This is a genomic window from Salicola sp. Rm-C-2C1-2 (genome assembly GCF_040196175.1).
Lineage (GTDB): Bacteria > Pseudomonadota > Gammaproteobacteria > Pseudomonadales > Oleiphilaceae > Halospina.
The window spans coordinates 227,241-283,729 of sequence record NZ_JBEFNF010000001.1; the positions used below are offsets into that span (position 1 = coordinate 227,241).

Sequence of the window (56,489 nt, forward strand, 5' to 3'; positions counted from 1 at the left end):
GGTGCACGGGAAGTGTTCCTGATTGAGGAGCCCATGGCGGCGGCGATTGGTGCCGGGCTGCCGGTAGAAGAAGCCAGTGGTTCCATGATCGTGGATATCGGCGGCGGTACCACCGAGATTGCCATCATCTCGCTGAATGGCATTGTTTACGCGGAGTCGGTGCGAGTTGGTGGCGACAGATTCGATGAAGCCATTGTGACCTATGTCCGTCGTAACTATGGGAGTTTGATCGGGGATTCCACAGCCGAGCGCATCAAGCATGAGGTCGGCTGCGCCTATGAAGGGCTTGAGGTGCGCGAGATCGATGTGCGTGGACGCAATCTCGCCGAAGGGGTTCCGCGCCAGTTCACCCTTAACAGCAATGAGATTCTGGAAGCACTTCAGGAGTCGCTTGCGCAGATCGTGCAGACCGTTAAGAGCGCGCTCGAGCAGTCACCCCCCGAACTTGCCTCCGACATTGCCGAGCGCGGGATTGTTCTGACCGGCGGCGGAGCACTGCTACGCGGGCTTGAGACCCTGATCAGTGAGGAAACCGGGCTGCCTGTAGTGGTGGCGGAAGACCCGTTGACCTGTGTGGCTCGAGGCGGCGGCAAAGCGCTGGAGCGCATCGACCGGAGCGGCGCAACCATGTTCTCCGAGGACGACTGACGCGCCGTTATCGGTTCCGGTTGAACTGCAGGTACTGCCGCTGTCGTTCCGGTGCCAGCGGCGGCTGTCGTTGTGAACAGGGGGCGCTTCATCAACACGCTTTTCACCCAAGGCCCACTCATTGGTTCCAGGCTGGTGCTGGTGGTGCTTCTTTCCGGAGCGCTCATCGGCATGGATCTGTATCTCCCCTATGGTGACCGTGTGCGCAGCTGGCTTATGACCGGGCTTACGCCGGTGTACTGGTTGGGGAATGCGCCGGACCGTGTCATCGAATGGGGAAGCGATCTCACCACCAGTCGCTCTGACCTGCTGCAGAAGAATAAGGCGCTGGAATCCCGGCTTCTGGTGCTGGAGCGCCGGGCCCAGCGCTATACCGCACTTGCTGCCGAGAATGCCCGTTTGCGGGAACTGCTTAACGCCTCCGAGAAGCTCGATGATCGGGTTCTGGTTGCGGATGTGATTGGCGTGACACCGGATCCTCTGACCCATGAGATCATTCTGAACAGGGGCGAAACCGACGGTTTGACCGAGGGGCAGGCGGTCCTCGATGCTCATGGGCTGATGGGGCAGATCGTTCATACCAGTGCCTATTCCTCCCGGGCTATCCTGATCTCGGATGACAGCCACGCGGTTCCCGTCGAGGTCAACCGCAATGGGCTGCGCGCGATCATGCTCGGAACCGGTGAGCGTGGTCGTATGGAACTGGCGCATGTGCCGGATACCGCCGACATCGAGGTGGGCGACTTGCTGGTCAGCTCCGGTCTTGGCGGGCGCTTCCCGCAGGGATATCCAGTAGCACGGATCAGCAGTCTTGAGCATGATCCAGGCGAGCCATTTGCCCGGGTGGAGGCGCGGCCCCTGGCCAAGCTCGATAGCAGCAGCCTTGTTCTGGTGGTCTTCAGTGGCGGCGCAGCGACAGGATCCGCCATGGAACCGGAGTCGGCCAGGGAGGAGGACTGAGATGGTGCTGCGCTCAATCAGCCATCCGGTTGCGATTGTGAGCGTCGTTGTGGCGCTGGTCGCAACGATTGCTCTGTTTCCGCAGCAGCTCGCGCATTGGCGGCCGGAATGGGTGGGACTGGTTGTGATCTACTGGGTGCTGCGCGCCCCGAAGACCTTTGGCATTGTCATGGCATGGGTGGTCGGATTGCTGGTGGACGTGCTCCGAGCGGACATTCTTGGCATGAATGCTCTGGCAATGGCGTTGATCGCCTTCATGGTTCTTGCTTCACACCAGCGACTTCAGCTGTTTCCAGTGGCCCAGCAGGCGTTGGTGGTGTTCCTGATGATCGGCCTTGCGCACATGGTGGTGCACTTCCTGCATCAGGTGCTGGGAGAGACCGGAGGTGGATTTGATTACCTGCTGCCCGCGGTTACCAGTGGCCTGATCTGGCCCGTGTTCCGCGTTTTCTGGGATTTTGTGAATCGTAAGCTGGAGTAACCCCCAATGAACAACCCCGCCTTCCAGCCCCTGGTCCTGGCATCCGCATCACCACGCAGGCGTGAACTTCTGGACCAGATTGGCGTCTGGCACGAGGTTGCCCCTGTTGCTATCGATGAAACCCCAGTGGAGGGTGAGGCACCGGATCTCTATGTACTGCGTATGGCCAGAGAAAAGGCATTAATGTGCCAGCAGCATTGGCATGATACCGATAGGCTCTTTCTGGGTGCGGATACCACGTTGGTGGTGGATGGTCGGATCATGGGCAAACCCGACAGTGGTGCGGAGGCCCGTGCAATGCTGGCACGCCTTTCCGGCCGTGAGCACCAGGTCATGAGTGGTGTGGCTCTCGCCGGGCCCCGGGCCGTTCGGGAGCGGGTGGTTTCGTCGCGGGTACGGCTTCGTCCTCTGGCTACTTCTGAAATTGATAACTATGTGGCGACTGGCGAGCCTCTGGACAAGGCGGGCGCTTTTGGCGTCCAGGGGCGCGGCGCGGCGCTGGTGGCGGAACTGACCGGGAGCTACACAGCTGTGGTGGGGCTGCCGCTTGAGGCAGTCACCGACCTTCTCTATCAAGTGGATCAACCCGTGCATCACTGGTGGGTGGCGGCTGATGAGTGAAGAGATCCTGATCAACGTCACTCCTGTGGAAACCCGGGTTGCCCTGGTGGAAAATGGGATGCTCCAGGAGGCGTATGTGGAGCGTTCCCGCAACAAAGGTATCGTGGGCAACATCTACAAGGGGCGCGTGGTGCGGGTTTTGCCCGGTATGGAGGCGGCCTTTGTGGATATTGGTCTGGAACGGGCTGCTTTCATCCATGCCTCCGATGTGGCTGAGCTTGGCGGTGAAAGCGACAGCAACACGCCACGAACTGTGCCCGACATCCGGTCGCTTCTGCGTGAGGGGCAGTCGATCATCGTTCAGGTGACCAAGGATCCGATCGGTACCAAGGGCGCACGCCTGACCACCCATCTTTCCATCCCCTCCCGTTATCTCGTCTATATGCCGGCTATGTCCCATATAGGCGTGTCCCAGCGTATTGAGGACGAAGGCGAGCGCAAGCGCCTGCGTGAGCTGATCCAGTCTGTAGCCCGTGAGTATGACCTGGATGCCGGGGGTTACATCGTCCGTACCGCCGCTGAAAGTGTGGCAGAAGACGATATCCGGCGTGATATGGATTACCTCAACCGTCTTTCTGCTTCCATCATGGAAGGCGCCCGCGATGTTCAGGCTCCGGGAGCGATCTACCTGGATCTGCCGCTGTTCATCCGGACGGTGCGGGATCTGGTTCGGGGGCAGACGGAAAAGATCCGCATCGACTCCCGCGAAAGCTGCGAGAAACTGCTGGCTTTTGCGGACCGCTTCGTGGAACAGCTGCGCGAGATGATCGAGTTCTACCCGGGAGAGCGTCCGCTGTTTGATCTCTACGGCGTTGAAGATGAAATCCAGAAAGCGCTGAGTCGTCATGTACAGCTTAAATCAGGCGGTCATGCATTGATCGACCAGACAGAGGCCATGACCACCATTGATGTCAATACTGGTGCGTTCGTCGGGCACCGCAATCTTGAGGAGACCATCTTCAAGACCAATCTGGAGGCAGCGCGCGCCATCAGTCGCCAGCTGCGGCTGCGCAATCTCGGTGGCATCATCATCATCGATTTCATCGACATGGCAGACCTCGAGCATCAGCGCCAAGTGCTGCGTATGCTTGAGAAGATGCTGGAACGGGATCATGCCCGCACCAAAATCACCGGCGTTTCCGAGCTGGGTCTGGTGGAAATGACCCGTAAGCGCACTACCGAAAGTCTGGGGCAACTGCTTTGTGAACCCTGCCCGGTGTGCGATGGCCGTGGTTTCCTCAAAACGCCGGAGACGGTCTGCTACGAGATCTTTCGCGAGATCATGCGGGTCAATCGCGCCTATGACGTTGAGGGGTTGCTGGTCATGGGGTCGCAAAGTGTGATTGATCGGCTTCTGGATGAAGATTCGGATAACGTGGCTGATCTCGAGACCTTTATTGGTAAGACCATCAAGTTCCAGGTTGAGCTGGTCTACAGCCAGGAGCAGTACGATGTGGTTCTGCTCTAGTACAGCCCGCTGCCTGCCCCGGGATTCCGGCTTATGAATACAGCCACATCGGGGGGTGTCCGCCCGATGCTGTGGGCACTGCTCAATCGTCTGGTGGCCGTGGTCTGGATCAGCACCCTCAGTGTGCTGATTGTCGCCGCCCTCTACGTAGGGTTGGGTCGTCAGGTGATGGCCAATCTTCACCACTTCGAATCCAACATTGAAACGGCGTTGACGCAGGCGCTGGGTAAGCCTGTTCATCTCAGTGGCCTGAATGGTGCGTGGCAGGGGCTGGATCCTGTGCTCCAGGTAGGGGATCTGAGAGTCGGCGCTCAGGAGCAGGCGGATGCCTCCCTGGGGCATCTGAGAGTACGGCTCGACAGCTGGGCCTCGCTGGTGCGCCTGCGGCTGGTATTCCGCGAGTTCCGGGCAAGTGGTGGCGAGGCGACACTGAACCAGCAGCCGGATGGCCGCTTTGCCGTTGCCGGCATTTGGGAAGCAAGTGAGCCCGCAGCGAAGTCCCACCAGCGAGTCGACGCCGCCTCAAATGCGCTGGGAACGCTGGATCTGCGTCTGGGTGAGTGGGTTGACTGGCTGGGGCGGCTCCTTTCCGATCCCGTGGTGAGCCTTAAGGATGTGCGGCTCCGGGTTGAACCGGCTTCCGGCGAAGCGTTGCAGCTCACAGTGCCCGCCATGGATGTACGCTTTGAGGATGGTCTGTTCCTGGCCAGCGGGCGGTTGCTGAACGGCGCCAACGCTCACGCCAACGCCAGCGACCGCATTGGCGCTTTCGCGCTTGAAGGCAGACACCTGCTGAGCAGTGGCTTCAGCGGCGATCTTTTTCTGGATCTGGATGCTGCTGGCGTTTTCAGCGATCTGGTCACGCCCTATGAGTGGCGTGGCCTGGGCATTGATTCGCTGAATGCCCGGGGCGAGGCCTGGGTGGCCTTCAGGCGCGCCCAGCCTCAGCGGGCACGAATGACACTCCGTGTACCGGAAATTGGCCTGAGCTCTCCGGTGGAATCGTTGAACACGCTAAGTGACCTGAGTGCGGATCTTCTCTGGCAGCGCACAGCGGCGGGCTGGCGCCTCCAGACCCGGGGCTCGGCCTTCCGTTGGGGCAAGCAGGAAAACGGCGCTTTCACCAGCAGGGTGGCGCGTGACAGTGATGGGATGAGCGTGGCGGCTCAAGGGTTGGACCTGGAGGTGGTCAGCGCTATGGCCCGTAGCAGTGGGTTGCTGCCCGATGAAGAACAGGCACGCCTGGCTGCGCATGATCCGTCGGGTCATCTGGATCGGGTGACCGTGTCACTGCCTGACGATGGCGAATGGCGATTGCGCAGCAGTTTCAGCAATGTGGCCGTGGCCGCTGTTGGTGGCTCCCCATCGGCCGGTGAACTGCAGGGCTACCTCGAAACCGGTCCAGGAAAAGGCCGGATGACGCTTGAGCCAAGCCCTGCGCGCCTCGGGTTTCCGGAACTCTTCCACACGGACTGGGGGTTCGAGCGCCTTGCCGGGCGTGTCCACTGGAGGCGTCGCGGTGATGGCTGGGAAGTAGCGGTCCGGCGTTTTTCCGGGCGCCATCAAGGGATGGAGGCCGTTGGTGGGTTCCGGGTGCGTCTGCATGAAAAGGGCGCGGATACCCTCTCAGTGCGTGTTGGAGTCGTGGATGGCAAAGCCAGGATGCTTGAGCGCTTTGTGCCGAAACAGCGGGTGCCGCCCAAGCTGTATTCTTTCCTGACTAACAGCATCAGCAGCGGTACTTTTACCAGCGGATGGTACTATGGTCACGGCGACATTGGTCATGGCGAGGCCGCCGGAGACCCTGTCTTTACCTCCAGCATGGCGTACCGTTTCCGGGATACCAGTCTGACCTTCGACCCGGAATGGCCCCCCCTCACTGGTACTTCTGGCGAGCTTCATGTTCAGGGGAACGAGGGTCGCATTCAGCTTGAACAGGGCACGGTGGCAGGCGTGGGTCTGGAGCCCAGCAGTATCCGTGTCGCAGGTGGCGACCAGGGGCTGCGGGTGGACGTGGACACCGGTGCCCGCCTTGATGGTGAATTGATCACGGACGAATGGCGCCGCAACAGTCCTCTCGATAAGCTCCTTGGAAGCTGGGTGCGGGAGCTGGATGTGACCGGCGCCAACAATATTGCGCTGTCTCTCAGCCTTTGGCCCGGCCAGGGGCGGGATCCCGAGTTTGATGTCAACCTGTCGCTGGTGGATAGCCGTGTGCGTTTCGCGCCGGCTGGCGTTGAGTGGCGTGATGTGACCGGACCTCTGCGCTTTTCCAGTGACAATGGGTTCGAAGGCACGGAGCTGGAAGCCCGTTTCATGGACGAGCCGGTAGTGTTGCAGGTTCGGGATGGGCCAGAGCAGGTACCGGTATTTCGACAGAAGGGAACAGTGGCGGTAACCCGGATTGAGAAGTGGCTTGAACAGTCATTGCCCCGGATCAGTGGCAGGCTGGCTTATAAGGCATCCTTCCGGCCCACGGAGGGGCCAACGCTGCGTCTGGATGCGGATCTGGCGGATCTGGTGCTGGACTGGCCGGCGCCGTTCAATAAGCCGGCCGGCAATGAGCACAGCCTGACGACTCGAATGGATTTTGGCGGAGTCAAGGAGGATGCCGTCCGTATCCAGGGTAACTGGCAGCCGCTGGGGGCGTTCCGATTCGTTGTGCGTGAAGGGGCTGTGGAGCGTGGCCGCATCGGACTTGGGGTCAGGCATACGGAATTGCCGGATGACGCGGTACTCAGCATCACAGGCAATCTTCCTGGTGCCTCGCTGGAGCAGTGGTGGCAGGCCGCGGCCGACATACCCGTGCACAGTGACAGTATAGCGGCGGAGCACGACGCCAACACGGGCGGCTCCGCGTTACCGCCACTCAGCGCTGAGCTGGCTATTGGTGAACCACGCTTCAATGACTGGGTGCTGTCGCCACTGCGCATCCACGCCAGGGCGGAGCCTCTGGGCAGTTGGCAGGTGGATCTGGATTCTGATTGGATCAGCGGGACACTGGGCAATGGGCATGAGCGAGCGCTGACGGTCGATCTTGAGCATCTGGTGTTGCCTGCTCTGGAGGCGGAGACCGGTGGCGGGGGAGCGGCGCCGCCATTGGATAGCGCTGAATTGGCGAGTGGGGCGCGTGACTGGCCCGAGATCGGTGTTCGTGTCGGTCGCCTGGTATTCGGCGAGCGTCAGGTTTCTGACCTGTCGCTGGTGCTGGTTCCGGAGGGCGGTGATATCCGCATTGACCCGCTGGCTCTTACCATTGGGGATCTGACTCTGGATGGCAGCCTCACCTGGCAGCCGACGGCGGCAAACGGTGTTACCGAGTTCTCCGGGACTTTGGATGGTACTGATCTCAAGGGGCTGGAAAAGCTGCTTGGCCGGACCACGGTGCCGATCAGCAGCGAGCGCACCGAGGCCTCGCTCAATGTGGCCTGGCCGGGCGGGCCCACGGATTTCAGCCTTGCGGGTCTGCGTGCGGCCATGGATTTCCGGCTGGAAGATGGCATCATTGACCAGGATATTGAAGGAGCGCGGGTGTTCCGGGTCTTCAGCCTTTTGAACACTGATACGCTGTGGCGCCGTCTGCAGCTGGATTTTTCGGATGTGTATGAATCCGGAATCGCGTTTGACCACATCGAAGGTGAGGTGCTCATTCACAAGGGCCGGTTGATCTTCGATCCGGCCATATCGATCCAGGCTGCTTCTGGTGGCTTCCGGATGAGCGGTGAGGCGGATCTGATCAGCGAGGGGCTTGATATGCGTCTCGTCGTGGTACTGCCGGTCACCCAGAACCTGCCACTGGCGGCGGTGCTTTTCGGGTATGCGCCCCCCATCGGCGGTGCCCTTTTCGTGATCGACAAGGTTTTTGGCGGTATCCTGAGCCGGGTGACCAGTGCCACCTACACGCTGGAGGGCACCTGGAGCGACCCGGAGATCGAACTTCGCAATCTGTTTGACACGGAGTCGGACCTGGAAAGCTATGAACGGCCTGAGGTGGGCGTGGAAGCCCCCGCAAGGCCCGCAGAGGAGATCAGGCGATGACGGCATCCGTTTCGGTAGCAGCCATTCAGATGGTCAGTGGCTTTGAGGTGGAGCAGAACCTTGTTCGTGCTCGCGAGCTGTTGGAAGCGGCCGCCTCGGATGGGGCGCGCGTGGCGGTTCTTCCGGAAAATTTTGCTGCCTTCCAGAACCGTCGACTTGCTGAACTTGGACAGGCTGAGGCACATGGTGAGGAAGGCTCCATCCAGTCTTTTGTCGGCCGCGAGGCTGCGCGCCTCGGGCTCTGGGTCGTGGCTGGCTCGCTGCCCATGGGAACCCGTCCGGATGGCAGCACGGTGCCTGATGGCCGCGTACGGGCGGCCTGCATGGTCTGGAACGATCAGGGCGAACGGGTGGCCCGCTATGACAAGATCCATCTGTTTGATGCCCTGGTGGGGGATTCACAGGGGCGTTATCAGGAATCGGACCTGTTCGAGCCCGGTAACGAAGTGGTGACCGTGGATACCCCGGCGGGTCGGCTTGGTCTCAGCATCTGCTACGATCTGCGCTTCCCGGAGCTTTATCGCCAGCTGCGCGAAGCGGGTGCGGAATGGGTCGTGGTACCCTCAGCCTTTACTCACCGGACCGGGGAGGCCCACTGGGAGCCCCTTCTGCGGGCACGTGCGATTGAGGATCAGGTATGGGTCTGTGCGCCCAACCAAGGCGGCCAGCATGACGAGCGCCGACAGACCTGGGGCCATTCCATGATCGTTGATCCTTGGGGCCGTGTGGTCGCCGAGCGCTCGCAGGATGGGCCCGGTGTGGTCAGTGCGGTTCTGGACCGCGATCAGCTGGCCGGCACCCGTAGCGCCATCCCGGTGTGGGAGCATCGCCGCCTTTAGTTGAGGCTGATTTTTTCCCGGTTGTCACGAATGGTGGCTGGCCCGATGCCGTCCACTTCCTCAAGGTGCTCCGGGGTAGTGAATTCTCCCTGTTTCTTGCGCCAGGTAATAATAGCCTTCGCTTTGGCAGGCCCCACGCCGTGGAGAGCCTCCGCAAGAGTGTCCGCGTTGGCGGTGTTGATGTTGACGGTCTCTGCCTCTTTCGTGGCGTCCTGGGCCATGGCCGGCATGGCTGCCAGTACCAGCGCGAACGTCAGTAAGCGGCAAGCGTCTGAAATGGTTCCTTTCATGGTGACGAGTTCCTGTCTGTTAGTGATTGGCTAATGCAGGGAACAGTCCGGAGGAGGAAGATAGCGAGGGTAAGAGGTGGTCCAGACGGACGACCTCCCTGTCGCCCGATCTGTCCCGGCCTTGCCCAACTCCCTGGGCACTGTCCATCCCTGTGGCTTAGTGCTTCCTGCACCGCGGTGCGTCCCTGCAGATCATCATTCTAATCAGTCGGGTTCTGTAGGAAATAGGAAATCGCTGATCCTCGATGTAGGCGATTTCCTACACTTGTTCCCCTTCATCAATACGCTCGCGCAGGTAGCGGAAGAGGCGCCGCCGTGGGCTGTTGCGGTCGCCATTACCTGATTGGTTCGCGGCATTGCGGATGAGCTGACGCAGATGCTGGCCATCGCTCTGCGGGTAACGGCCCATGAATTCGGTCAGTGCTGGTTTGCCTTCGTGGATCAGGCGCTCGCGCCAGCGTTCGGCCATATGCAGACGCCGGGTGTGTTCCGTTGTGCCTGCGGTCTGCCCGGCAACGGCTCGGCGCAGCGCCTGTTCGTCCTCTTCAAGGATCTGGCGCCCCAGGTAATGGATCTGACGCCGCTGCGGTTCGCCATCCGCAAGAGTCCGTATGACCAGCAGTTGCTCAATGAAAGCGGGGGAGGCAGGAAGCTGGTGGATGCGTTCTTCCGGCAGGCCGGACAGCGCCGAGGCGAGGTCCCGCAACTCCTGCATTTCCCGTTTCGCCTGGCTTTTGGTGGGGAGCTCATCCTGTGGCTCTCCCGGGGTGTCAGCGTCGCTCATTCTTCCTCATCAAACCGGTTGTTGATCAGTTCCACCAGGGCATCCCGGGCACTTGCTTCATCCTGGCCGTCAATGATCAGCTCAACATCAGTGCCACAGCTGGCTGCCAGCATCATCACGGACATGATGCTCTTGCCGTTGACTTGCTGACCATCGCGCCCGAGCTGAATGCTGCTATCGAACTGTTCGGCACACCCCACAAGTTTGGCGGCGGCACGGGCATGCAGGCCAAGTTTGTTGATAATGGTGATCGACTCTCGGATCATGGGCGCTCAGGTCTCTGTTTGCACGTAGGGGAGCTCGGTGTGGCGGACCTGAATCGTGCTGAAAGCGGCTCCCAGGTGACAGGCCAGTTCCTCGGCCACATAGACCGAGCGGTGCTGGCCACCGGTGCAGCCCAGCGAGACGGTCATGTAGGAACGATTGACTGTGTGGAACTCCGGCAGCCAGCGGTCCAGGAAACCCTTGATATCATCGAGCAGGGCGGTGGTGCCGGGCTGGCCTGTCAGGTAGTCGCGGATAGGCGCGTCCAGTCCCGTGTAGCCGCGCAGGGACTCGTCCCAGAAGGGGTTGGGCAGGCAGCGCACATCGAAGACAAAGTCCGAGTCGATGGGAACTCCGTGCTTGTACCCGAAGGATTGAATGAGCAGCGCCATCTGCTGTTCATCACGGCCAACGACGCGCTCACGAACCATGTCGCGCAGCTCGTACATGGAGCGCTCAGTGGTGTCGATATGCAGGTCGGCCAGCCGAGCAATTGGCTCCAGCAGGGCTTTTTCATCCTGTATGGCCTCGGAAAGGGAGCGGGCTGAGGTGCTCAGGGGATGTTTACGCCGCGTTTGATGGAAGCGCTTCAGCAGGATGCTGTCCGCCGCATCCAGGTAGATGATCTCAACCCTCAGTTCCGGGTGCTGGAGCTGACAGTAGAGATTTTCGAAATCAGCAATATCTGCGGAGAGGTTACGCGCGTCAATGCTGACCGCGATGTCGCGCTGCTGCTCGCCGGATTCAAGCGCCTTGCGCGTTAGCGGCTGAAGCAGCCCGATGGGCAGGTTGTCGATGCAGTAATAGCCAAGATCCTCCAGAACATGCAGGGCGGTGCTTTTGCCGGAGCCTGAGCGCCCGCTCACGATGGTTACTTTCACAGGCCGATCTCCCGGTGACTGGATGGGTCGCCGTTACTGGGATGCCTTTTCGCTGGCGACAATCAGGTCGTACAGCTCGCCCGAGTCCTGACACTGGCGCAAGCGCCGGCACAAGCTACGGTCATTGAACTTCTCCGCCAGCTGGCTGAGCAGCTCCAGGTGCTCGCTGGTGGCGTTCTGCGGCACCAGCAGCACAAAAAGGATGTCCACCGGCTCACTGTCGATAGCATCGAAGTTGATGGGGGCATCCAGCGTCACTAGGGCGCCCACCACGCGCTTGCAGTCTTCCAGCCGGCAATGCGGAATGGCAATGCCCTGTCCGATACCGGTGCTGCCGAGACGCTCCCGTGCTACCAGGTTATTGAAAATCTGGTTCTCTTCAAGCTCCGGATAGTGCTGGGCCACTCTTTCGGCAATGGTCTCGAGGATGCGTTTCTTGCTCGTCCCCGGAACGCCGCAGAGGGCCAGTTCCGGGGCGAGGATGGACTCAATGGACAGTGATGAATGGACCATGGACACCGCTTGGGATCAGCGGGTGGCGGCACCGTGCTGGCGTTCCACCTGCTTTTCCTTGTGTTTGAGAATTTGCCGGTCGAGCTTGTCCACAAGCTGATCGATCGCCGCGTACATATCGTCGTGCTGGGCCTTGGCGTTGATGTCACCACCGGTTACGTGGAGCGTGGCCTCGGCGGTCTGTCGTTGTTTGACCACCGACAGCGTCACCTGTGTGTTGCTGATCTGGTCTGTATGCCGTTCAAGTTTTTCCATCTTGCTGTGGACATAGTCCTTGAGGGCTTCTGTCAGCTCGATGTGGTGACCTGAGATGTTGAGTTGCATAATCCGCTCCTGTTTCCGGTTCGGCCCTGGCCACCGGAAGGTGGCCATCATACAGGCGTAATGCCCTCTAGACGAGACGTTTGCGCTCGTTCGAAGGCGGTATGTGCATCGCCTCGCGGTATTTGGCTACCGTCCGGCGTGCCACATTAATGCCCTGGTCACTGAGTATAGTCGCTATGCGGTTATCGCTCAGTGGTTTGCGGCTTTCCTCTTCGTTAATGAGCTTGCGGATCATGGCGCGGATGGCGGTGGACGAGCATTCGCCGCCTTCGTCCGTGCTCACATGGCTGGAAAAGAAATACTTCAGTTCGTAAATGCCCCTGGGGGTATGCATGTATTTCTGGGTCGTCACGCGGGAGATGGTGGACTCATGCATGTCCACAGCCTGGGCGATTTCGGAGAGGATCAGCGGTTGCATCGCTTCCTCGCCTTCTTCAAAGAACCTTTGCTGATGATCGACGATCTGGGAGGCTACTTTCAACAGGGTTTCATTACGGCTCTGAAGACTCTTGATGAACCACTTGGCCTCCTGAAGCTGATCACGCAGGTAGGTGTTGTCCTTGCTGCTATCGGACTGGCGGATGAGCGAGGCATAGAGGCTGTTCACCTGTAGACGCGGGGCAATCTCCGGGTTAAGTTCGATTTTCCAACGCCCCTGTTGGCGGGAAACGATGACATCCGGCACCACGTATTCCGTCTCGTCCTCGCCAATGGCATCGCCCGGGCGGGGGGTCAGGCTCTGGATCAGGCCCAGGACTTCCTTGAGCTGGGCCTCGCTGAGCCGGCTGCGGCGCATGAGCTGGCGGTAATCGCGGCTGCCGAGCAGCTGGATGTAGTGGCTGATCACCAGGCGCGCCTGCTTGAGCCAGGGGGTGTCCGCTGGCAGTTGATTGAGCTGGATCAGCAGACAGTCGCGCAGATCCTTTGCTGCCACTCCGGGCGGGTCGAAATGCTGTAGCCGGTGCAGGACCGCTTCGACCTCATCCATCTCCAGCGGGTCGTCGTCATCAGAAGCACTGAGCCCCTGGTGGATCTCCTCCAGGCTCTGGGTCAGATAACCTGCGTCGTCAATGGCGTCCACAAGCGCATGGGCGATGACCCGGTCGCGCTCGGACATGGGCGTCAGGTTGAGTTGCCAGAGCAGGTGATCCTGCAGGGTTTCGCCGCGGCTGTTGCGGCTTTCGAAGTCGGTTTCGCCGCCTTCATCCTCGGGGCGCGAGGCGGCTGGCGTGGCGGGTGCGGTCTGATAGACATCGTCCCAGGCCGTGTCGACGGGCAGGCTATCCGGGATTTCGCTGTTGTCCTGCCAGTTTTCGTTATCCCAGCTTTCGGCTTCGCCGCTGCTGGCATCGCCGGCCTCATCCGAGTTGCGCGACTCCGAGCCCTCTTCATTGTCGCCGTTACTGCTGTCGGTGTTGTCGGTGGCTTCAGCGCTGCCATCGGCCTCCGTCTCGGCTTCCTCGGCAGTTTCGAGCATGGGGTTGGATTCCAGCTGCTGCTGGATTTCCTGCTGCAGATCGAGTGTGGAGAGCTGGAGTAACCGTATTGCCTGCTGCAGCTGGGGCGTCATGGTGAGCTGTTGGCCCATCTTCAGCTGCAGGGACGCTTTCATGACCATCGACTGCTTTCCCGTTCCCGATTGTCCAGCATTAACAAAGCCTCATCGGTCCCCGGGAGGACCGGCAGGGATTTTGCTTACGTCTTTTCAATCGAGTGTACAGGCGAATCGGGCAGGGCGACAACGGTTGCAGAGCGAACGCATTACAGGCGGAATTCGTTGCCCAGATAGACTTCCTTGACCTGTTGGTTGGCGAGGATGTCCTCGGCGGTGCCCGAGGCGATAATGTGACCCTCGCTTACGATATAGGCGGTTTCGCAAATGTCGAGCGTCTCGCGCACGTTATGGTCGGTAATCAGTACGCCGATGCCGCGGTCGCGCACCTGGCGTACAATCTGTTTGATCTCGCTGACGGAGATCGGGTCCACACCGGCGAAGGGTTCATCGAGCAGGATGAAAGCCGGCTCCACGGCCAGCGCCCGGGCAATCTCGGCGCGTCGGCGCTCGCCACCGGACAGACTCATGCCCAGGCTGTTGCGGATGTGGCTGATGTGGAAATCCCGCAGCAGCGATTCCATGCGCTCCACGCGTTGCGCTTTCGTAAGCTCCTTGCGGGTCTGCAGGATCGCCATCAGGTTTTCCGCCACGGTCAGCCGACGGAACACCGAGGCTTCCTGCGGAAGATAGCCGACGCCGGCGCGTGCGCGCCCATGCATGGGCAGATGGGTGATGTCGCGCTCGTGGATGCGGATACGGCCCCGGTCATGGGGGACCAGGCCCACGATCATGTAGAAACAGGTGGTCTTGCCGGCGCCATTGGGTCCAAGCAGTCCTGCGATCTGACCGCTCTGGATGCTGAGGGAGACGTCCATCACCACCGGGTGGCGGCGATAGCTCTTGGCCAGATTCAGGGCTTCCAATGTCGCCATGGTGTCTTCAGTCGCTGCTGCTGTTGTTGTTGCCGCTGTTGCGGCCGGGCTGGATGGTCATTTCAACGCGGTCGCTGTCATCATCCGACGCGCTGGAGGCGGTGACCACGCGCTCGGCTACATCGTATACGATCCGGTTACCCTGGAAGGTATCCCCCCTTTGTCGGATCAGGGCTTTGTGCTCGAAAGTGATGCGTTCTGCAGCGGCCCGGTAGATAATGGTCTCGCCTTCGGCGTAGATGGCCGGGCCCTGCGGGCTTTCCGGCTGCTCATAGGTGGCGGGCTCGCCAGTCGCCTTCATGCGGTTGAGGCTCTGGCCGTCACCCCGGTGAAGCACAACCCTTTCTGCTGTAAGAACGGCTTTCCCCTGGGTTACCCGGACACTGCCAGTGTAGGTGGCAGTCCCCTTCTGGTCGTCCAGTCGGGCATTGTCGGATTCCACTTTGATGGGATTGTTGGAATCCAGATTGAAAGCGTACACAGGCAGGGCCGTGGCTACCATGAGAAAGCCTGCGATTAATGGCCAGTATTGCCGGGCGCGTACCGTTCTGCTCATGAGCAGGCTGCCTCCCCTGTGGATCAGCGGTTGAAGTACCGGCTGCGGACGTCATTCTCTAGGCTGACCGCACGGTCGTCGATCCAGCCTGTCATGCCCACTGCATGAGTCAGGCTGTTGCGGTCGATCAGCGTCACTGGTGCGTCAGTCTGCACAATCCGCTGGTTGTTATCCAGCGTCATACGTTCACTGAGGATGAGAACATCGCCGCTTTTGGTGCGGCTGTGGCGGGCCCGGACGTCTCTCTTAAGCGTCAGCTTGGCGGCATCGCGCTGATACAGACCGGCCCGGGCGCGTACGTACCAGGGGGCACCACCATTGCGGGCCATCAACATGGCGCGGGGATGTTCCATGGTTACCCGGTTTTCTGCCTGGAACTGCTCGGCGCGGCGCGTCTGGATGCGGGATTTGAGCTTTCCTCTGGTATCGAAAGAACGGAACGTCGCGTTGATCACGAAACCATCCGGTTTTTCGGGTCCTCGCAGATCCGTGGCAGTCGTATCGCGGATCGGGTCATCCTCCTGAAAGATCAGCAGAGCAAAACCCAGCAGAACAGCGCCGACAATGCCCCATAAGGCAATGGAACGGTCGCGGATCCAGGATGGCACCAGGTGGATCAGGTTTGTCATGGTGAACGATACCCATCGATCAGCTGCGCCAGAGCACCACGGCACTCGAGCAGCCATTCAGAGACCTCCCGTATGGCTCCCAGGCCCCCCGGTGTGGTGGTGCACCAATCCGCTGACGCACGTACCGCCGTGCAGCCATTGGGGACGCTGATCCCAACGCCCGCTGTTTCGATGGCAGCCAGATCCGGCAGGTCATCGCCCACATAGGCCATTGCCTCAACCGGGACCGATGTGCGCTCGGCGAGCTCTCGCAGGGCGGTCAGTTTGTCCGTTCGCCCCTGAATCAGGTAGTCAATATCAAGATTGCGGGCGCGGTTTTCCGTCAGTGGTGAGCTGCGCCCCGTAATGAAGGCGGTAATGATGCCCTGCTTCTGGAGAAGGCGCAGGCCCTGGCCGTCGAGGATGCTGAACGCCTTGAGTTCATCGCCGCTGGCGGCGAAGTAGAGGCTGCCGTCGGTGAGAACCCCATCCACATCCATCGCCAGAAGCCGGACCGCCGCACCGCGCTCACTCAGGGGTGTCGCCATAACCGGATCTCCTAGACCACACCCGCGCGAAGCAGGTCGTGCATATTCAGGGCGCCCACCAATTGCTGGCTGTCACCGGTCACGAGCAGGCCGTTGATCTTGCTGTCCTCCATAACCTTGAGGGCTTCGGCTGCCAGGATGTTGTCGCCTACAGTCCGGCAGTGGCTGGTCATGACATCGCCGATGGGTGTGGCATGGATGTCCACGCCCTGGTCCAGGGTCCGGCGCAGGTCACCGTCGGTAAAGATACCGATAACCCGCTCACTGTCATCCACCACCGCAGTCATGCCCAGTCCCTTGCGGGAAACCTCCAGCAGTGCTTCGCCGAGGGGGGTTTGCCGCGTTACGCGGGGCAGGGCATCGCCGGTATGCATCAGATCCGAAACCTTCAGCAACAGGCGCCGTCCAAGTGTGCCGCCCGGATGGTAGAAGGCGAAATCCTCGGCCCCGAAACCGCGCGCCTCGAGCAGAGCTACTGCCAGCGCATCACCCATCACAAGTGTGACCGTGGTGGATGAGGTGGGGGCCAGGTTCATCGGGCACGCTTCCTGTGTTATCGCAATATTCAGGTTGGCGTGGGCCTGGCGGGCGAGCTGGGAGTCGGTCTTGCCGGTCATGCTGATCAGTGAGGCGCCCTTACGTTTGATCAGTGGCAGTATAGTTACCAACTCGCCAGTACTGCCGGAATTGGAGATGGCGATTACGACGTCTTCACCGGTGATCATGCCCAGATCGCCGTGGCTGGCTTCCCCCGGGTGTACGAAGAATGCAGGGGTGCCGGTGCTGGCCAGGGTAGCGGCGATCTTGGTACCGATGTGGCCGGACTTACCCATGCCGGTAACCACCACCCGGCCAGTGCACTGAAGGATCAGTTCGCAGGCCCGGCTGAACTGGTCATCAATGCGGGGCAGGAGTGCATCGATGGCGTCACGCTCGAGAGTGATGGTGCGTCGTGCCGATTCCGTAAGTGCGTCCGAAGGCGCCATGGTTCTCCTCAGAGTGCTGACAGTGTTGCTGCTGGTACCGGTGCGTCACCCATGACGAGCAGCGCCACATAGCCAATATAGAATGCCAGAAGTATACCACCTCCGACCCGCTTCAGCCGCCCCTGGCGATGATAGACGATGGCGAGGCCGGCGAGCAGCAGCGTGACTGCTACCATGGCACCGTAGTCGCGGGTGATGGCGTCGCCGTTGAGCGGTATGCCAGCCACCAGCGCGGGAACCGCAAGTACCAGCAGAAGATTGAACAGATTGGAGCCAATGAGATTGCCCATAACCATGTCGTGGCGCCCTTTGCGCGCACTGGCAATGCTGGCGGCAAGTTCCGGCAGGCTGGTCCCGAGGGCGACCACTGTTAGCCCTACTACAAGCTCGCTTACTCCCAGTGCCAGAGCGAGCTCCACTGCGCCCCAGACCAGCAGCCGCGAGCTTCCGAGCAGCAGGATAAGCCCTCCCATGATCTGTAATACCAGTACGCCGGTGGCGCGATTCCCGTGGGGCTCCGGTATTTCCTCGGTCAGCATGTTAGCTGCCTGGCCGTAACGCACCAGTACCGTGAATGCTACGGCCAGGATTGCCAGCATGAACAGACCGTCCAGGGCGCTCAGGTGGTCATCCTGGAACAGCAACCAGGTACCAACGGTCACAGTAGCAAGCAGGGGGAGTTCGATGCGCCGGGTAGGGCGTGCCAGAGTGATCGGTGTCAGCAGTGCTGTAACGCCCAGGACCAGGCCGAGATTGGCAATGTTAGAGCCGATGGCGTTACCCACGGCAATGTCGCCAGCACCTGTTACGGCAGCGACCACTGAAACCAGTACTTCCGGGGCTGACGTGCCAAAAGCCACCAGTGTCAGTCCGATCAGCATCGGGGTCATGCCCAGGCGCCGGGCACTGTCGATGGCACCAGTGATGAACTGGTCGGCGCTCCAGATCAGCAGGGTCAGGCCTAGCAGTACCGCAAGCAGGGCGGTGACCATGATGTAAGGCTCCGTGGGTTGTAGGCGGAAAACTCGCGTCGTACTGTATCGGCTGGCCGTTACTTCGTACAGTCGGGTATGGCCGAATCGGGACGACGAGGAGAGGCGACCCAATTGCAATTACAGCGCCTGGTGTTTTTCGCTCTGGGCAGTGTGGCCACGCTGGCGCTGCTACTGCTTACCGGAGGGCTGACACCGCCCGGCAACGTTGAAAAAGCGGACGCCGGCGATCACTACACCCTTTATGCCGAGTTTGCGGATGCCGGTACACTGGTACCGGGCGCGCGGGTAGCGGTCGCCGGGGTGACCGTGGGCGAGGTGGTGGACGTGGAACTGAATGCCCGTAGCTACCGCGCGAAGGTACAGATGCGCATTCAGGAGAGTCTCGATAACCTGGCAATGGACAGCGTCGCCATTATTATGACCGCGGGGCTGTTGGGTGAGCAGTACATTGAGATTTCGCCCGGTGGCCATCCGGAAACGCTCTCGGATAATGACTATATCGAGGATACGCAGTCGGCGATGAGTATTGAGACACTGATCCGCCGACGGATTGCCCGACCACGTTGATACCAGCGTGGCCGCACCACTGCAGCATACAGGAGGAAGCAGTGAACAGAATCCGATCTCTTACCCCCTTCAACCTGCTATTGGGGTTCATTATGACGCTGCTGGCAGTGCCCGCAGCCGCCGCTCAGTCCGAGGAGGACAAACTCCGCGAGTACGTACGCGAAAACAGCCTCCGCCTCGTCGATCAGCTGGCTGAAATCCGGACACTCTATAGTGAAGACCGCGAGGCCTTCTATCAGGCCATGGACGATGCCCTGGGGGAGTTTGTGGCCTTCCGACGTGTTGCGGCCCGGATCATGGGAAAGTACGCGCGCCAGGCCAGTCCCGAGGAGCGCGATGAGTTTGTGCGGGCCTTTCGGCACAGCCTCTATGACGCTTATGGCGGCGCTGCTGTCAATATCGACAGCAGTGACTTCGACATGGAGGTCGACAGTGTCGATATCAATCCGCGGCACGAGGATCGGGCTACGGTTAATCTGTCCATAATCACCGATTCCGGTGAGCGTTACGGTGTCGCTTATTCCATGTACAACCCTGATGGCGGTAACTGGCAGGTCGAGAACGTCATTGTGGAGGGGATCAACATGGGGCTTGCATTCCGTGATCGCTTTGAGCAGCAGATGCAGGCCAAAGAAGGGAATGTGAGCAAGGTGATTGATGAATGGTCCGCGGATGTAGGGAATATAGAAGGTCTGGAGGACGCCGTCGAGCAGGAGGAAAGCAGCGGGTAAAACGCGGCTTGTGCGGACTCGATGTGTCAAGGCCCCCTCACATCGGCTATAATCCAGAGCCCGGCGCAGAGCTCGCGCCGGTGACAGCCACCGTGGCAAATAATGGGAGATTGGATGCAGGCTGAAGATGTTCAGAAGCGGCTCGCGGAAGCGCTGCCGGACTGTGAGATAGACGTTCAGAACGACGGTAACCGCTTCCTGGTCGTCGCTGTTGGCGACCGATTCGCGGAGCTCAGCCGGGTCAAGCGCCAGCAGCTGATCTACGGGGAACTGGATGATCTGCTGGCTGAAGGCACCATTCATGCCCTGACCATTCGCGCCATGACGCCGCAGGAATGGCAGGCACGCCAAGATCAGTGAAGGTGGCCCAGCGCCCCGGGAGCACAACGTGGACAAGCTGCTGATTCAGGGCGGCCAGCCTCTGCAGGGTGAGATCCGGATCTCCGGTGCCAAGAATTCGGCATTGCCGATCCTGGCTGCGACTCTGCTGGCTGATGGAAAAGTGAGCGTGGGTAATCTGCCTCACCTGCATGACGTCACCACCATGATCGAGCTGCTCGGTCATATGGGCATTGAGCTCATGATTGACGAGCGCATGAGCGTCGAGGTGGATTCAAAAACCATCAAAGATCTGACCGCTCCTTATGAGCTGGTCAAGACCATGCGCGCTTCCATTCTGGTGCTGGGCCCGATGGTCGCCCATTTTGGTGAAGCGCATGTGTCGTTGCCCGGCGGTTGCGCCATTGGCACCCGGCCCGTCAATCTGCACCTGCAGGGCCTGGAGCAGATGGGGGCCCGGATTGAGGTCGATAGCGGCTATATCCATGCCTATGCCCCGCAGCGACTCAAGGGAGCGCACATCTTCCTGGATACCGTGACGGTAACCGGCACGGAGAATCTCATGATGGCGGCCGCACTGGCTGATGGCGTAACCATACTGGAAAATGCGGCACGTGAGCCTGAAGTAGTGGATCTGGGGGACTGCCTCAATGCCATGGGGGCGGACGTGCGCGGGCATGGCACGGCGACCATCGAGATCCATGGCGTGGAGCGGCTGAGCCCCTGCCACTACGACGTGCTTCCGGACCGGGTCGAGACCGGGACCTACCTGACAGCCGCCGCCGCGACCCGCGGGCATGTGCTGCTCAAGGATACCCGCGAGGACATTCTTGAGGCAGTGCTTATCAAGCTCAGGGAAGCTGGTGCCGAAGTCAACACTGGCGACAACTGGATCGAGCTCAACATGCACGGCCGCCGCCCGAAGGCAGTGAATCTCAGAACGGCGCCCTATCCTGCCTTTCCGACGGACATGCAGGCTCAGTTCGTAGCCATGAATACCGTCTCTGACGGTATTGGTTCCGTGACGGAGACGGTTTTCGAGAACCGCTTCATGCACGTCCAGGAACTGATCCGGATGGGCGCGGACATCGGCCTTGAGGGTAATACCGCTATTGTGCGCGGTGTTGACCGGCTCACCGCAGCGCCCGTTATGGCCACAGACTTGCGTGCCTCGGCCAGTCTCGTCATAGCCGGGCTGGTGGCTGAGGGTGAGACCATGGTTGATCGCATCTACCACATTGACCGGGGTTACGAGTGCATCGAAGAAAAGCTCCAGTTGCTTGGTGCCACCATCCGCAGGATGCCTTCGTGACCTCTGCAGATACTGACGGGACTATGCCGGAACAGCTGACCATCGCCCTTTCCAAGGGCCGTATTCTGGAAGAGACATTGCCGCTGCTCGCCGGAGCGGGCATCGAGCCTGAGGAGGATCCCGAGAAAAGCCGCAAGCTGGTGTTCGCCACCACTGTGCCCGGGGTGCGCCTGCTGATCATCCGCGCGACCGACGTTCCCACCTATGTTCAGTACGGTGGCGCAGACATGGGGGTGGCGGGCAAAGATGTGCTCATGGAACATGGCGGTGACGGGCTCTACGAGCCACTGGATCTTGAAATTGCCCGGTGTCGGCTGATGACCGCGGGTGTTGCCGTGCAGGCCGTGCCGGAAGGGCGCGTACGCGTGGCGACCAAGTTTACCCGGCTGGCGCGCGAATATTACGCGGCCCAGGGCAAACAGGCGGACATCATCAAGCTCTACGGTGCTATGGAACTGGCGCCCTTGCTGGGGCTGGCTGATGAGATCGTGGACATTGTCGACACCGGCAATACGCTGAAAGCCAATGGCCTGGAGCCGCGCGAGACCATCGCCAACATAAGCTCTCGGGTGGTGGTTAGCCGTTCCTCTATGAAGATGAAGCACGCACGCATCCAGCCAATCCTGGATCGCATGGGCGAAGCCGTCGCCCGCAAGCACACGCAGTGAGAGAACAGCCATGAGTGAACTGTCCATTACCCGGCTCAATACCGCTGATTCAGACTTTGAGGCGGCGCTGCGCCGCCATACAGAGTGGGAAGAAGGCGTGGATACCAGCGTGCGCCAGACCGTGGCTGACATCCTGCAAAGGGTCCGTAAGGAAGGCGATGCTGCGGTTCTGGAATACACCGCGAAGCTGGATAATCTCAGTGTCGCTTGCGTGAGTGAACTGGAAGTGGCGCGCGAGCGCATCGACGCGGCCATGCATGCTATTACAGACGAACAGTTCCAGGCGCTGGAAACCGCCGCCGACCGGATCCGGCGTTACCACCGTGAGCAGCTGCCGGAGGACTGGTCCTACGAAGAGGCTGACGGCACCCAGCTGGGACAACGGGTGCTGCCAGTGGATCGTGCGGGGCTTTATGTGCCGGGTGGTAAGGCAGCCTATCCGTCCTCTGTGCTGATGAATGCCATTCCAGCGAAGGTTGCTGGCGTGGCGGAAATTGTAATGGTAGTACCGGCTCCGGGCGGTGAGCTGAATGACCTCGTGCTGGCTGCCGCGCGCGTCGCCGGCATTGATCGCATCTACACCTTGGGTGGTGCTCAGGCGGTTGCCGCGCTGGCCTACGGAACAGAAACGGTTGCGGCAGTGGACAAGATCGTGGGGCCGGGCAACATCTATGTGGCCGAGGCCAAGCGTGAAGTCTTTGGGCGCGTGGGGATCGATATGGTCGCCGGCCCTTCCGAAATTCTGGTGATTGGCGATGGCCACACGGATCCCGATTGGGTTGCCATGGATCTGTTCTCCCAGGCCGAGCACGATGAGCAGGCCCAGGCGATTCTGGTATCACCGGATCCCGATTATATCGCGAAGGTTGAAGCCAGTATGGCTCGGCTGCTGCCGGAGATGGAGCGAGCCGGGATCATCCGCCAGTCCCTGGCCGATCGCGGCATTCTGGTCCAGTGTGCCTCACTCGAGGAAGCGGCCCAGGTGAGCAACCGCGTGGCGCCCGAGCACCTGGAGCTTTCCCTTGCGGATCCGGATGCGTTGTTGCCACAGATTCGCCATGCGGGCGCCATCTTTATGGGGTCCTGGGCGGCTGAGGTGATGGGCGATTACTGTGCTGGCCCCAATCACGTGTTGCCGACCAGTGGCACGGCCCGTTTTTCGTCGCCGCTGGGGGTCTATGACTTCCAGAAACGGTCTTCCGTTGTGCATTTCTCCGCCGCAGGGGCAGATCGCGCCGCCCGCTGCGCGTCTGTTCTGGCGCGAGGCGAGGGGCTGACGGCACATGCACGATCGGCCGAATACCGGATCCGCGACTGAGGAGCACAAATGAGCCGGTTCTGGAACGAACGGCTGCAGCAGCTCACGCCGTATATACCGGGTGAGCAGCCGCAGATCAGCAATCTTGTGAAGCTCAACACGAACGAACATCCCTTCGGGCCTAGTGAGGCGGTTACAGCAGCCATCCGTGACGCAGCGGATGAGCGCCTGCGGCTTTATCCCGATCCGGACGCGGCGGATCTGCGCGAGGCCATTGCGGACTGGTTCGGTCTTGAGGCTTCACAGGTGTTTCCCGCTAATGGCTCCGACGAGGTGTTGGCGTTCATCTTTCAGGGGCTTTTCCAGCCCGGCGAGCCGGTGCTGTTTCCTGACATCAGTTACAGTTTCTATCCGGTTTATTGTGGTCTTTATGGGCTGGAAAGCCGCGCGGTGGCTCTTGATGACGATCTGTGCATTCCGGCTGAAGCATTTCAGCCGCCCAACGGCGGCGTTATTTTCCCGAATCCCAATGCACCAACAGGGCGCTTCCTGGATCTAAGCTCTGTTGAACAGATCCTGGCCGCCAATCCGGATCGGGTGGTGGTGATTGACGAAGCCTATGTGGACTTCGGCGGTGAGAGCGCCGCCTGCCTGATTCCGGATTATCCCAATCTGCTGGTCACTCAGAGCCTGTCCAAGTCGCGCTCGCTCGCGGGCCTTAGGGTGGGCTTTGCGTTGGGTCAGAAACACCTGATCAAGGGGCTTGAACGGATCAAGAACAGTTTTAATTCCTATACTCTGGATCGGCCGGCACAGGCGGGAGCCACGGCGGCCTTCCGTGATGTGGCTGGCTTTCGCGAAGGGCAACAGGCTGTTATTGAGCAGCGCGAGCGGCTCAGCCAAGGGCTGGAGGCGCTGGGCTTCGAGGTGGTGCCTTCCAGAGCGAACTTCGTATTCTGCCGCCACCCTGCGGTCAGCGGCAGCGAACTGGCGGCGTTGCTGCGTGAGCGCCACATCATCGTGCGCCATTTTGATAAGCCCCGGATCGAACAGTATCTGCGCGTCACTATTGGCACTGGCGAGGAGATGGGTGCGTTGCTGGCGGCTCTTGATGCCATTCTCAATAATGGAGAAACGCGGATATGAGCACACCGCAAAGGGATGACCTCGTTGCAACCATGGATCAATGGCTGTGTCCGGAACTTTTCCGGGATTACTGCCCCAATGGTCTGCAGGTAGAGGGGCGTGACCAAGTGCGCACTGTGGTTACCGGGGTCACGGCGAGTCAGCGCTTCCTGGAACAGGCCATCGAGACTGGCGCGGATATGGTGCTAGTGCATCACGGCTATTTCTGGAAAGGCGAGGATCCCTGCATCCGGGGTATGAAACAGCGCCGCATTGAGCTTCTTCTCAACAATAATGTGTCGCTCGTGGCCTATCATCTGCCATTGGACGCCCACCGCAGCATGGGCAATAATGCCTGCCTGGCGCGAACAATCGGGGCATCTGAAGCGGCGCCGGTCTCGGGAGAACCCTGCGAGCTGATGTGGGCTGGAACACTGGATGAACCCCTGAAGCCGGAGGAGCTGGCGTCGCGTCTGCAGTCACGTCTCAATAGAGCGCCTCTTCCCATTGAGGGCGGGCCCGAGCTTATCCGGCGGATTGGCTGGTGCAGTGGTGGAGCACAGGGGATGATTGACCGGGCAGCCGCTTTGGGCTTGGATGCGTATCTGTCGGGCGAGATTTCGGAACCCACAGTGCATAGTGCACGGGAGCAGGGGATCCATTATTTCGCAGCCGGCCATCACGCAACGGAGCGTGACGGCGTTCAGGCTCTGGGAACAGCGCTCGCCGAAGCATTCGATATTGAGCACTGCTTCATCGAGGATCCAAGCCCCGCGTGAGCGAGGGCGCTGGTTTCCGGCTGACAACGGTATCAGGAGGTAGCGTTGCGGCTCGTATTCTCTGACTCTTCTTTCCTGAGACCGTAATCCTCGGCCAGCATGCCGTTGTCATCCCGCGTGTTGCGCGGCGCGTAGTCGCGCGGCGGCTCGACGCTTTCGTTTTGGTCGGTTGATCCCTTATAGCTCAGTTGATGATCACGCTGGGCCTGTTCCAGCTCTTCACGGGCTTCAGTTTCCGTGCAAAGGCGTGAAGCACCCTTGGCCAGGTGCTCATGCACCTCCCGATAGGAATCGTTGAGCCGCCGGAACAGTTCCGCCGTCTCCATGAAGTGCTCGTTCACTTGCGCCTGATAGCGGGTGTGTTCGTTCTGAAGGGCGTCGAGCTGCTGAGCGAGTCGGCGCTGGCGCACGTTGCGCCCGCCCATTGTCCGGGCGATTCCCCACCCCAGAGCAAGACCGATTACCAGTGCCGCAATACCAACGGCGAGCATGGACTGCATAGTGCTATCCTTCTGTTGCCGGGAAGGCGCTGGTACACGACCAGCCATGATGAAATCATGGTATGACAAAGCGAGCCCCGGCAACAGTCCCGACTTCAATGGGATTTGGAGGGTAGCGCGAAAATCCGTATATTGCCCGTCTCAAAATGGCAGTTGTGAGGCAGGCATGAGCGCCAGTGACGCAGCACCATCGTCGGGACCGATGGCCCGGTATCGTCAGGATCAGAAACATGGGGGCTTCCAGCAGGATTCTGCCCAGGAGACGGCTATTCAGCACCTGCAGGATCTGTATGAGGCGTTGGTGGCCGCCGAAAAGGCGCGCGACAACGTTGGCAGGCGACTGAAGCGCTGGCTCCGCCGCGGGCGCGAAGACCCCGTCATGGGCCTCTATTTCTGGGGTGGTGTTGGCCGCGGCAAGACCTACATGATGGATCTGTTCTATGACGCTCTGCCGTTCGAGCGCAAGCTCCGGGTGCACTTCCATCGCTTCATGCAGCGGGTGCACCGGGAACTGGCGGAGCTGGAGGGCTACAGCAACCCTCTGGATACCATTGCCGCCCGCTTCGCCGAGGAATGCAGGGTTATCTGCTTCGATGAGTTTTTCGTTTCTGAGATCGGCGATGCCATGATCCTGGCGACTCTGCTGGATGGGCTCTTCTATCGGGGTGTAACACTGGTCTGCACATCCAACATTGAACCGGATGGTCTTTATTGGAACGGCCTCCAGCGCGCCCGCTTCCTTCCCGCCATTGATCTGCTTAACCGCTACACCAGGGTTTTGAACATCGACGGCGGTGTCGACTACCGGCTGCGAACATTGGAGCAGGCCCAATTGTTCCATTCACCGCTGGGCCCGGAGGCAGAGCAAAGCCTGCACAAGAGCTATGAAGAACTCGCGCTGACCGGGGGCGACCAGGGCAAGGACCTGGAGGTCAATGGTCGACTCATCCATGCCCGGCGTCATGCGGATGACGTGGTCTGGTTCGACTTCCCTGAACTCTGTGACGGTCCACGCAGCCAGAACGACTACATCGAGCTCGCGCGCGAGTTCCACGCCGTTCTCCTTTCCAACGTACCGGTTATGGGTGCCGACTCCGATGACCGGGCCCGGCGTTTCATCAACCTGGTGGATGAGTTCTACGACCGCTGCGTCAAGCTGATCATTTCCGCCGAGGCACCAATCCCTGATCTATACACGGGAACCAACCTCGCGTTTGAGTTCGAGCGCACGGAATCCCGGCTTCTGGAGATGCAGTCCCACGAGTATCTGGAACTGCCTCACAAGGCCTGAAACACGTCAGTCACACAACTCAATAGCCATGGCGGTGGCTTCACCGCCGCCGATGCACAGCGAGGCGATACCGCGCCGGCCGCCAGTGCGCCTCAAGGCGTGGATTAGTGACACAATCAGGCGCGAGCCGGTTGAGCCGATGGGGTGACCCTGTGCGCAGGCGCCGCCATGGATATTCACTTTTTCCGGGGCCAGCGCCAGTTCGTCCATGGCAATCATGGCGACCACCGCGAACGCTTCATTGATCTCGTAGAGATCCACATCCTCCGTTGACCACCCGGTGTACTCCAGAAGCCGCTGAATGGCGCCCACCGGAGCCAGGGTGAACTCGGATGGATGCCGGGAGAAGGTGGCATGCCCGAGGATCCGCGCCAGCGGCTTGGAGCCGTGGCGATCCACAGCCGCGCCACTCATCAGCATGAGTGCCGAGGCGCCGTCCGAGATGGAGGAGGCATTGGCCGCCGTAATAGTGCCATCCTTGGCAAAGGCTGGGCGCATGGAAGGGATACGGTCGATGTTGGCCTGGCCGGGCTGTTCGTCATCACGGACATTTGTTTCATTCCCCTTGCGGTCGATTTGGGAAACGGCAACCGTTTCTGCATTCAGCCAGCTGTTGTTGATGGCCGTGTTGGCCCGTTCCAGGGAGCGGATGGCGAAGGCGTCCATGGCTTTCCGGGAGTAGCCCAGCCGGTCCGCGGTTTCCTGAGCGAATTCACCCATAAGACGGGTGGTTTCCGCATCCTGCAGACCGTCGATGAACATGTGGTCCTGAGGCGCACGGCCGGGGCCCATGCGGTAACCCCGGCGTGCATCCGTCAGCAGATAGGGGGCGTTGGACATGCTTTCCATGCCGCCGCTCAGCACAACGTCGCCACTTCCGGCACGGATCAGGTCATGGCCGAACATGGTGGCCTTCATGCCAGAGCCGCAGAGTTTGTTGACGGTGGTTGCGCCTGTGCCATCCTGTAGGCCGCCGTGGCGCGCCGCTTGGCGCGCCGGCCCCTGCCCGGTGCCGGCAGGCAGCACATTGCCCATCACAACCTCCTCAACAGCCGCTGGCTCAAGCCCGGAGTCTGTCAGCACTGCGTCTACAGCTTCAGCGCCCAGGGCAGGGGCGCTCAGGGTGGCCAGGCTGCCAAGAAAACCACCCATCGGAGTGCGGCGGGCTGCGGTGATGTAAATGAAGGGGTAGGCCATGGTCTTCTCCTGGACATTTATAGGGGGACTGATACGAATGCTGCCACGATCACAAAAAATTTGGCAGATGAAATTGGTGGAGTCGCGGTTTTGTGTCTATATTGGGTATTAACCTGCGGAAACTAATACTCGAGCAGCGATCCAGATAAACGGAGTAGCGTTCAATGACAAAAACAACACGACAGTGGCAACAATGGGCGCAGATGCCTCTGGCAGCGGCTGTAGCAGCCGGTTTTGCCGGGCCAGCGAGTGCGTTCACCTTCAACGTGGGTGACGTGGATGGCGCCTTTGACACCAACCTGACGGCAGCGGTGGGATGGCGCACAGAGAGCCCTGATAAAGAACTGATCGGTCAGGGGAACCTGCCAGGTTCCAACCAGGGTGCGTCCACCATCAACTACGATGATGGCAACCAGAATTTCGACGCCGGTGATACCTATTCAGAGATTGTGCGCGGCACCAGCGAGCTCTATCTGAACCGGGATTTCCGCGGCGACTATCTCAGCCGCGTGGGCGGTTTTGTCCGCGGTCGGTATTGGTATGATTTCAGGGTTAAAGATGACGATTTCACTCGAGACGGCCTTGCAACCATCAGTGAGGATGGCAAAGACAATGCTTCGGGGGCTGAGCTCCTGGATGCGTACGTGTGGACGGACTGGTATCTGGGAGACATGCCTGTCAGCGTGCGTTACGGCAATCAGGTCTTCAACTGGGGTGAGAGTACCTTCATTCAGGGCGGGATCAACGCGACCAACCCGGTCGACGTTGGCGCCATTCGCTCGCCGGGGTCAGAACTCAAAGAAGCACTCCTGCCCGTGGAGGCGTTGTTTACCTCAATAGGGTTGACTCGATCGCTTACGCTGAAAGCTTATGTCCAGTTTGACTGGGAACCCACCCAGATTGACGACTGTGGCACCTTCTTCAGTTCCAACGATTTTACGGCTGATGGTTGTGGTCCTGTTTATGCCTTCGGCACTGAGAGTGAGGCCGGCAATCAGGGGTTGCCGACGATCGATCGGGAGAGTGATAAGCGCCCTGACGGTGAAGACCAGTTTGGGGTGGCACTGCAATGGTATTCGCCTGAACTGGGCAATACCGAATTCGGGCTCTATCACGTGAGATACCATAGCCGGCTGCCCTATATAAGTGGCCGAGTGGCGGAAAGTCGCGGTGGGCTGCCGAACTACTTCGTTGAGTACCCTGACGACATTAAGTTGTACGGCTTGAGCATGAATACCAATATCCCTGGCGGATGGTCTGTTGGGGCTGAATACAGTTTCCGGGAAAATATGCCGCTTCAATGGAACGCGTTTGAGCTGATCAACGGCGGGCGAGGGCAACCCTTTTCCGAGCTGTTTCAGGAACGGATTCAAAGCCCAGGGGTTGGTTTCAGTGATCTCGCCGGTGAAGAAGTTAAAGGGTTTGATCGGTTTAAAGTGTCGCAGGCACAGACAACGTTCATTAAGTTCTTTGACCGGGTTCTGGGGGCCAGTCGCCTGAGCTTTGTAGGTGAGGTTGGTATGACCTATGTGCATGATTTGCCCTCACTCTCCCGGTTTGGTCGTTCCGGCATCTGGGGCGTTGGCGATTTCACAGACAAGGAGAATGCCAGCGGAAACTTAACGAGCTGCGAGGCCGAGAATATCAACCCCAGCAACTGCACGAATGACGGGTTTGTAAGTGATTTTGCCTGGGGCTATCAGTTATCGGCCACGTTGGAGTATAACAACGCGATTGCTGGCGCAACGCTTAAGCCTTCGCTCTCATGGTCGCATGATGTGAATGGTTATTCGCCTGAGCCTGGCGGTGCCTTTAATGAGGGGAGCAAGGCTGTCGGCCTGGGTCTAACCGCCGAGTATCGGAATAATTACGAAGCAGGCATTGAATATACCAACTATTTTGGTGGTGATTACAATGCAATCTCAGATCGAGACAACCTAACGGCTAGCGTTTCGTACTCGTTCTGATGGGTGATGTTTTAAACTGACTGCTGTACCACCTTAGCCCTGTGAGGTAACTGAATAATGACATTTCGAATGAACGCGCTGGCCAGTGGCATTCTGTCGCTGGCGGTAGTCGGCTCTCCTGCACTTGCTGCAGTCTCTGAAGAGGAGGCCGCGAAGCTCGGCAACGAACTGACCCCCATCGGAGCCAAAAAAGCGGGTAATGGTGACGAGATCCCTGCATGGGATGGCGGATTGACGACGCCTCCGGACAACTATGACGGCAAACACTACGTGGATCCGTTCCCGGAGGACGAACCACTGTTCACCATTGATCAGAGCAATGTTGATGAGTACAAGGATCGTCTGTCACCTGGTCAGGTGAAAATGATCAAGGAGTACGACGACTATAAGATGCCGGTTTACCAAACCCGTCGTACCGCCGCACTGCCGGAAAAGATTTATAACAAAGCAAAAGAGAACGCGACCAATACCACCCTTGTCTCTGGCGGTAATGGCCTGGAAAATTTCGACACTGCGGTGCCTTTCCCGATTCCAGAGAATGGCATCCAGGTCATCTGGAACCACATCACCCGTTATCGCGGTGGTGCGGTTAACCGGAACGTTCACCAGGCTGTTCCTCAGGAAAACGGGGACTACACGCCAATCCATTTTGACGAGGAGTTGACCTGGCGGACGGCTTTGCAAGACTACGAGCCGAGCAAGGACTCGAACGTACTGTTCTATTTCCAACAGCAGATCAAGTCGCCGTCACGGCTGGCAGGTAACGTGCTGTTGGTTCATGAAACCATCAACCAGGTGAAAGAACCAAGACGGGCCTGGGTCTACAATGCGGGCCAGCGCCGTGTACGCCGGGCCCCCCAGGTTGCCTACGACGGGCCGGGTACAGCCTCTGATGGTCAGCGCACCTCAGATAACCTGGATATGTTCAATGGCGCGCCTAATCGTTACAACTGGGAGCTGAAAGGGAAGAAAGAGATGTACATTCCCTATAATGGCTACCGGCTGGACGATCCATCCCTAACCTATGATGAGTTGCTTGAATCCGGCCATATCAACCAGGATCACGCCCGCTATGAGCTGCACAGGGTCTGGCATGTGACGGCCACGCTTAAAGATGACGAGCGCCATATCTACGCCAAGCGTGACTTCTATTTTGACGAAGACACCTGGGGCGCAGCCGTGGTGGATCATTACGACGGTCGAGGGGAGCTATGGCGGGTTGCCGAAGGACACGCCATGCAGTTCTATGATCAGGAAGTGCCTTGGTATGCGTTTGAGACCCTCTACGATACGCTCAATGGTCGTTATCTGGTGCTGGGTTTGACCAACGAGATGGACGATCCTTACAACTTCGGAATCGAGCGTCAGCTTCGGGACTACACGCCGAGTGCTCTGCGTCGATCAGGTCGTCGTTGATCATTCATGAAAAACTGATCTGAAAAAAGCCCCGCCCTTCACGGCGGGGCTTTTTTACGTCTCCGGGGTGGACTCTGAGGGAGAAGCCGTGCCTTCTGCCTTCATCCGGTCAATCAAATCATCTTTGTTCTGCCACAGCCCGCTGATCCACTTCTGGAACTCGATCCGGAATGCCCGGTCATTCTGGTAATCCCGCCCCAGAAACTGTTCCGGAATCCGCTTCTCGTCGATTCGGATGAGCACGCGCCGTGTGCGCCCACTCAGGTAATCCCAGATGCCGCCGGGGCCGTCCGGATAGACAATGGTAATATCCAGCATGATGCTCATCAGGTTACCCATAGCACCCAAGACAAACCCAGTGCCGCCCGAGCGGGGCTTGAGCAGATTGCGATAGGGAGAGTTCTGCTGTTGATGTTTGGCCGGCGTGAAGCGGGTGCCTTCCATGAAATTGAATACGGCAACGGGTGTGTGCTCGAACTTCTCACAGGCCCTGCGTGTGGTTTCAAGGTCCTTGCCCCGCAGGTGTGGCTTTTTCATGAGCTGCTGCTGGGTGTAACGCTTCATGAAGGGGAAGTCCAGGGCCCACCAAGCGATGCCGAGCAGCGGCACCCAGATGAGCTCTTTTTTGAGGAAGAACTTCATTAGTGGAATACGGGGGTTAAGCACCCTCTGGGTCACCAGGATATCCGCCCAGGACTGGTGGTTGCAGGTAACGAAATACCATTGGTTCCGGCTGAGGTTGGCATTGAGCTCCACGTCCCACTCAATGCGATTAAGCAGGCGCATGAAAAGCCCGTTATTCTCAATCCAGACAAAAGCAATGGCATTGAGCCCGCGAGTGCACAGCTTGCGGAATGAAGTGATTGGAATGATCAGCTTGAGGATGGCAAGCAGCAACAGAAGGGGATAAAGAATCAGGGTGCTGAGAAGGATCAGCAGTAAGCAGAGCGTGCCCTTGAGCGGCGCAGGGAGAAAATCCAGCATGTTGGCGACCGTCTGTCCAGTGAATGGATTAGGTGTTGGATACGGTCGCCATTATACATGGGCTTAAAGCCGTGCCAATTTTTCAGTGAACAGGCGTTACCTCAGTTTCTGAAGCGTTCCCGGTAGTCGATGATTAGGGCGTTGAGTTTTTCGATCGGGGCCTCCGAGGTCAGCAGTTGTTTGAGGCGCTGATCATAATCAGAGAGGTCGTTAACGCGAATCATGGAGCGGATTTCCTCCACGTACGCCTGCCCACGCTCTGAGTAAGCCTGCAACCCGCCGGCCAGGGTGATGCCATCCGGAAACTGATTCTTTGCGCGCAGTGACCGGCGCCGCTGTCTGAGATCGCGATAGGCGTTGTGACGGTTCAGGTTCGTCAGGTAGGCCCGGATTGATGCAAAAGGCGACTTGAACACTTCCACCTCATGGGTCATACCTGAGGTACGGCTTTTGGGAACGAGGCCACACCCTTTCGTAAAGCACCATTGCCCGAAAAGGTTGTTGCCCCGGGTTGCAAAACGGCTGGTTCCCCAGGCCGACTCGTTGGCAGCCTGAGCCAGAACCAGGGAAGGAGGCACGATGTCCATCCGCTGTTCAAGACCGTTGATGAGCGCTTTTGGGGTCTCAGCATCAACACGCAGGCGACTGGCATGCTTCGCGAGCCACTGCTTATCCCTCTCGCTGAGTTCTGTCTTCTGGCGGAGCTGTCGGAGATGATGCCGGGCCGCTTCAATCCGAAGGTTCGCCAGGGCCAGCCGTGGGTAAAGATAGCCAAAGAAGGCTGCTTTTTTCTCGGCCACGACACTGTATTGTTTAAAGTCCGGCAAAGGGGCGCCCGCCCAACTGGGGAGGGAACTGCTTTCCAGCAGTGCCGGCTCGAATACCTGGGTGACGGGGCGTTCATAGGTAACCTGGCTGGCAATGAAACCGGCGGCGAGGCCACCAATCACCAGGGCAGACACCAGGAGCAGTGTCGGTAAGGGTCGCAGTTCCATTCATACCTCCGGATTTTTGTAGCGTACGCGGCCGCATTGATGGGGGTTCAGTTGGCGCAACCCGCCGCGCTGTCATCCCTGAATCCTAACAGGAATCCTACTTTTTCGTTAGATTGCGTGATCATGACCAGGGTATCGCCATCATTCGCTGCAAAGCCTTTGAACGCTCTTTTTGAGGAGCCGCAGGAATTGATTGTGAAGGTGGCTCGATCTGAGCCGGGTGACAGGGTGCACCCCTCACCCGATTCTGAAGTGGCATCAGCAATACCTAAAGTATCGCTGTCCGTGCTGTAATCCGTTTTATGCCCCGAAAGCTCGAACGCTGCGCTTTCCTGGTTCGTTTCAATGCAGGCATTCTGATGCTGTATCAGTGAGTCAGACCCAGTGATGGTAACCCCCTGGAGACGGTAGGCGGTGTTGGAAGCCGGGAGTGTGTCCTGAGCATCCTGTCTGTAGGCAACCCGTAGAAGCGAGCCAGCCTCGGCGCCTTCTGAGGTGGGGCGGGAAGAGGTGGCAATCCAGCGTTCATCGGCTGACACGGCACCGTTGGGAATGCCTTCGTCGGCATTGCCCCGTTGGTTCTGACTTCCATAGTTGATGAACAGGTTACCCAGAAATTCGCGATTGCCGTCATCCGGCGTTTCAAGCTGGGGCACGGGAAGCAGCTCAAAGCCGGAATAGGGATAGGTGGTTGAGCCATTCAGGGCCCAGGCAGAGGTCTTTTTCTCGGTACCTTGCTCATTACCCGTGAATTCCCAGGTGCCCAGGCTTGCGCGGGCGATATCAACCCCGCCGTTGGAAGCAGGCTTCACCTCAAATCCTGCAAATTGATAATCAGCGTTGAAATCAGCCGGTGTGAAATCGTCTTCTCCCTCCCACTCGGACAGGTTGAGCTCTATGGAACTGATTGCCTGCTCCTCCAGGATCTGGTCCCGGTCATAACCGGTTTCTTCCGTTCCGGAAAGTGCCCATCCGCGGGCCGCGAAAAAGTGGCTGCTGAGCATGGCTTCAGGGGGTTGGTTGGGGGCTCGCTGAGCCCCGGCTCTATAGACCTGAGGGTTGGGTGCCCACCCAATAGTCCGGCTGCCCTGATCGCTGACGGTCTGGAGGACGGGGCGGAGGCTGGAAAGCGTGCGGGGGTCGCCATTGCCGTCATCCTCGGGCGCGAATAACTGATTCGCCTGGGTGCTGTAACTTCTGAAGGCGTCGTCCAGCGGTGAATCAAAGGAGCGTCGCTGGAATGGCATGTCGGCGGTGCCCAGCGCAAGATCAAAGCCGAGTTCTGATAGCGACAGGTTTCCGATTGAGTAGCTGGGGTAGGTGTACGCGGTGCCGTTGGTCTGGCTCACGCCCCGGTCCAGAGTATGAGTGGCCCAGAACCCGCCATTGTCGCCGGTGTTCAGGCTGACGCTGTACTGAACGGCGTTATAGCCTGGCGCGATATTATCGCCATCGTTGTTGCCGTCAGTTTTGTCGAGGGTCGCTGCCTCTTGGGTAAGCAGTGCTTCAGCTTTTTCCAGGAACGTCATGAAGTCCGCCCGCTCTCTGAGTGCGGATTCGCCCTCTGTTACATCGATCTCGAATGAGTGCACCTGATCGGCTACTGGTTGCCAGACAAGATCGTAGGTGCAGTCAACGTCATTGCAGCGGTTAATCTCGCTGACAACGTTGGTGTTTTTGACCAGATCCGAGGCGACCTCATCAATCAGAACCTCTGAGAACGGGTTCACGAACACATGCCCGCACTCGGAAGCGACGGGCGCCCTGAAAGTGCTGCCGGCAACAGACGCTTCAATGGCTATGTCGATGCGTCGGGGAATGGCGTTGTCAAAAGTGACCACGAAACCATCGTCGACTGTTTCAGTGCTGAGGCTTTGCGACCATTGACTTGCGATTTCAACCAGGCGGAGTTCCGCACGGGTGGTGCTGCTCAGTCCGCTGGCCTTTCCAGCATCCGGGCCGTTGCTCGGCGTCTGCACGCTTACCAGCAGCTGATTGTCATCGAGATTGCGCGTGCTCTGGCAGCGGTCCCCGGAGCCTTCATCACGGAAGTCGGGGGTGTCACCAATACCAAACGAGTTCTTATCACTGACGGATGGCCCCCCGCTGTCGCAGGCGGCCAGAGCGAGTGATAGTGAGGCGGCGATAAGGGTAAAGAGGCGGGCTTGCATGGTGAGGCTCCGGAGCTGCTGACCCGTTGAATGGTTGGCCTACGAGTCTAGTTGAGCTCCGGAAGTTCTGCCGTGAACCAGTCCGGGTTCTGTCAGAAGAGGATGCGCATGCCGCCAATCAAGCCCTCTTCGAACCGGTAGTCGTCGTCACCGCGGGTGTCGAGGTCCGCGCCTACATAGCGGTAGCCGGCGAAGACCTCGGAGTTGCGGATCAGGCGGTAGCTTACCGTGGCATCGGTGTGCCGCATGCGGTCGGCGTCGCCGTAGGACAGTATGGAGGGCGACATGTAGAGGCTGCCGCCAACAGAAAGGCCAGGCACTTCCGGAATGTTCATGCGGACGAAGGCACCGGGTGCGATGGCGCCACCGTCGATGTCACGGTCGCCGTCATCAAAATACATGTTGCGAACCCCCAGACCCACTGTCATGGGAATGTTCTGAATAGCCGTTCGGCCCCGGGCGTGCAGATCAACGGTTGCCAGGTGGCGGCTGCCATCATGGTAGGTGTAGCCTACGCCGCCGCCGAGTTCTTCCCGGGCGTCGGTGAAGCTGTATTCGCCGCGCACTGAGTCATCGGTCAGACTCAGGTTCAGGCTGTCCGCGTGCACCGTTGCGGCCGGTGCGGTGAGCAGGGCCGCGGCGACACAGGTGCGGATCGCTCGGTTACGTTGCATAGGGGGTGTGCTCCTGTTGATGACCATGAGGATTCGCCAGTGCATGATAGAGGGACGGGCACCGTTCTACAATTACGCGTTATCAAGCCTCTTAACCACGCAACTGCCATCCGCCACAAACCAGTGGATATCCAACTGGTGTAGGCGCAGCGCGTAGTGGTGTTGCGGGTCATCCTGGTGGTAAGCCGGGCGGGGGTCCTGGCTGAGTACCTCGCGGATCAGTTCCCGCAATTCGGGGTGCTCTCCCTGAAACTGCTGCAGTTGTTGTTCCGCTTCGCAACTGAACCGGACGCCGAGGGCAGGGCGCGGAGGCTCGCTGGCCCAAGCGGCGGTTGCCGACTGGGGTGCGTCACACCATGGCAGGAAGGGCTTGATGTCCAGCACCGGCGTGTCATTCACCAGGTCGATTTCGCTGATGGCCAGGCGCAGATCCTCGTTATGCTGGATCAGGCCCTGATTGCGCACCAGGGAAAGGCCGAGTCGATTGGGCCGGAACGGAGAGCGGCTGGCGAAGACACCGACACGCGTGTTGCCGCCCAGTCTGGGAGGCCTGACCAGGGTGGACGGGCGGTGCGCCGCCGGGATCTGGTGAAACAGGAAGGTGATCCAGATATGGGAAAAATTCTCCAGTCCCCGGAAGGCCTCTTCGTTGTTCCAGGGGGGATGCAGCACCACGTCGCCACGGGCATGCGGGCACAGTGACGGCTGGCGGGGTACGCCGAACTTGTCTGGAAAACAGGAGTGGACTGTGCCGATGGGAGTGATCGTGGGGGGCTGGCTCACTGAAGATCTCCGTTGCTTGAAAAGAACATCTCGATACGGAAGGTCAGGGTACCTTCAGGCTGGAAGTCGTTCTGTCGGCGATAGCGCAATGAGGGAATGATCTCACCATAGAGCCAGTCGTCGTGCAGCCGCTTGCGGTAGAGAACATCCGTGAAGTATTCAGAGCTTGCCCAATTGTCAAAGGTGTTTCCAAGCATCCCAAGACGCAGGCGTACAAAATGGCGGTTACGGTAGCGGCGCTGCAGGCGGAAAATCTGCGCCAATTCGAACCCGCGCTTGCGGTGGATCCAGCGTGCCTCAGAAGATGCCCGGAATTCCCAGTCCGGGCCCAGGGACCGGTGGAAGCCCAGCCACGAGCGTGCAATCCAGCCTTCATGAAGATACCAGAATAGCCGCTGATCCACGCGCAGTCGCCATTCACGGCTCAGCTGCCAGTCGGACCAGGTGCGGGCGCGCGCGAATACCTGAATGGGCAGGCGAAGACGTGCCCCAACATCGGTGCTGGCATTCCAGCGGTCGGTCAGTGGTGAGAGAAAGCGCAGGGCGCCCGCCGTGAAACTGTTTTCGTCTTCTTGTTCCGGTGCCAGTGTGCCCCGCTGTTGCCGGTCCGGCAGAGGTGCCAGGTCATCGGCGTCGCTTTCCACAATAACCCGGAATTTCTCCTCCGACGTAGGTACATCGAGCTTGAAGCGAGCGTCCGGCTCAAACCCCATGCGGCCATCTTCGGTATAGCGGTTGAAAGCGCCGAGTCGAAGATAGCTGTCATTGTCCTGATTTACCCAGGTCTGGCCGGAAAGAGCCTGGTCGATGCCCTGGCCCAGCGCCTGAACGTGGCGTGAATGGATCCGCCGGCGGCGTACCACCCAGTGGCCTATAGGGTCGAGCCAGTTGTCTTGGGGCTTAAGGTACCTGGGACCATCCCAGTCGAAAAAGTCGGGAGGAAGCTCATCGATAGCCACCCTGGGAGGCGGTTCCGGTTCAGGCGCCAGTGTGGTTACGGCCGGGGCGGATTCGACACCAGCAAGCATGAAACTGGTCACGCCAATCAGCGTTCGGAGCCACCTCACGGCATCAGCAGCCCCAGGCCGATGGCGGTGTAGAGGCCCATCAGACCGATAGACAGGGCGGAAAAGGCGCCCGTTTCCGAGCCCATTTCAAAAGCGCGGGTGGTGCCCACGCCATGGCCGATCATGCCCATGGCGCAGCCCTTTGCCGCAGGGTGCGTGACGCCGGTGATGCGCAGTATCGGGCCACCGCAGGCAGCGACCAGGATCCCGGTGACCATGACGAAGCCGGTAGCCAGCGGGGGATAGCCGCCTATGGACTCGGTGACGGAGATCGCCATGGGGGTGGTGATGGACTTGGTGGCCATGGACATCAGGGTGGCGTGGTCCGTTCCGGTGAGCCAGAGCAGCCCGGTAGCACTGCCCGCCGCCACAACGCCGCTGACAGCCAGTGTGACCATCAACGGCAGCAGGTGGCGACGGATGAGGGCGAGGTTCTGGTAAAGCGGCAGGCCCAGGGCCACCGTGACGGTGCCGAGCATGAAGTGGATGATGCTGGCACCTTCCATGTAGGTGCTGTAGTCAAGGTCGAGTATCAGCAATGTGGTGCCAACGATGGCGATGCCGGATACCACGGGCTGGAGAAAGCTGGGCTTGCCGGTGATACGGTACAGTCCATGGCCGGCCAGGTAGGCCAGCAGGGTTAGGGTGATGGCGAAATGAGGGGAGGTCAGGATGGCGCTCATCGGCTCAGCCATTGCATCAGATGAGCGGTGGTGACAAATGCGATTAGGGTACCCAGTGTCAGTGCCAGGGCAATACCGAGGGCCTGCTCCATGAGCAGCGCGCCCAGCGTTACGATACCGGCGCCCGCCGGGATGTAGAACAGCGCCATATGGATGAGCAGGTGGCGTGCGGCGTCGCGCTCCGGGTCATACCCCCCGCCCGTTATCACCAGGTAGAGAAAGAACAGTATCATGCCGGAGATCGGGCCGGGCAGCGGCATCCCCGGAATCTGTTCCAGAGCCAGGCCAATGAGCTGGAACAGCAGGATGATTGCCAGACCGGCAACAATGCTGCTTTTCATGACAGGGTATCCCCGGAGACTTCGGCGGCCATGGCGAGAAGATGCTGGTGCAGACCGGCGACCTCGTCCCGCACACGTTCCAGGGGCTGGTCGTTATCGATCACGTTACCTGCCGCCCTGAGTCGCTCTTCCCGGGGCATCTGGGCGGCGATGATGCGCTCCACCTGGGCCCGGTCGTTGGCATCCCGGCTCATGGTTCGCTGGATCTGGGTCTCATTACTGACGTCCACCACCACGATGTGCTGGCAGAGTCTGTACTGGTCTGTTTCCAGAAGAAGCGGCGAGACCAGCATCTGATAGGGCGAATCGGCTTCGGCAAGGTAATGCTTAAGGCGTTCGGCAATGCGTGGGTGCAGCAGTGCCTCGAGCCACTGGCGTTCGCTGTCATCACTGAACACACGCTGGCGCAGGGCGGCCCGATCCAGGGTGGCGTCCTGCTGGAGAATGGCATCGCCGAAGTGCTCCCGGATGGCCTCCAGGGCCGGCTCGCCGGGCTCAACCACTTCGCGGGATACATCGTCCGCGTCGATCACGAAGATGCCGTGTTCACGGAACAGCTCGGCCACGGTACTCTTGCCGCTGCCGATGCCTCCGGTCAGGCCAACCACAAACATGTCAGACCCTCATAAAGGACAGCCACAGATCCAGCAGTTCCGGCCCATACCAGAGTGCGATCACGCCAGCGGCGGCGAGGTAGGGACCGAAGGGAATTGGAATGTTGCGATCATGCCCACGCGCCGCGATCATCGCAATACCTACCACGGCGCCCACCAGACTGGAAAGCAGAATGATGGCCGGCAGCATGGTCCAGCCCAGCCAGGCACCGAGTGCCGCCAGCAACTTGAAGTCGCCATGCCCCATGCCTTCCTTGCCGGTGAGAAGACGGAACAGATGGTAGACACTCCAGAGACTGAGATAACCTGCAACCGCGCCCCAGAAGGCCGCGTCAAGGCCGACCTGGCCGAGACCGAGAGCGCTGACCACAAGGCCGCCCCAGAGCAGGGGCAGCGTGATGCTGTCCGGGAGCAGGGTGGTTTCGAGGTCGATGACGGTCAGGGCGATCAGAGCCCACAGAAACGGGAGGGTGACGAGCGCTTCAACGCTGGCGCCAAGGACCAGGATGGTTACTGCTGAAAGGGCTGCGGTCAGTGCTTCAATCAGTGGGTAGCGCGCGGAGATGCCCGTGCCGCAATGCCGGCAGCGCCCGCGCAGCAGCAGCCAGCTGAGCACCGGAATGTTGTCGATCATCCGGATGATGTTGCCACACTCCGGGCAATGAGATTGCGGATAGGCAAGACCGTAGGCATTGTCCTGGCCGCTCTCCGGCGCGTTGTCACTGTCCTGCCCGAAAAGAGCCTGGCATTCCTGGCGCCATGCGTTTTCCATCATCCGAGGTAACCGAAGAATCACCACGTTGAGGAAGCTGCCCACACACAGCGAGACGGCCACCAGTGCTGGCCACAAAAGCCAGGGGGTGCTGAGGATGATCTGTATCAGGTTCTGCAAGATCGTTTCCCTGATGTTGAGAGTTACATTACCGACCCCATCTGGAAGATGGGCAGGTACATGGCGATGATAAGACCGCCCACAAGGATACCGAGGACCGACATGATAATCGGTTCCATGAGGGAGGTCAGGTTATCAACCAGATCATCCACCACCGCTTCGTAGTGGTTCGCGACCTTACCAAGCATCTCATCCAGGTTACCGGACTCCTCCCCGATGGAAGTAAGCTGAATGGCCAGAACGGGAAATACGCCCGTCTGGCGCATGGCGGTCTGGAGCTGCGTTCCAGAGGATACTTCGTCTTTGATCTGGAGGATGGCATCGCGGTAGACCGCGTTACCGGTGGCACCTGAAACCGAATCCAGCGCATCCACCAGCGGCACCCCGGCAGCAAACGTCGTTGAGAGCACACGGGCAAACTTGGCCACGGCTGATTGGTCCAAAATCGTACCGACCACGGGCAGCTTCAGGACGTACTTATCCACAGCGTCTGAGAAGCGGGCGGAGCGCCGCTTGGCGGTCCGGAACCCGAAAAAGGTGGCCACGATGCCGATCAGTACAGCCCACCACCAGGCCTGTAGCCACTCAGACATGCCAATGACCATCTGTGTGAAAGCGGGCAACTCCGCACCAAAGCCCTGGAACAGAGACTCGAACTGCGGTACCACTTTGACCAGCAGGATAGCGGTGACAATAACCGCCACGATGATGATCGAAATCGGGTAGGTCATGGCCTTTCTGACCTTGCGCTTGAGATTTTCCGTTTTCTCAAGGTAGGTCGCCACCCGATCCAGCATGCTCTCAAGAGCACCGGCACTTTCACCGGAATCCACCAGGTTGCAGTAGAGATCATCAAAGTGCTTGGGGTGCTGGCGCAGGGCATTGGCCAGGCTGTTACCGCCGGCGACGTCGTTGCGGATGGTGATGATCAGCTCCTGGAGGCTTTTGTTCTCAAGACCGTCCGAGACAATGTCGAACGACTGAATCAGGGGCACGCCGGCCGTCATCATGGTCGCCATCTGGCGCGTAAAGGTGGCGATGTCGAACGGCGTGATCTTTTTCTTGCCTCCCAGAAGAGGCTTGCTCTTTTTCTTGATCTTCCCCGGTGTGAAGCCCTGCTTGCGCAGCTGGGCTTTAACCAGTGCAACGGAGGCACCGGTGGTCTCACCACCGGTCTTGTTGCCCTTGCGATCCTTGCCTTCCCAGACGTAGGTGTCGAGCTTCTGTTCGTTGGCCGCCATTGCGTTAGTCCTTCGTCACGCGGTTCGCTTCTTCCAGGCTGGTCACGCCCTTGATCACTTTCTCCAGCGCGGACTGGCGAAGGCTGTTGAAGCCTTCATTACGGGCCTGGCGCGCCAGTTCAATGGAGCTGGCTTCACTCATGATCATGCTTTCCATCTCCTCGGTGACCTTGACCACCTCCAGGATGCCGACCCGGCCCTTATACCCGTTTTTACATTTATCACAGCCTACCGGTCTGTAAAGGGTAAACCCTGTATCAATCTGTTCCTGTGTGAAACCTTCCTCGAGCAGCGCCTCCTGCGGCACATCATAGGGCTCCTGGCAGTTGCTGCAGAGCCGGCGCCCGAGCCGCTGGGCAATGATCAGGCTGACGGATGTGGCAATGTTGAACGAGGCCACCCCCATGTTCATCATCCGGGTCAGGGTCTCGGCGGCACTGTTGGTGTGCAGGGTGGACAGCACCAGGTGCCCGGTCTGGGCCGCCTTGATAGCGATGTTGGCCGTCTCAAGGTCCCGGATCTCGCCGACCATGATGATGTCCGGGTCCTGGCGCAGGAATGAGCGCAGCGCCTCCGCGAAAGTCAGCCCTACTTTGTTATTCACGTTGACCTGGTTGACCCCCTCCAGGTTGATCTCGGCCGGGTCCTCGGCCGTGGAAATGTTGACCTCGGGGGTGTTGAGGATGTTCAGCCCCGTATACAGGGAGACAGTCTTGCCAGAGCCCGTGGGGCCGGTCACCAGAATCATGCCCTGGGGGGATTTCAAAGCTTCCAGATAGAGCTGCTTCTGGTCTTCCTCGTAGCCGAGCTGGTCAATGCCCATCTGAGCGGCCGTGGGGTCCAGGATCCGCAGGACGATCTTCTCGCCCCAGATGGTGGGTAGGGTGTTGACGCGGAAGTCGATGGCCTTGGATTTGGAAAGCTTGAGCTTGATGCGCCCATCCTGGGGCACCCGGCGCTCGGAGATGTCCATCTGGGACATGATCTTGATGCGCGCCGCCAGCTTGTGCGAGAGCTTGACCGAGGGCTTGGCGACCTCGTTCAGGATGCCGTCGGAGCGGTAGCGGATGCGGTACATCTTTTCATAGGGCTCAAAATGGACGTCTGAGGCGCCTTGCTTAATGGCGTCCAGCAGGAGCTTGTTGACGTACTTGACGATCGGCGCGTCGTCGGTGTCCGTGGCGTCAACGGCGTTTTTGTCCTGGCTGGCTTCCTCATCATCATCGGCCTCAAAGTCCACGTTTTCCATGTCGGAGTCGCCGCCCAGATCCTGCATCGACGTATCCTGGGATTCCAGGTACTTGTCGATCGCCTGGCGCAGGCTGCTTTCCTCCACCAGCACGGCCTCAGTGCTCAGCCCGGTGTGGAACTTGATTTCGTCCAGCGCCTGCAGGTTGGTGGGGTCCGCCATGGCCACGAACAATCGCTTACCACGCTGGATCAGGGGCAGCACGCTATGGGTGCGAATCAGCTTCTCGTCCACCAGGTCTTGCGGCATCATATCGGTGGAGAAGGCGTTCAGGTCCATGACGGGGACCCCGAACTCCATGGCCGCGGAAAAGGCCAGTGCCTGGCCCGGTGCGAGCTCGTTCTGTATGAGATAGGTGATCAGGGGAATGCGGTCCTGATTTGCCTGGACGAAGGCCTCCCGGGCAACCGTTTCGTCCAGGATGCCGTCGTCCACAAATCGCCGAGCCAGGCCGGTCAGCGTTACGTTATTCGGGTCTGGAGCCATTGTCTCTTAAAGCCGTTTGGTAAACGTGGTAGTAAGGCGGTGAGCCTTTTAGTTTGCCACAAGAGTCTAGTGGCTGGCGGGCGGTTCAGCCAGCGATGAAAAACGCGCGCATGTGACGTAAAGCGTCAGCCGTGCTTGCCAAAAAATGTCACTTTGATGGCCAGGGGCGGAGTGGTGTTGGAGGAGGCATTGAAGGTGGCGTCGGTAGGTCTCTGATTTGGCATTGTTAGTCCATCGAGAATGGAATTTGGCATGGAATCTGCTTTGTTAAAGTCAAGGCAGGCGAAGGCACAAGCCATTGCTGATGCCGGTTTGCAAAAAAGACAACACCCCAGGAGGTGCGCCAATGCAATCGATTCAGACGAACCAAAACCAACAGGGCTTCACGCTTATCGAATTGATGATCGTGGTTGCGATCATCGGTATTCTGGCGGCGATCGCGATCCCCCAGTACCAGGACTACACGGCGCGTACTCAAGCGTCTGAGGCGTGCACACTGCTCAGCGGTCTCAAGACACCAATCGCTGAATATATTGCCACGAATGGGAACGCGCCTGATTTCGGCTCAGGAGGGTTCGATAAGAGTGACTACACCACGTCAGGCGAATACGTGGACGACATGAGCAGTTCCTCCGGTGTGTACACAGCGACAATGAAAGGTTCGGGCGTTGCGTCTGCAATCCAAGGCGGCAAAGTTGATATGGCCGCAAGCGGTGGTGGGTTCACCTTTTCGGATGGTGGTGCATCCAAGGACATGTCGGACTATGCAAGCTGCATCAATTAATGGTCCGGCTGTATTAGTACGGATAAGGCAGCAGGCTGGCCAGGCTTAACCTTGCCTGGTTTGAGGCGTGAAGGCCCGGAGGTTCCGACCCCGGGCCTTTGCTGTTTTGGGGGCGTTCATACGATGCCCTAAATGCCGGAGTTAAGGCGGGCGTTATGCTCAGGTATGAGTTAGGGGGCAGGGTGAGGTTGGTATGCCGGCGCGTCTTGCGGCAGTGGTCAAGGGGCGACCTTACAGGTAGGGGTATCCGATGTCTTTTGTTCGGTGTTTGAACCTGTCCTTAAATGATATTTTGCAGCTAATGTCTTAATCTGATTGCGTTGGATGTGGAAGGAGCAGAGCGTAAGGGCCATCCTATCCCGATTGCATAACCAAATAGCGAGGGTTTCTTGAGGATTGAACGCCTGAGTCACTGGGTATTGATGAGTGTCTTTCTCTTGGTGGCTTTTTCGGTACCGTTCCACTTTGCGCCCATTGGTTTTTTCATCGAGGAGGCCACAGCCGCGGCTGCGGTCGTGTTGGGAGGTGCTCTCGCATGGGCATGCATGGGAAACTCCCGCAGTGTGTCGGCGGTTTTGCCTCTATGGTGTCTTTGGGGGGTGGTGCTCGCCCTGTCTTATATCAATGGTGACTATTCCCTGAATACCGCTGCTCTCTGGGCACTTGTGTATTGGAGTATTGGCTGCCTTGTAATCGTGTGGTTTTCGCGGCTCCACGAGGTATTTGGTTACAGGCGCGCCATTGAAGGCATTGCCAGTCTGATGGTCTTAGCACTGGTTATCCAGGCGATTCTCGGTGTAGCGAAGTTCTATGGGCTTCTGCGTTTCATAAACATCCCTGAACAGGCCAGCAGTCGCATGCCAGGCCTCCTGAACCAGGCCAACGTGACCTCGTGCTTCGTGACGGTTGGTCTCATATCAGTTATCTTTCTGTCCCTGAGACAACGACTTGGAATGGCTTTCCAGCTGGTATTGGCATGGATGGCCGGGTCAGTCCTCTTCCTGACCGGGACACGGGCGGTTTGGGGCTATTTTTTCATCATCGGTATTGCTGCCCTGGTCGTAGTGCTCAGGGGTAGAGATAGTTTTGTGGGCAGGAAACTGATCCAGTCAGTGTGTGTTGCCTGCATTGGTGTCGTCGTTGCCTTCTTCAGCCAGAGTTCCCTGGATCATGGGCTTACGCGTATCGCGCCTGATGACCTCAGGGGGGGCACCATAGAGCGTGCCGATTTCACCCGCAGCGCCACGGAGTTGGGACTTCGTCCTACGGAGTTTGCCAAGGTATGGCATGGGGCATTTGAGCAGCCCTGGTTCGGCGTTGGTATCAACAATTATCCCTACTTCAGCTTCCGTATGGATTCCGAGGTCACCGATCCTATCCGTTCGGGCCATTTGGTGACGCATTCTCACAACATATTCAGCATGATCCTCGCGGAACAGGGATTGGTTGGTCTGGTTACCTTTCTGGTAATGGCCCTATGGCTTGCCTTCAGGATATTCCGCCTCGAGAAAAACGCTGAGTGGTTCTGGGTAGCATCCATTCTTGGTGTTTTTTTTCTGTTTTCCAATGTGGAGTTTCCGCTATGGTACTTGCATTACCTGGTATTGTTTTTGGGGGTGCTTACGTTCGCCTTGCCAGCGGTACGCTTCACAATCAATTCGCGGCTGGTAGCGGTTGGCTGTAGCGCAGCGGTTCTAATAACCTTCCTTTCACTCGGCGCCAGTGTTGCGCCTGGCTTTTACGTTTTTGCGAGCGCCTATTTGAATCCCGGTTGGGATCAGGAGAGGGTTCAGCAGGTTCATGCTTGGCGAAGCAGTTCCCTCATCGGGCCCTATGGGGACTTGCTGGTCTATAAGTATTTACTGCCCACAGAGGGCGGTTATCAACAGCAGCTCAACCGGGTCCAGCGGGTCATTGAGTGGCGACCTCAGGGCCCGGCACTCTCGACTAAAATTATGCTTCTGGCGCTTATGGACCGCGACAAGGAGGCCTGCCGGTTCGCTGAGAAAGCCGTTCCCTTCATGCCCTCCATAGCGAAGAGAGTCAAGGCGGACCTTGCTCGGCTGGAGGAGCAGTATGATGTAGAGCTTGATCCTGTTGAACGGTGTTTGTCGGATCTTTCCAAAGCTTATGATGAATGATCTGACCACGTGGCAGGACGAGCTTTTTCTTGGGCACTGAAACGCAAACCGAAGGCTTCGCCTCCGTTTTATAGCTTTTTTACGTCGGCAGCTCCCACAGGAAGTCCTGGCAAGGCAGATTCTGTTTGTTTATATTTCAAAACCGCCTAAAGCTGTAGTAGTCAATTAATCTTGGACAATCATTTAGCCAGCTAGCCGGATTTAATGAATCGAGAACAGTTTGATTGAATAATATTGTGTTGCGGGGACTATCGCATATAATGGGAGCGCTTTCACAAAAGCATTATTAATTAAGAGGCCTCCAATGGGTAAGATCTCCACCTACTACGAAAAGCAACAAGCCGTAAAACAGCTTCAGGACGAGCTCCAGAAAATGGAAGAGGATAAAGAGCTCCGGAAAGAGCTCGACTTTAAGGAAGAGCTGAATCAGCTGATGGAAAAATACGGCAAATCTGGCAAGGATATGCTGGAAGTGCTCTCGGCGCTGGATTCAAGCGTGAAGAACAAGCTTGAGCAGGGCGGCGGTTCGTCCAGTGCTAATGATGGTCGTAAAAAGCGCCCATTGAAGACTTATCGTAATCCGCATACCGGCGAAGTGGTTCAGACCCGGGGTGGTAACCACAAGACGCTGAATGCGTGGCGCCAGCAGTACGGCAAAGAAGAAGTGGCGCGCTGGCAGGAAGACTGAGCCAGCTGCCTTTGCGGTAGGAGCGCAGGCGCGCTCCTACTGGTCAGTATTGGCCTGGCTGCGGTACCCTCCCGGGTAATCAACAACAGGGAAGAATCATGCACGCAGTCATCCTCTCCGGCGGTTCGGGAACCCGTCTCTGGCCCCTTTCCCGCGAGGCCTATCCCAAGCAGTTTCTGGCGCTGAATACCCATGAATCCCTTCTGGATGAAACACTGCAGCGCGCCTGTGCCGTGCCGGACTGTTCAAGCCTTTCTGTCATCACCAATGAAGCGCACCGCTTTATTGTAGCCGCTCATCTGCAGCGTTATGGCCGGGAGGCGGAGCAGGGGCGGATTCTGCTGGAGCCGGTGGGGCGTAACACCGCACCTGCCATTGCGCTTGCTGCCCTCCGGATTCAGGAGGCGGACCCGGATGGCGTCATGCTGGTGCTGCCGTCGGATCACGTGGTGCAGAACACGGAGTCGTTCGTCAGGGCTGTGGAGGTCGGCGAACAGGCGGCGCGCAGCGGGCAGTTGGTTACCTTCGGTGTGGTGCCCACCAGCGCCCACACCGGGTTTGGCTACATCCGGGCGGATGCTGGCGAACTGGCGGGAGGTGCACTGCCGGTTGCCGCCTTTGTGGAAAAACCGGACGCGGTCACGGCGCAGAGCTACCTGGAAGACGGCCACTATTACTGGAACAGCGGCATGTTCCTGTTCCGCGCCAGTGATTACCTGGCGGAGCTTGAGCGTCACCGGCCCGGTATTCTGGATATCTGCCGCCGCGCCTGGGAAGCGCGTCGGGATGATCAGGACTTTGTGCGGGTCTCGGAGGCGATCTTCGCTGAGTGCCCGGAGGATTCCATCGACTATGCGGTGATGGAGCATACTGAGCGTGCCGTCGTCCTGCCGCTGAATGCAGGGTGGAGTGATGTAGGGTGCTGGTCGTCTTTGTGGGAGCTGCAGGATCAGGATGACGACGGCAACGTCGTTCGTGGTGATGTGATCACTGAAGATGTCCACCAGTCCTATCTTCATTCCGAGGGCCGTTTGTTGGCGGCGATTGGTGTGGATAACCACGTTATTGTGGAAACGGATGATGTGGTGCTGGTGGCGGATCGTAACCGGGTACAAGACGTGAAGCAGGTGGTCAGCCGCCTTAAGGCCGAAAACCGGGATGAGTACCGTTTTCATCGCAAGGTTCATCGGCCTTGGGGCAGCTATGAGGGCCTGGCTCGTAGCGAACGCTTTCAGGTCAAGCGGATCACGGTGAATCCCGGGGCGACGCTGTCACTGCAGAAGCACCACCACCGTTCAGAACACTGGGTGGTTGTGAGCGGGAGCGCAACTGTGACTCGGGGTGATGAGGAAACCTTGCTCACTGAGGATCAGTCCACGTATATTCCTCTGGGCGTCACCCACCGTCTGTCCAACCCAGGGGTAATTGCGCTTGAGGTGATTGAGGTGCAGACGGGCAGTTATCTGGGCGAAGACGACATCGTCCGGTATGAAGATAGTTACAATCGAGTCTGACTGAATCTGAACCGGGGCGGCTGGATGCCGTCTCCAGCAACCAGAGGGATTGGTATGGAACACTGGCATGAGGCCACGGACCCCCTTCCTATTCAAACCTGCAACGCTCATCCGGAACGCATGGCACCGGTTGGTGAAACGGCGCTTGCGCAGGCCCGGCGGCTTGCCGCGCTTGCCGGGGCTGTGCGTGGACCGATTGAACTCTGTCGAGGTGGTCTGCTCGCCTCACGGGGGCTGGCTGAGGCGGCATGCCAGGTTGCGGAAACCGCCACTGGCACGGCGCATGAACTCTGGCTGGTGCCGGTATCCGTGCTGGTGCGTGATGGGGAGGCCGTGTACCAGACTCTGAGGACAATCCGCGCAAGCAGTGAGGCTGATGTCTGCTGGTTTTTACTGGAGGCTACTGGGCCCGGGTTGCTCGCGTCACTGGTGCAGGCAGAGGGGGTGCTGGGCTGGTCGGAACTGATCGGTGATCCCTCGATTGCCCTGATGGTGGCCCATGATGGGCCACCACAGGCGCGAACGCCTGCTGGTACGCCCCGAATGCGCCACAGTCTGCGGGTTCCTGTAGCGAGTGTTGCCGATGTATTGGCGTGGTGCCGGCAACGCCAGCCGGCCATTGAGGCATGGCTTGGCATGCCAGTGGAACAGTCTGCTCTGGAGGTGGCGGTGCGGTCAGCAACGACATCGCCGAAGCAGCCTGAAATAACGGATTTACTTGACGAAATGAAATGGGACGAGGCGGTTGAGCCCGAGAACGTGCTTTCGGTGCTTAGTAGCGCTGCAGCCATGGTCCGCTTTGAGTGGGCCTGCGGGCCGATACGTCTTGCTCACCTGAATCACCGTTGCGCCATGGATGAGCAGGCGGAACTGGTGAGCCTGGCGCGAGCGGACGCGCCGCAGAACGCACTGGACCAGGAGGCATCGGTAGAGCGGGCGGCTCTGGATGTTGAGTGGCATGAGGCGCCACCTGAGCTGTTATTGGATCAGGCTGCGGTGGTCTCGTGGCTCGATGATGCTCGAGTGGCTTCGTCAGCATCGGATGCGTTCTGGTATCATGCGCGCTGCCTGAATAACGAGGTCACAAGAGAGTAACATCAATCATGCCAATCAATCGCAAAGCACTTTACGCATCACTGCTGGTCTCCCTGCCGGCGCCGCTCATCCTGGCGCTGATCCCGATGAATGCCAACATCGAGCTGTATCTGGAGCAATCAGGGTTTCTGGTTGACTACCTTCTGGCCTATGCCCTGTTTGTCATCGTGGCGCTGGTGGCATCCGGACTGGCCATACGTACGGCGGGCGGTCAGCAGGAGCAGGCAGCTCAAGGCAAGCGCTCCGCTCGCAAGAAAGGCAAAGACACGGAAGAAGGTACCGTCAAGTGGTTCAACGTCAAGAAAGGCTTTGGCTTTATCACCCGTGACAGTGGCGGCGATGTGTTCGTCCACTTCCGCGCCATTCAGGGTGAGGGTCGGCGCGTTCTGCGCCAGGGCCAGCGGGTCAGCTATACCGTGGTCGAAGCGGAAAAAGGCCTTCAGGCCAATGACGTAACAACCCTCGACGACGAGTGAGTCCCCTCCGCTGCGCGGGTCAGTCGTTCTGGCCCGCGAGCAGTTCCTCCAGAATGCCCTCGTAGATCCGTGACAGCGTTTCCAGATCTGCCACTGAGACACTCTCATCAGCTTTGTGAATGGTGGCATTGAGTGGGCCAAGTTCCATCACCTGCGCGCCAGTGGGAGCAATGAATCGGCCGTCCGAAGTGCCGCCGCCGGTGGAAAGAGCCGGACGCTGGCCAGTGGCCGTTTCAATCACCCGCAAAGCGGCATCAATGAAATTACCGTGGTCAGTCAGAAAGGGGCCGCCACTGAGATGCCACTCCAGCTGGTAATCCAGCCGGTGACGATCCAGTAGCGTGGTCACCCGTTCCCGCAGCTGGGCTTCAGTCACTTCGGTGGAGAACCGGAAGTTGAAGTCTACCTCCATAGAGCCAGGCACCACATTGTTGGCGCCTTCTCCGGCCTCCACCCGGGTGATCTGGAAACTGGTGGGCGGGAAGTGGTCGTTGCCCGTATCCCACTCAGTATTGATCAGGTCCGCCAATGCCGGGGCGGTACGGTGCACCGGGTTGTCGGCGAACTGTGGGTAGGCCACATGCCCCTGAGTGCCCTGAACCGATAGTTTGCCGGATAGGGAGCCCCGGCGCCCATTCTTGATGGTATCCGCCACGCGCTCACTGCTGGAGGGCTCGCCTACCAGGCACCAGTCCGGGCGGATGCCCTGTTCGGACAGGGCCTGCACCACTCGGCGGGTGCCGTCGCGGGCCGGGCCTTCTTCGTCACTGGTCAGAAGCAGGGCAATGCTTCCCTGGTGCTCCGGGTAACGGGCCACAAAGCGCTCCGTTGCCGTCACGAACGCGGCCACCGAGCCCTTCATATCCGCCGCGCCACGGCCGTAGAGCATGCCGTCACGTTCGGTGGGATCGAAAGCAGGGGTGGTCCAGTCGCTTTCCGGGCCGGGAGGTACCACATCGGTGTGGCCGGCGAATACAAACAACGGGCCGCTGGCACCACGGCGCAACCAGAGGTTGCGCACCTCCCCGAAGGGGTGATCCTCGCCCTGAAAACCCGACTCGGCGAGGCGTTGCGTCAGCATCGGCTGGCAGCCGGCGTCGTCCGGCGTGACCGAGGCCCGGCTGATCAGCTCCCGGGCCAAGTCGAGGGTGGCCGTGGGTGGTTTACTCATGCATCGGCTCAGTTGTTGGCGTGGAGTTGCTCATTGAGCGTGATCGCTGTTTTGTTGGTCCGGCACTCTACCGCGCCCGTTTCGGAGTTGCGACGGAACAGCATGTCGGACTGAGCCGCCAGATCCCGGGCCTTCACGCTCTGCACGTGGTGGCCATTGTCATCGAGCACCTGCACCTTGGTGCCGGCGGTCACGTAGAGGCCGGCTTCCACGGTACAGCGGTCCCCCAGCGGAATGCCGATGCCGGCGTTGGCGCCGAGCAGGCAGTTTTCGCCCAGAGAGATGATGATGTTGCCGCCCCCGGACAGGGTACCCATGGTGGACGAGCCGCCGCCCAGATCCGAGCCCTGGCCGATGACCACGCCGGCCGAGATCCGTCCTTCGATCATGGACTTGCCTTCGGTGCCGGCGTTGAAGTTGATGAACCCCTCGTGCATCACGGTTGTGCCTTCGCCCACATAGGCGCCGAGGCGCACGCGGGCGGTATCCGCAATCCGCACGCCTTTCGGTACGACGTAGTCGGTCATGGGGGGGAATTTGTCCACGGCCTTGACTTCCAGGGTGCGGCCGCCAGCGCGCGCCTGGAGCTGGCGCTGGGTCAGTTCCTCAAGGTCGATCGCGCCCTCATTGGTCCATGCCAGGTTGGGCAGCAGTGGGAAGATGCCTTTGAGGTTCAAACCGTGAGGCTTCACCAGTCGGTGGGAAAGCAGATGGAGCTTGAGATAGACCTCGGGGGTGCTGGCCACCTCAGCGTCGGTGTCCAGAAGTGTTACGACCACCGGCAGGGAGCTTTCGCTGGCCTGATCGGCGAGCGCCCCGAGATCCGCGTAGCCGGCTTCCTCCAACCGGTCCGCCAGGGTCTGCAGCTGGTTGGCGTCGGCATCCACCGCTGCGTTGCCTTCGCTCAGACCCTCAATGTTGTTGCGTACAATCTCGACCAGCGTGCTGTCGGGGGCGTGCACAGGCTGCTGGTAATAGACTTCCAGCCATTCCTGTTTCTGATTGCGGGTGCCTATGCCGATGCCGAATGCAAAGCTCATGGTCCTGATTCTCTCCTGTTAGCTGGATCCGTTCTGGGTCCGGCGTTCAATGAAGCGGGCGATGCGCTGAGCAGCCTCGACGCATTCGTGCACGGAGGCGACCAGCGCCATGCGCACCCGGTTTTCGCCCGGATTCACCCCGTCGCTGGTGCGCGACAGATAACGTCCCGGCAGTACTGTGACATTTTCCTCGTTGTAAAGCGCTCTGGCAAAGGTCTCATCATCCATGGGCGTACGGGGCCACAGATAGAAGCCGGCTTGCGGGCGTGTCACGTCCAGCCAGGGCTCCAGAATGGGGAGCACGGTGTCGAATTTCTGCTGGTAAAGCATGCGGTTGTCATCAACGTGCGCTTCATCCTGCCAGGCGGTGATGCTGGCCCTTTGATGATGAACGGGCATGGCGCAGCCATGGTAGGTGCGGTAGCGCAGAAAGCGCGCCAAACAAGCCGCATCGCCGGCGGCAAAGCCGGAGCGCAGGCCGGGCAGGTTGCTGCGCTTGGACAGGCTGTGAAACACCACGCAGCGGCGGTAGTCATCACGGCCAAGCCGGTGGCAGGCCTCGAGCATGCCCAGGGGCGGTTCCGCCTCGGGGTGATGGATCTCCGAGTAGCACTCGTCCGCCGCGATCAGAAAATTGTGCCGGTCTGCCAGCTCCAACAGATGGCGGTAGTCGCCCAGGCCCATAACGGCGCCGTTGGGGTTGCCGGGGGAGCACAGGTAGACCAGTTCACATCGGTCCCAGACGCCAGCTGGCACGGCACTGAAATCCGGCAGGCCGCCACCATCGCGGGTGCTGTTGACGAAATACGGTTGGGCGCCGGCCAGCAGTGCCGCACCTTCGTAGATCTGGTAGAAGGGGTTGGGCGTGACCACCAGTGAGTCTGCAGCCCCCGAAAGCATGGCCTGGGCAAATGAGAACAGCCCCTCGCGGGTACCGTTGAGCGGCAGGATCTGGGTTGCTGGATTCAGGCCGCCGCCCGCAAGGTTAAAGCGCCGGGTGGCCCAGCCGGCGATTGCTTCACGCAGCTCCGGCAGGCCCTGAGTGCCCGGATAGCGGGCAATGTCCTGAAGGCTGGCGCCCAGGGTGTCGAGCACAGCGCCCGGCGCCGGGTGTTTGGGCTCGCCGATGGATAGGGCAATAGGAGACTGCTCCGGCGCTTCGGTGCCTTCAAACAGTTGCGCCAGTTTCTGGAACGGGTAAGGATGAAGCTCATCGAGCCTGGGGTTCATACAGTAATTTCCTGTTCGTTCTGACCGTTAAGGCCCGCTACTTCGTCCAGCTGTTGGCACAGTGCCTGGCGCACGGACTCACAGGCTTGCGGATCTTCTACCGGGTTGCCGCGTTCGTCGGTCACAAAGAAGATGTCTTCCACCCGCTCTCCCAAAGTGGCGATCTTGGCGCTCACCAGCCGCATGTGGTGATCCAGCAGAATGCGGCCGATGCGTGCCAGCAGGCCGGGGCGATCCGGCGTAACCACTTCCAGCATGGTGCGGTGGTTGGCCGTGTCCGTGGAGATGGTCACCGCTGTGGGAAAGGCAAAGTGCTTGAGCTTGCGCGGAACACGGCGCTCGATAATGGCCGGGTAGTCGTCCGGATCGTCCAGCTCCTCCACCAGCCGCTCACGAACATGGTCCCGGCGCTCCGGATCCTTGCCCAGTGGCTGGCCCTGTTCGTCCACCACCACATAACTGCTGAGGTTAAAGGGGCCGTCGCCGGAGAGAATGCGCGCGTCCGCGATGTTCAGGTGCAGCTGCTCCAGAACAGCGGTCTGCGCGGCAAAGAGCGCGGCGCGGTCGCGCATGTAGATGATAATGTGGGTATAGCCGTCCGTGGGCCCGCCCGTGGTGTCACGGATCATTACCAGTGGGTCGGGGTTGTCGCCATGGCGGATGATGGCGGCGGTCTGCCAGACGATGTCGACGGTGGCGTCCTGCAGGAAGAAATCGTCGTCCAGGGTGTTCCAGACCCGGTCGATCTGTTCGTTGCTATAGCCCTGGTTGCGCAGCATGTCCCTGGCCTCCTCGCAGGTGGCACGGATCCAGTCATTGCGGTCGAAGGGGCTGTCGATGCCCTGGCGCAGCACGCGTCGGGTTTCTATGTAGAGCTGGCGCAGCAGCGAATCCCGCCAGGTGTTCCACAGGCTGGGGTTGGTGGCGGCGATATCACACACGGTCAGGATGTAGAGATAGACCAGATGGACCTTGGAGGGGATTTTGCGCGCGAACTCGCGGATGATCGCCGGGTCCGAGATGTCACACTTCTGGGCGGTCAGTGACATGAGCAGGTGATTTTCGATCAGCCAGGCGACCAGTTTGGTATCACGGTCGCTCAGGTGGTGCTGTTCGCAGAAACGGGTGGCATCGATGGCGCCGAGTTCCGAATGATCCCCGCCGCGACCCTTGGCAACATCATGGAACAGCCCAGCGATGTACAGCAGCTCTGGTTTGGGCAGCTGGTGGCTCAGGCGTGAGGCAAGCGGGAACTGATCGCGGCCCTCGGCGGTATGCATGTGTACCATGTTGCCGATTACCCGCAGGGTGTGCGCATCCACGGTGTAGACGTGGAACAGATCATACTGCATCTGCCCGATGATGCCGCCGAACTCCGGCAGATAGCGCCCCAGCACGTTGTAGCGCTTCATGTAGGACAGGGTCGTGTCCAGTTCGTGCGGCGTGCGCAGCAGTTCCATGAACAGGGTCGTGCAGGCCAGGTTCTGGCGGAAGGCATCGTCGATCAAGTGCTTATGGGCCCGGATGGCGCGGATGGTTGGCGCCCTGATGCCTTTCACTTGCGGGTGCTGGGCCAGTACGACGAAGATCTCCAGCAGCGCGTACGGGGCGTAGGCGAAGACCTGGGTATTCGTGGCCTCAAGGTAACCGTTGCGGATCTGGAAGCGGCGATTGACGGGCACGATCTGCTCCGGCTCCTCCGCCCGCAGTATCTCCTCATCCAGGTGCTGCAGGATCACATCCGTGAGCTCGGCCAGGGCCAGTACCCTGCGGTAGTAGGCCTGCATCATCAGCTCTACACCCAGGCGCCCGTCCTGCTCTTCAAAGCCAAGCATACGGGCAAGGTCCGGCTGATAGTCGAACAGCAGCCGGTTTTCGTTGCGCCCGGCAAGCAGCTGAAGCCCAAAGCGCAATTGCCACAGGAACGTCTCGCCTTCGCACAGTATCTCGAACTCTTCATCCGATAGGATGGCGAGGCGCGTCAGGTCCGAAGGGTCATCCAGTCCGAAATGGCGTCGGGCAACCCAGATGATGGTCTGGATGTCGCGCAGGGCACCGGGGGAGCTTTTGAGGTTGGGCTCCAGGTTGTATTCGGTGGCACCGTACTTGCCGTGGCGTTCCTGCTGTTCGCGGCGTTTGGCGGCGAAATACTCGCGGTCGGGGAGGGTGTCGCTTGAATAGACCCGCTCGCGCAGCTGTTCCGGAAGTTGGGTGTTGCCTGCGATCAGCCGGATCTCAAGCAGGTTGGTGAGGATGGTGACGTCCTTGCGTGCGGTGGACACGCACTCGTCGATGCTACGTACGCTGTGGCCGATGTCCAGGCCCAGGTCCCAGAGGAGGGTGAGGAAGTCCGCAAGCGCCTCTTCATGGGCTTCGGCTCCGGCCTTGCCTGTCAGGATCAGCAGGTCAATATCGGACCAGGGGTGCAGTTCACCACGGCCATAGCCACCAACTGCTATCAGGGAGAGGTCCTGCGCCTCGCTCAGGGGCGAATGCTGCCACAATAGCGCCAGAACGGTATCCATGATGCGAGCGCGGGCGTGGACGAGTGAGCGCACATCAGCTCCGGCGCGGAACGCATCGGCCATAACCTGCTGCAGGTGCTCAAGATGCCGGCGTACGGGGACGCCGGGCGATGAGGCATTGCGGATTGTCTCCGCAAGAGCCTCAGTATCCAGGTGTTCATCCGGATCAAAAATGGCGCCGGTCGTGTTCATAACAGACACACC

55 protein-coding genes (1 of these 55 only partly in view) are annotated in these 56,489 nt (G+C 59.6%); 24 read left to right on the forward strand and 31 right to left on the reverse strand.

From position 1 onward, the window contains the following. The 7 genes from AAF659_RS01010 to AAF659_RS01040 form a co-directional block, all read left to right on the forward strand. Positions 1–648, forward strand: partial view of a rod shape-determining protein gene (locus AAF659_RS01010; protein WP_349749834.1) — the 3' portion only. It extends 393 nt beyond the left edge of the window; the window shows 648 of its 1,041 coding nt (coding positions 394–1,041); its start codon lies off the left edge, out of view; the stop codon is at positions 646–648. 72 nt (positions 649–720) lie between these two features. Next, entirely contained in the window at positions 721–1,608 is an 888-nt protein-coding gene (mreC, locus tag AAF659_RS01015; RefSeq protein ID WP_349749835.1) for a rod shape-determining protein MreC, read from the forward strand. Between the two features lies 1 nt (position 1,609). Further along, on the forward strand, positions 1,610–2,089 hold the full coding sequence (gene mreD, locus AAF659_RS01020; RefSeq protein ID WP_349749836.1) for a rod shape-determining protein MreD: 480 nt from the start codon (positions 1,610–1,612) through the stop codon (positions 2,087–2,089). Between the two features lie 6 nt (positions 2,090–2,095). Continuing rightward, entirely contained in the window at positions 2,096–2,710 is a 615-nt protein-coding gene (locus AAF659_RS01025) for a Maf family protein (RefSeq protein ID WP_349749837.1), read from the forward strand. Beyond that, positions 2,703–4,178, forward strand: a complete 1,476-nt coding sequence (gene rng, locus AAF659_RS01030; protein ID WP_349749838.1) for a ribonuclease G — start codon at positions 2,703–2,705, stop codon at positions 4,176–4,178. Before AAF659_RS01025 ends, rng begins: the two co-directional genes overlap by 8 nt. Before the next feature lie 33 nt (positions 4,179–4,211). Further along, positions 4,212–8,216 carry a YhdP family protein gene (locus tag AAF659_RS01035; protein ID WP_349749840.1) on the forward strand — a complete coding sequence of 1,335 codons (4,005 nt, stop codon included), beginning with the start codon at positions 4,212–4,214 and terminating at the stop codon, positions 8,214–8,216. Continuing rightward, positions 8,213–9,055 carry a carbon-nitrogen hydrolase family protein gene (locus AAF659_RS01040; RefSeq protein WP_349749841.1) on the forward strand — a complete coding sequence of 281 codons (843 nt, stop codon included), beginning with the start codon at positions 8,213–8,215 and terminating at the stop codon, positions 9,053–9,055. Before AAF659_RS01035 ends, AAF659_RS01040 begins: the two co-directional genes overlap by 4 nt. Here the strand turns inward: AAF659_RS01040 and AAF659_RS01045 are convergent. The 13 genes from AAF659_RS01045 to AAF659_RS01105 form a co-directional block, all read right to left on the reverse strand. Then, a complete protein-coding gene (locus tag AAF659_RS01045) occupies positions 9,052–9,345 on the reverse strand; it encodes a ComEA family DNA-binding protein (protein WP_349749842.1) in 294 nt (97 codons plus the stop codon). The two genes, AAF659_RS01040 and AAF659_RS01045, sit on opposite strands and share 4 nt — an antisense overlap. 259 nt (positions 9,346–9,604) lie before the next feature. Beyond that, positions 9,605–10,129 (reverse strand): ribosome biogenesis factor YjgA, encoded by a 525-nt coding sequence (gene yjgA / locus AAF659_RS01050; RefSeq protein ID WP_349749843.1) that lies wholly within the window; start codon positions 10,127–10,129, stop codon positions 9,605–9,607. Beyond that, positions 10,126–10,395: an HPr family phosphocarrier protein gene (locus AAF659_RS01055; RefSeq protein ID WP_349749844.1), complete on the reverse strand. Its 270-nt coding sequence runs from the start codon at positions 10,393–10,395 to the stop codon at positions 10,126–10,128. The genes yjgA and AAF659_RS01055 overlap by 4 nt, the downstream gene beginning before the upstream one ends. Positions 10,396–10,401: 6 nt before the next feature. After that, positions 10,402–11,274 carry an RNase adapter RapZ gene (rapZ, locus tag AAF659_RS01060; protein WP_349749845.1) on the reverse strand — a complete coding sequence of 291 codons (873 nt, stop codon included), beginning with the start codon at positions 11,272–11,274 and terminating at the stop codon, positions 10,402–10,404. Positions 11,275–11,307: 33 nt separating this feature from the next. After that, positions 11,308–11,787: a PTS IIA-like nitrogen regulatory protein PtsN gene (ptsN, locus tag AAF659_RS01065; RefSeq protein ID WP_349749846.1), complete on the reverse strand. Its 480-nt coding sequence runs from the start codon at positions 11,785–11,787 to the stop codon at positions 11,308–11,310. Positions 11,788–11,802: 15 nt separating this feature from the next. Beyond that, positions 11,803–12,111, reverse strand: a complete 309-nt coding sequence (gene hpf, locus AAF659_RS01070) for a ribosome hibernation-promoting factor, HPF/YfiA family (RefSeq protein WP_349749847.1) — start codon at positions 12,109–12,111, stop codon at positions 11,803–11,805. A 67-nt stretch (positions 12,112–12,178) separates the two neighbouring features. Then, positions 12,179–13,723, reverse strand: coding sequence for an RNA polymerase factor sigma-54 (locus AAF659_RS01075; RefSeq protein ID WP_349749848.1), 1,545 nt, complete (start codon positions 13,721–13,723; stop codon positions 12,179–12,181). A gap of 149 nt (positions 13,724–13,872) precedes the next feature. Then, complete coding sequence (gene lptB / locus AAF659_RS01080) at positions 13,873–14,598, reverse strand: LPS export ABC transporter ATP-binding protein (protein WP_349749849.1); 726 nt, start codon at positions 14,596–14,598, stop codon at positions 13,873–13,875. 7 nt (positions 14,599–14,605) lie between these two features. Continuing rightward, positions 14,606–15,154 (reverse strand): lipopolysaccharide transport periplasmic protein LptA, encoded by a 549-nt coding sequence (gene lptA / locus AAF659_RS01085; protein WP_349749850.1) that lies wholly within the window; start codon positions 15,152–15,154, stop codon positions 14,606–14,608. 23 nt (positions 15,155–15,177) lie between these two features. Continuing rightward, entirely contained in the window at positions 15,178–15,783 is a 606-nt protein-coding gene (lptC, locus tag AAF659_RS01090) for an LPS export ABC transporter periplasmic protein LptC (protein ID WP_349749851.1), read from the reverse strand. Continuing rightward, entirely contained in the window at positions 15,780–16,310 is a 531-nt protein-coding gene (locus tag AAF659_RS01095) for a KdsC family phosphatase (protein WP_349749852.1), read from the reverse strand. The genes lptC and AAF659_RS01095 overlap by 4 nt, the downstream gene beginning before the upstream one ends. Positions 16,311–16,321: 11 nt before the next feature. Continuing rightward, positions 16,322–17,296, reverse strand: a complete 975-nt coding sequence (locus tag AAF659_RS01100; RefSeq protein WP_349749853.1) for a KpsF/GutQ family sugar-phosphate isomerase — start codon at positions 17,294–17,296, stop codon at positions 16,322–16,324. Between the two features lie 8 nt (positions 17,297–17,304). Then, positions 17,305–18,288, reverse strand: coding sequence for a calcium/sodium antiporter (locus AAF659_RS01105; RefSeq protein ID WP_349749854.1), 984 nt, complete (start codon positions 18,286–18,288; stop codon positions 17,305–17,307). Positions 18,289–18,402: 114 nt separating this feature from the next. Here AAF659_RS01105 and mlaD point away from each other — a divergent pair, with 114 nt between their 5' ends. The 8 genes from mlaD to AAF659_RS01145 all read left to right on the forward strand — a co-directional run bounded on the left by mlaD (position 18,403) and on the right by AAF659_RS01145 (position 25,070). Continuing rightward, positions 18,403–18,858 carry an outer membrane lipid asymmetry maintenance protein MlaD gene (gene mlaD / locus AAF659_RS01110; protein WP_349749855.1) on the forward strand — a complete coding sequence of 152 codons (456 nt, stop codon included), beginning with the start codon at positions 18,403–18,405 and terminating at the stop codon, positions 18,856–18,858. A gap of 41 nt (positions 18,859–18,899) precedes the next feature. Next, complete coding sequence (locus AAF659_RS01115) at positions 18,900–19,589, forward strand: MlaC/ttg2D family ABC transporter substrate-binding protein (RefSeq protein WP_349749857.1); 690 nt, start codon at positions 18,900–18,902, stop codon at positions 19,587–19,589. 114 nt (positions 19,590–19,703) lie between these two features. Next, positions 19,704–19,949, forward strand: coding sequence for a BolA family protein (locus AAF659_RS01120; RefSeq protein ID WP_349749858.1), 246 nt, complete (start codon positions 19,704–19,706; stop codon positions 19,947–19,949). Between the two features lie 28 nt (positions 19,950–19,977). Continuing rightward, complete coding sequence (gene murA / locus AAF659_RS01125) at positions 19,978–21,240, forward strand: UDP-N-acetylglucosamine 1-carboxyvinyltransferase (RefSeq protein WP_349749859.1); 1,263 nt, start codon at positions 19,978–19,980, stop codon at positions 21,238–21,240. A 23-nt stretch (positions 21,241–21,263) separates the two neighbouring features. Beyond that, positions 21,264–21,908: an ATP phosphoribosyltransferase gene (gene hisG / locus AAF659_RS01130; RefSeq protein WP_349750737.1), complete on the forward strand. Its 645-nt coding sequence runs from the start codon at positions 21,264–21,266 to the stop codon at positions 21,906–21,908. Between the two features lie 10 nt (positions 21,909–21,918). Beyond that, complete coding sequence (gene hisD / locus AAF659_RS01135) at positions 21,919–23,226, forward strand: histidinol dehydrogenase (protein WP_349749860.1); 1,308 nt, start codon at positions 21,919–21,921, stop codon at positions 23,224–23,226. Between the two features lie 9 nt (positions 23,227–23,235). Next, positions 23,236–24,312 (forward strand): histidinol-phosphate transaminase, encoded by a 1,077-nt coding sequence (gene hisC, locus AAF659_RS01140; RefSeq protein WP_349749861.1) that lies wholly within the window; start codon positions 23,236–23,238, stop codon positions 24,310–24,312. Beyond that, positions 24,309–25,070 (forward strand): Nif3-like dinuclear metal center hexameric protein, encoded by a 762-nt coding sequence (locus AAF659_RS01145; protein WP_349749862.1) that lies wholly within the window; start codon positions 24,309–24,311, stop codon positions 25,068–25,070. Before hisC ends, AAF659_RS01145 begins: the two co-directional genes overlap by 4 nt. A 32-nt stretch (positions 25,071–25,102) precedes the next feature. Here the strand turns inward: AAF659_RS01145 and AAF659_RS01150 are convergent, their stop codons facing one another. After that, positions 25,103–25,570, reverse strand: coding sequence for a Z-ring associated ZapG family protein (locus tag AAF659_RS01150; RefSeq protein WP_349749863.1), 468 nt, complete (start codon positions 25,568–25,570; stop codon positions 25,103–25,105). A gap of 166 nt (positions 25,571–25,736) precedes the next feature. Here AAF659_RS01150 and zapE point away from each other — a divergent pair, with 166 nt between their 5' ends. Continuing rightward, positions 25,737–26,861, forward strand: a complete 1,125-nt coding sequence (gene zapE, locus AAF659_RS01155) for a cell division protein ZapE (RefSeq protein WP_349749864.1) — start codon at positions 25,737–25,739, stop codon at positions 26,859–26,861. 6 nt (positions 26,862–26,867) lie between these two features. Here zapE and AAF659_RS01160 read toward each other — a convergent pair whose 3' ends face one another. Then, entirely contained in the window at positions 26,868–28,058 is a 1,191-nt protein-coding gene (locus tag AAF659_RS01160; RefSeq protein ID WP_349749865.1) for a thiolase family protein, read from the reverse strand. 164 nt (positions 28,059–28,222) lie between these two features. Between AAF659_RS01160 and AAF659_RS01165 the strand changes: the two genes are divergently transcribed. After that, positions 28,223–30,025 carry a DUF1302 domain-containing protein gene (locus AAF659_RS01165; protein ID WP_349749866.1) on the forward strand — a complete coding sequence of 601 codons (1,803 nt, stop codon included), beginning with the start codon at positions 28,223–28,225 and terminating at the stop codon, positions 30,023–30,025. A 57-nt stretch (positions 30,026–30,082) separates the two neighbouring features. Continuing rightward, positions 30,083–31,441: a DUF1329 domain-containing protein gene (locus AAF659_RS01170; RefSeq protein WP_349749867.1), complete on the forward strand. Its 1,359-nt coding sequence runs from the start codon at positions 30,083–30,085 to the stop codon at positions 31,439–31,441. A gap of 54 nt (positions 31,442–31,495) precedes the next feature. Here the strand turns inward: AAF659_RS01170 and yihG are convergent, their stop codons facing one another. From yihG to pilB, 12 genes are all read right to left on the reverse strand, one after another. Beyond that, the gene (yihG, locus tag AAF659_RS01175) at positions 31,496–32,425 is read right to left on the reverse strand and encodes a 1-acylglycerol-3-phosphate O-acyltransferase, YihG family (protein WP_349749868.1); all 930 of its coding nucleotides are present in this window, start codon (positions 32,423–32,425) and stop codon (positions 31,496–31,498) included. A 101-nt stretch (positions 32,426–32,526) separates the two neighbouring features. Then, complete coding sequence (locus tag AAF659_RS01180; RefSeq protein ID WP_349749869.1) at positions 32,527–33,420, reverse strand: glucosaminidase domain-containing protein; 894 nt, start codon at positions 33,418–33,420, stop codon at positions 32,527–32,529. Positions 33,421–33,467: 47 nt separating this feature from the next. Continuing rightward, positions 33,468–35,591 carry a hypothetical protein gene (locus AAF659_RS01185; RefSeq protein ID WP_349749870.1) on the reverse strand — a complete coding sequence of 708 codons (2,124 nt, stop codon included), beginning with the start codon at positions 35,589–35,591 and terminating at the stop codon, positions 33,468–33,470. A 92-nt stretch (positions 35,592–35,683) separates the two neighbouring features. After that, positions 35,684–36,265 carry a YfaZ family outer membrane protein gene (locus tag AAF659_RS01190; RefSeq protein WP_349749871.1) on the reverse strand — a complete coding sequence of 194 codons (582 nt, stop codon included), beginning with the start codon at positions 36,263–36,265 and terminating at the stop codon, positions 35,684–35,686. Positions 36,266–36,337: 72 nt separating this feature from the next. Continuing rightward, positions 36,338–37,048, reverse strand: a complete 711-nt coding sequence (gene tsaA, locus AAF659_RS01195; RefSeq protein WP_349749872.1) for a tRNA (N6-threonylcarbamoyladenosine(37)-N6)-methyltransferase TrmO — start codon at positions 37,046–37,048, stop codon at positions 36,338–36,340. After that, positions 37,045–38,115: a hypothetical protein gene (locus AAF659_RS01200; RefSeq protein WP_349749873.1), complete on the reverse strand. Its 1,071-nt coding sequence runs from the start codon at positions 38,113–38,115 to the stop codon at positions 37,045–37,047. The genes tsaA and AAF659_RS01200 overlap by 4 nt, the downstream gene beginning before the upstream one ends. Next, positions 38,112–38,798: an LrgB family protein gene (locus AAF659_RS01205; protein ID WP_349749874.1), complete on the reverse strand. Its 687-nt coding sequence runs from the start codon at positions 38,796–38,798 to the stop codon at positions 38,112–38,114. Before AAF659_RS01205 ends, AAF659_RS01200 begins: the two co-directional genes overlap by 4 nt. After that, positions 38,795–39,139, reverse strand: a complete 345-nt coding sequence (locus AAF659_RS01210; protein WP_349749875.1) for a CidA/LrgA family protein — start codon at positions 39,137–39,139, stop codon at positions 38,795–38,797. The genes AAF659_RS01205 and AAF659_RS01210 overlap by 4 nt, the downstream gene beginning before the upstream one ends. Continuing rightward, positions 39,136–39,753 (reverse strand): dephospho-CoA kinase, encoded by a 618-nt coding sequence (gene coaE / locus AAF659_RS01215; protein WP_349749877.1) that lies wholly within the window; start codon positions 39,751–39,753, stop codon positions 39,136–39,138. Before coaE ends, AAF659_RS01210 begins: the two co-directional genes overlap by 4 nt. Before the next feature lies 1 nt (position 39,754). Beyond that, positions 39,755–40,645 (reverse strand): prepilin peptidase, encoded by an 891-nt coding sequence (locus AAF659_RS01220; RefSeq protein WP_349749878.1) that lies wholly within the window; start codon positions 40,643–40,645, stop codon positions 39,755–39,757. A 23-nt stretch (positions 40,646–40,668) separates the two neighbouring features. Further along, a complete protein-coding gene (locus tag AAF659_RS01225; protein WP_349749879.1) occupies positions 40,669–41,886 on the reverse strand; it encodes a type II secretion system F family protein in 1,218 nt (405 codons plus the stop codon). Positions 41,887–41,890: 4 nt separating this feature from the next. Further along, positions 41,891–43,621 carry a type IV-A pilus assembly ATPase PilB gene (gene pilB, locus AAF659_RS01230; protein WP_349749880.1) on the reverse strand — a complete coding sequence of 577 codons (1,731 nt, stop codon included), beginning with the start codon at positions 43,619–43,621 and terminating at the stop codon, positions 41,891–41,893. A 346-nt stretch (positions 43,622–43,967) separates the two neighbouring features. On the opposite strand from pilB, the gene AAF659_RS01235 reads away from it, so the two are divergent. The 6 genes from AAF659_RS01235 (at position 43,968) to AAF659_RS01260 (ending at position 50,319) form a co-directional block, all read left to right on the forward strand. Then, positions 43,968–44,405, forward strand: a complete 438-nt coding sequence (locus tag AAF659_RS01235; RefSeq protein ID WP_349749881.1) for a pilin — start codon at positions 43,968–43,970, stop codon at positions 44,403–44,405. A gap of 389 nt (positions 44,406–44,794) precedes the next feature. Continuing rightward, on the forward strand, positions 44,795–46,546 hold the full coding sequence (locus tag AAF659_RS01240; RefSeq protein ID WP_349749882.1) for a PglL family O-oligosaccharyltransferase: 1,752 nt from the start codon (positions 44,795–44,797) through the stop codon (positions 46,544–46,546). A 304-nt stretch (positions 46,547–46,850) separates the two neighbouring features. Next, entirely contained in the window at positions 46,851–47,234 is a 384-nt protein-coding gene (locus AAF659_RS01245) for a histone-like nucleoid-structuring protein, MvaT/MvaU family (RefSeq protein WP_349749883.1), read from the forward strand. A gap of 98 nt (positions 47,235–47,332) precedes the next feature. Next, positions 47,333–48,748 (forward strand): mannose-1-phosphate guanylyltransferase/mannose-6-phosphate isomerase, encoded by a 1,416-nt coding sequence (locus AAF659_RS01250; protein WP_349749884.1) that lies wholly within the window; start codon positions 47,333–47,335, stop codon positions 48,746–48,748. Positions 48,749–48,802: 54 nt separating this feature from the next. Continuing rightward, a complete protein-coding gene (locus AAF659_RS01255; protein WP_349749885.1) occupies positions 48,803–49,843 on the forward strand; it encodes a hypothetical protein in 1,041 nt (346 codons plus the stop codon). A gap of 8 nt (positions 49,844–49,851) precedes the next feature. Continuing rightward, the gene (locus AAF659_RS01260) at positions 49,852–50,319 is read left to right on the forward strand and encodes a cold-shock protein (RefSeq protein ID WP_349749886.1); all 468 of its coding nucleotides are present in this window, start codon (positions 49,852–49,854) and stop codon (positions 50,317–50,319) included. A gap of 19 nt (positions 50,320–50,338) precedes the next feature. Here AAF659_RS01260 and dapE read toward each other — a convergent pair whose 3' ends face one another. Genes dapE through AAF659_RS01280 form a run of 4 tightly spaced genes read right to left on the reverse strand, consistent with a single transcriptional unit; the run spans position 50,339 to position 56,477 of the window. After that, complete coding sequence (dapE, locus tag AAF659_RS01265; protein WP_349749887.1) at positions 50,339–51,490, reverse strand: succinyl-diaminopimelate desuccinylase; 1,152 nt, start codon at positions 51,488–51,490, stop codon at positions 50,339–50,341. 8 nt (positions 51,491–51,498) lie between these two features. Continuing rightward, positions 51,499–52,530: a 2,3,4,5-tetrahydropyridine-2,6-dicarboxylate N-succinyltransferase gene (gene dapD / locus AAF659_RS01270; protein ID WP_349749888.1), complete on the reverse strand. Its 1,032-nt coding sequence runs from the start codon at positions 52,528–52,530 to the stop codon at positions 51,499–51,501. A gap of 18 nt (positions 52,531–52,548) precedes the next feature. Further along, positions 52,549–53,760, reverse strand: a complete 1,212-nt coding sequence (dapC, locus tag AAF659_RS01275) for a succinyldiaminopimelate transaminase (RefSeq protein ID WP_349749890.1) — start codon at positions 53,758–53,760, stop codon at positions 52,549–52,551. Next, positions 53,757–56,477, reverse strand: a complete 2,721-nt coding sequence (locus AAF659_RS01280; protein WP_349749891.1) for a [protein-PII] uridylyltransferase — start codon at positions 56,475–56,477, stop codon at positions 53,757–53,759. Before AAF659_RS01280 ends, dapC begins: the two co-directional genes overlap by 4 nt. Positions 56,478–56,489: the final 12 nt, after the last annotated feature.

What these genes read in the sequence shown, in the direction of transcription:
- mreD (WP_349749836.1), top strand. Translation starts at nt 1,610, where the DNA reads ATGGTGCTGCGCTCAATCAGCCATCCGGTTGCGATTGTGAGCGTCGTT.
- AAF659_RS01025 (WP_349749837.1), top strand. Translation starts at nt 2,096, where the DNA reads ATGAACAACCCCGCCTTCCAGCCCCTGGTCCTGGCATCCGCATCACCA.
- rng (WP_349749838.1), top strand. Translation starts at nt 2,703, where the DNA reads ATGAGTGAAGAGATCCTGATCAACGTCACTCCTGTGGAAACCCGGGTT.
- AAF659_RS01035 (WP_349749840.1), top strand. Translation starts at nt 4,212, where the DNA reads ATGAATACAGCCACATCGGGGGGTGTCCGCCCGATGCTGTGGGCACTG.
- AAF659_RS01040 (WP_349749841.1), top strand. Translation starts at nt 8,213, where the DNA reads ATGACGGCATCCGTTTCGGTAGCAGCCATTCAGATGGTCAGTGGCTTT.
- AAF659_RS01045 (WP_349749842.1), bottom strand. Translation starts at nt 9,345, where the DNA reads ATGAAAGGAACCATTTCAGACGCTTGCCGCTTACTGACGTTCGCGCTG.
- yjgA (WP_349749843.1), bottom strand. Translation starts at nt 10,129, where the DNA reads ATGAGCGACGCTGACACCCCGGGAGAGCCACAGGATGAGCTCCCCACC.
- AAF659_RS01055 (WP_349749844.1), bottom strand. Translation starts at nt 10,395, where the DNA reads ATGATCCGAGAGTCGATCACCATTATCAACAAACTTGGCCTGCATGCC.
- ptsN (WP_349749846.1), bottom strand. Translation starts at nt 11,787, where the DNA reads ATGGTCCATTCATCACTGTCCATTGAGTCCATCCTCGCCCCGGAACTG.
- hpf (WP_349749847.1), bottom strand. Translation starts at nt 12,111, where the DNA reads ATGCAACTCAACATCTCAGGTCACCACATCGAGCTGACAGAAGCCCTC.
- AAF659_RS01075 (WP_349749848.1), bottom strand. Translation starts at nt 13,723, where the DNA reads ATGAAAGCGTCCCTGCAGCTGAAGATGGGCCAACAGCTCACCATGACG.
- lptB (WP_349749849.1), bottom strand. Translation starts at nt 14,598, where the DNA reads ATGGCGACATTGGAAGCCCTGAATCTGGCCAAGAGCTATCGCCGCCAC.
- lptA (WP_349749850.1), bottom strand. Translation starts at nt 15,154, where the DNA reads ATGAGCAGAACGGTACGCGCCCGGCAATACTGGCCATTAATCGCAGGC.
- lptC (WP_349749851.1), bottom strand. Translation starts at nt 15,783, where the DNA reads ATGACAAACCTGATCCACCTGGTGCCATCCTGGATCCGCGACCGTTCC.
- AAF659_RS01095 (WP_349749852.1), bottom strand. Translation starts at nt 16,310, where the DNA reads ATGGCGACACCCCTGAGTGAGCGCGGTGCGGCGGTCCGGCTTCTGGCG.
- AAF659_RS01100 (WP_349749853.1), bottom strand. Translation starts at nt 17,296, where the DNA reads ATGGCGCCTTCGGACGCACTTACGGAATCGGCACGACGCACCATCACT.
- AAF659_RS01105 (WP_349749854.1), bottom strand. Translation starts at nt 18,288, where the DNA reads ATGGTCACCGCCCTGCTTGCGGTACTGCTAGGCCTGACCCTGCTGATC.
- AAF659_RS01120 (WP_349749858.1), top strand. Translation starts at nt 19,704, where the DNA reads ATGCAGGCTGAAGATGTTCAGAAGCGGCTCGCGGAAGCGCTGCCGGAC.
- hisG (WP_349750737.1), top strand. Translation starts at nt 21,264, where the DNA reads ATGCCGGAACAGCTGACCATCGCCCTTTCCAAGGGCCGTATTCTGGAA.
- hisD (WP_349749860.1), top strand. Translation starts at nt 21,919, where the DNA reads ATGAGTGAACTGTCCATTACCCGGCTCAATACCGCTGATTCAGACTTT.
- hisC (WP_349749861.1), top strand. Translation starts at nt 23,236, where the DNA reads ATGAGCCGGTTCTGGAACGAACGGCTGCAGCAGCTCACGCCGTATATA.
- AAF659_RS01145 (WP_349749862.1), top strand. Translation starts at nt 24,309, where the DNA reads ATGAGCACACCGCAAAGGGATGACCTCGTTGCAACCATGGATCAATGG.
- AAF659_RS01150 (WP_349749863.1), bottom strand. Translation starts at nt 25,570, where the DNA reads ATGCAGTCCATGCTCGCCGTTGGTATTGCGGCACTGGTAATCGGTCTT.
- zapE (WP_349749864.1), top strand. Translation starts at nt 25,737, where the DNA reads ATGAGCGCCAGTGACGCAGCACCATCGTCGGGACCGATGGCCCGGTAT.
- AAF659_RS01160 (WP_349749865.1), bottom strand. Translation starts at nt 28,058, where the DNA reads ATGGCCTACCCCTTCATTTACATCACCGCAGCCCGCCGCACTCCGATG.
- AAF659_RS01165 (WP_349749866.1), top strand. Translation starts at nt 28,223, where the DNA reads ATGACAAAAACAACACGACAGTGGCAACAATGGGCGCAGATGCCTCTG.
- AAF659_RS01170 (WP_349749867.1), top strand. Translation starts at nt 30,083, where the DNA reads ATGACATTTCGAATGAACGCGCTGGCCAGTGGCATTCTGTCGCTGGCG.
- yihG (WP_349749868.1), bottom strand. Translation starts at nt 32,425, where the DNA reads ATGCTGGATTTTCTCCCTGCGCCGCTCAAGGGCACGCTCTGCTTACTG.
- AAF659_RS01180 (WP_349749869.1), bottom strand. Translation starts at nt 33,420, where the DNA reads ATGGAACTGCGACCCTTACCGACACTGCTCCTGGTGTCTGCCCTGGTG.
- AAF659_RS01185 (WP_349749870.1), bottom strand. Translation starts at nt 35,591, where the DNA reads ATGCAAGCCCGCCTCTTTACCCTTATCGCCGCCTCACTATCACTCGCT.
- AAF659_RS01190 (WP_349749871.1), bottom strand. Translation starts at nt 36,265, where the DNA reads ATGCAACGTAACCGAGCGATCCGCACCTGTGTCGCCGCGGCCCTGCTC.
- AAF659_RS01205 (WP_349749874.1), bottom strand. Translation starts at nt 38,798, where the DNA reads ATGAGCGCCATCCTGACCTCCCCTCATTTCGCCATCACCCTAACCCTG.
- AAF659_RS01210 (WP_349749875.1), bottom strand. Translation starts at nt 39,139, where the DNA reads ATGAAAAGCAGCATTGTTGCCGGTCTGGCAATCATCCTGCTGTTCCAG.
- coaE (WP_349749877.1), bottom strand. Translation starts at nt 39,753, where the DNA reads ATGTTTGTGGTTGGCCTGACCGGAGGCATCGGCAGCGGCAAGAGTACC.
- AAF659_RS01225 (WP_349749879.1), bottom strand. Translation starts at nt 41,886, where the DNA reads ATGGCGGCCAACGAACAGAAGCTCGACACCTACGTCTGGGAAGGCAAG.
- pilB (WP_349749880.1), bottom strand. Translation starts at nt 43,621, where the DNA reads ATGGCTCCAGACCCGAATAACGTAACGCTGACCGGCCTGGCTCGGCGA.
- AAF659_RS01235 (WP_349749881.1), top strand. Translation starts at nt 43,968, where the DNA reads ATGCAATCGATTCAGACGAACCAAAACCAACAGGGCTTCACGCTTATC.
- AAF659_RS01245 (WP_349749883.1), top strand. Translation starts at nt 46,851, where the DNA reads ATGGGTAAGATCTCCACCTACTACGAAAAGCAACAAGCCGTAAAACAG.
- AAF659_RS01250 (WP_349749884.1), top strand. Translation starts at nt 47,333, where the DNA reads ATGCACGCAGTCATCCTCTCCGGCGGTTCGGGAACCCGTCTCTGGCCC.
- AAF659_RS01255 (WP_349749885.1), top strand. Translation starts at nt 48,803, where the DNA reads ATGGAACACTGGCATGAGGCCACGGACCCCCTTCCTATTCAAACCTGC.
- AAF659_RS01260 (WP_349749886.1), top strand. Translation starts at nt 49,852, where the DNA reads ATGCCAATCAATCGCAAAGCACTTTACGCATCACTGCTGGTCTCCCTG.
- dapE (WP_349749887.1), bottom strand. Translation starts at nt 51,490, where the DNA reads ATGAGTAAACCACCCACGGCCACCCTCGACTTGGCCCGGGAGCTGATC.
- dapD (WP_349749888.1), bottom strand. Translation starts at nt 52,530, where the DNA reads ATGAGCTTTGCATTCGGCATCGGCATAGGCACCCGCAATCAGAAACAG.
- dapC (WP_349749890.1), bottom strand. Translation starts at nt 53,760, where the DNA reads ATGAACCCCAGGCTCGATGAGCTTCATCCTTACCCGTTCCAGAAACTG.
- AAF659_RS01280 (WP_349749891.1), bottom strand. Translation starts at nt 56,477, where the DNA reads ATGAACACGACCGGCGCCATTTTTGATCCGGATGAACACCTGGATACT.